46 protein-coding genes and 1 pseudogene are annotated in these 57,671 nt (G+C 55.9%); 21 read left to right on the forward strand and 26 right to left on the reverse strand.

Annotated elements, in window-relative coordinates:
- Window positions 1-590 precede the first annotated feature (590 nt).
- Window positions 591-761: pseudogene (locus JOD69_RS18775) on the forward strand (hypothetical protein); the annotation flags it as partial.
- A gap of 399 nt (window positions 762-1,160) precedes the next feature.
- On the opposite strand, the gene JOD69_RS18780 reads toward JOD69_RS18775, so the two are convergent.
- A complete protein-coding gene (locus tag JOD69_RS18780; protein WP_077732087.1) occupies window positions 1,161-1,463 on the reverse strand; it encodes a hypothetical protein in 303 nt (100 codons plus the stop codon).
- Between the two features lie 351 nt (window positions 1,464-1,814).
- Here JOD69_RS18780 and JOD69_RS18785 point away from each other — a divergent pair, with 351 nt between their 5' ends.
- Window positions 1,815-2,264 (forward strand): phosphate-starvation-inducible PsiE family protein, encoded by a 450-nt coding sequence (locus JOD69_RS18785; protein ID WP_077732088.1) that lies wholly within the window; start codon window positions 1,815-1,817, stop codon window positions 2,262-2,264.
- Between the two features lie 35 nt (window positions 2,265-2,299).
- Here the strand turns inward: JOD69_RS18785 and JOD69_RS18790 are convergent, their stop codons facing one another.
- Together JOD69_RS18790 and JOD69_RS18795 are read right to left on the reverse strand one after the other, a co-directional pair.
- The gene (locus JOD69_RS18790) at window positions 2,300-2,677 is read right to left on the reverse strand and encodes a hypothetical protein (RefSeq protein ID WP_077732089.1); all 378 of its coding nucleotides are present in this window, start codon (window positions 2,675-2,677) and stop codon (window positions 2,300-2,302) included.
- Window positions 2,678-2,854: 177 nt separating this feature from the next.
- Window positions 2,855-3,028 (reverse strand): hypothetical protein, encoded by a 174-nt coding sequence (locus tag JOD69_RS18795; protein ID WP_210024155.1) that lies wholly within the window; start codon window positions 3,026-3,028, stop codon window positions 2,855-2,857.
- A 548-nt stretch (window positions 3,029-3,576) separates the two neighbouring features.
- On the opposite strand from JOD69_RS18795, the gene JOD69_RS18800 reads away from it, so the two are divergent.
- Entirely contained in the window at window positions 3,577-3,825 is a 249-nt protein-coding gene (locus JOD69_RS18800) for a WGR domain-containing protein (protein WP_077732090.1), read from the forward strand.
- Between the two features lie 89 nt (window positions 3,826-3,914).
- The gene (locus JOD69_RS18805) at window positions 3,915-4,085 is read left to right on the forward strand and encodes a rubredoxin (protein WP_077732138.1); all 171 of its coding nucleotides are present in this window, start codon (window positions 3,915-3,917) and stop codon (window positions 4,083-4,085) included.
- Between the two features lie 715 nt (window positions 4,086-4,800).
- Here JOD69_RS18805 and JOD69_RS18810 read toward each other — a convergent pair.
- The gene (locus JOD69_RS18810) at window positions 4,801-5,895 is read right to left on the reverse strand and encodes a triose-phosphate isomerase (protein ID WP_168175508.1); all 1,095 of its coding nucleotides are present in this window, start codon (window positions 5,893-5,895) and stop codon (window positions 4,801-4,803) included.
- Window positions 5,896-6,946: 1,051 nt separating this feature from the next.
- Here JOD69_RS18810 and JOD69_RS18815 point away from each other — a divergent pair.
- On the forward strand, window positions 6,947-7,477 hold the full coding sequence (locus tag JOD69_RS18815; RefSeq protein ID WP_210024156.1) for an HMA2 domain-containing protein: 531 nt from the start codon (window positions 6,947-6,949) through the stop codon (window positions 7,475-7,477).
- Window positions 7,478-7,607: 130 nt separating this feature from the next.
- Here JOD69_RS18815 and cmoA read toward each other — a convergent pair whose 3' ends face one another.
- Both cmoA and JOD69_RS18825 read right to left on the reverse strand, forming a co-directional pair.
- Window positions 7,608-8,333: a carboxy-S-adenosyl-L-methionine synthase CmoA gene (gene cmoA / locus JOD69_RS18820; RefSeq protein ID WP_077732139.1), complete on the reverse strand. Its 726-nt coding sequence runs from the start codon at window positions 8,331-8,333 to the stop codon at window positions 7,608-7,610.
- 5 nt (window positions 8,334-8,338) lie between these two features.
- Window positions 8,339-9,271, reverse strand: a complete 933-nt coding sequence (locus JOD69_RS18825; protein ID WP_077732093.1) for a CPBP family intramembrane glutamic endopeptidase — start codon at window positions 9,269-9,271, stop codon at window positions 8,339-8,341.
- A gap of 493 nt (window positions 9,272-9,764) precedes the next feature.
- Here JOD69_RS18825 and JOD69_RS18830 point away from each other — a divergent pair, with 493 nt between their 5' ends.
- From JOD69_RS18830 to JOD69_RS18855, 7 genes are all read left to right on the forward strand, one after another.
- A complete protein-coding gene (locus JOD69_RS18830; RefSeq protein ID WP_166642435.1) occupies window positions 9,765-10,265 on the forward strand; it encodes an ElyC/SanA/YdcF family protein in 501 nt (166 codons plus the stop codon).
- A 164-nt stretch (window positions 10,266-10,429) separates the two neighbouring features.
- Complete coding sequence (locus JOD69_RS18835; protein ID WP_210024157.1) at window positions 10,430-11,488, forward strand: hypothetical protein; 1,059 nt, start codon at window positions 10,430-10,432, stop codon at window positions 11,486-11,488.
- A 671-nt stretch (window positions 11,489-12,159) separates the two neighbouring features.
- Window positions 12,160-12,753 carry a hypothetical protein gene (locus JOD69_RS18840; protein WP_168175510.1) on the forward strand — a complete coding sequence of 198 codons (594 nt, stop codon included), beginning with the start codon at window positions 12,160-12,162 and terminating at the stop codon, window positions 12,751-12,753.
- Between the two features lie 23 nt (window positions 12,754-12,776).
- A complete protein-coding gene (locus JOD69_RS25140; protein WP_276205414.1) occupies window positions 12,777-12,911 on the forward strand; it encodes a hypothetical protein in 135 nt (44 codons plus the stop codon).
- A 26-nt stretch (window positions 12,912-12,937) separates the two neighbouring features.
- Window positions 12,938-14,035, forward strand: a complete 1,098-nt coding sequence (locus tag JOD69_RS18845; protein ID WP_168183786.1) for a glycosyltransferase — start codon at window positions 12,938-12,940, stop codon at window positions 14,033-14,035.
- Between the two features lie 115 nt (window positions 14,036-14,150).
- Complete coding sequence (locus JOD69_RS18850) at window positions 14,151-15,320, forward strand: GNAT family N-acetyltransferase (RefSeq protein ID WP_077732098.1); 1,170 nt, start codon at window positions 14,151-14,153, stop codon at window positions 15,318-15,320.
- Window positions 15,321-15,490: 170 nt separating this feature from the next.
- Window positions 15,491-16,645, forward strand: a complete 1,155-nt coding sequence (locus JOD69_RS18855) for a glycosyltransferase family 2 protein (RefSeq protein WP_210024158.1) — start codon at window positions 15,491-15,493, stop codon at window positions 16,643-16,645.
- A gap of 338 nt (window positions 16,646-16,983) precedes the next feature.
- On the opposite strand, the gene JOD69_RS18860 is transcribed toward JOD69_RS18855, so the two are convergent.
- The 4 genes from JOD69_RS18860 to JOD69_RS18875 all read right to left on the reverse strand — a co-directional run bounded on the left by JOD69_RS18860 (window position 16,984) and on the right by JOD69_RS18875 (window position 21,599).
- Entirely contained in the window at window positions 16,984-18,414 is a 1,431-nt protein-coding gene (locus tag JOD69_RS18860) for a Wzz/FepE/Etk N-terminal domain-containing protein (RefSeq protein ID WP_077732100.1), read from the reverse strand.
- Between the two features lie 35 nt (window positions 18,415-18,449).
- Complete coding sequence (locus JOD69_RS25290) at window positions 18,450-19,952, reverse strand: O-antigen ligase family protein (RefSeq protein ID WP_139841052.1); 1,503 nt, start codon at window positions 19,950-19,952, stop codon at window positions 18,450-18,452.
- Window positions 19,953-20,037: 85 nt separating this feature from the next.
- Window positions 20,038-20,730 (reverse strand): sugar transferase, encoded by a 693-nt coding sequence (locus tag JOD69_RS18870; protein ID WP_077732102.1) that lies wholly within the window; start codon window positions 20,728-20,730, stop codon window positions 20,038-20,040.
- Window positions 20,727-21,599 carry a hypothetical protein gene (locus tag JOD69_RS18875; RefSeq protein ID WP_077732103.1) on the reverse strand — a complete coding sequence of 291 codons (873 nt, stop codon included), beginning with the start codon at window positions 21,597-21,599 and terminating at the stop codon, window positions 20,727-20,729. Before JOD69_RS18875 ends, JOD69_RS18870 begins: the two co-directional genes overlap by 4 nt.
- Window positions 21,600-22,647: 1,048 nt before the next feature.
- On the opposite strand from JOD69_RS18875, the gene JOD69_RS18880 reads away from it, so the two are divergent.
- On the forward strand, window positions 22,648-24,060 hold the full coding sequence (locus tag JOD69_RS18880; protein WP_210024159.1) for a lipopolysaccharide biosynthesis protein: 1,413 nt from the start codon (window positions 22,648-22,650) through the stop codon (window positions 24,058-24,060).
- Window positions 24,061-24,159: 99 nt separating this feature from the next.
- Window positions 24,160-24,897: a polysaccharide biosynthesis/export family protein gene (locus JOD69_RS18885; RefSeq protein WP_077732106.1), complete on the forward strand. Its 738-nt coding sequence runs from the start codon at window positions 24,160-24,162 to the stop codon at window positions 24,895-24,897.
- A 443-nt stretch (window positions 24,898-25,340) separates the two neighbouring features.
- On the opposite strand, the gene JOD69_RS18890 is transcribed toward JOD69_RS18885, so the two are convergent.
- Window positions 25,341-26,390, reverse strand: coding sequence for a hypothetical protein (locus JOD69_RS18890; RefSeq protein ID WP_077732107.1), 1,050 nt, complete (start codon window positions 26,388-26,390; stop codon window positions 25,341-25,343).
- A gap of 1,292 nt (window positions 26,391-27,682) precedes the next feature.
- Between JOD69_RS18890 and JOD69_RS18895 the strand changes: the two genes are divergently transcribed.
- From JOD69_RS18895 to JOD69_RS18905, 3 genes are read left to right on the forward strand one after another with little or no spacing between them, the layout of a single operon-like run.
- Window positions 27,683-28,978, forward strand: coding sequence for a glycosyltransferase family 4 protein (locus JOD69_RS18895; protein ID WP_077732108.1), 1,296 nt, complete (start codon window positions 27,683-27,685; stop codon window positions 28,976-28,978).
- Window positions 28,975-30,126, forward strand: coding sequence for a GNAT family N-acetyltransferase (locus JOD69_RS18900; RefSeq protein ID WP_077732109.1), 1,152 nt, complete (start codon window positions 28,975-28,977; stop codon window positions 30,124-30,126). Before JOD69_RS18895 ends, JOD69_RS18900 begins: the two co-directional genes overlap by 4 nt.
- 13 nt (window positions 30,127-30,139) lie before the next feature.
- Window positions 30,140-31,264 carry a glycosyltransferase gene (locus tag JOD69_RS18905; RefSeq protein WP_168175513.1) on the forward strand — a complete coding sequence of 375 codons (1,125 nt, stop codon included), beginning with the start codon at window positions 30,140-30,142 and terminating at the stop codon, window positions 31,262-31,264.
- A 50-nt stretch (window positions 31,265-31,314) separates the two neighbouring features.
- Here the strand turns inward: JOD69_RS18905 and JOD69_RS18910 are convergent, their stop codons facing one another.
- Window positions 31,315-32,352, reverse strand: a complete 1,038-nt coding sequence (locus JOD69_RS18910) for a polysaccharide deacetylase family protein (protein WP_077732111.1) — start codon at window positions 32,350-32,352, stop codon at window positions 31,315-31,317.
- Between the two features lie 577 nt (window positions 32,353-32,929).
- On the opposite strand from JOD69_RS18910, the gene JOD69_RS18915 reads away from it, so the two are divergent.
- Window positions 32,930-34,165: an anion transporter gene (locus JOD69_RS18915; RefSeq protein WP_086133894.1), complete on the forward strand. Its 1,236-nt coding sequence runs from the start codon at window positions 32,930-32,932 to the stop codon at window positions 34,163-34,165.
- A gap of 206 nt (window positions 34,166-34,371) precedes the next feature.
- Here the strand turns inward: JOD69_RS18915 and JOD69_RS18920 are convergent, their stop codons facing one another.
- The 4 genes from JOD69_RS18920 to JOD69_RS18935 all read right to left on the reverse strand — a co-directional run bounded on the left by JOD69_RS18920 (window position 34,372) and on the right by JOD69_RS18935 (window position 39,769).
- On the reverse strand, window positions 34,372-35,619 hold the full coding sequence (locus tag JOD69_RS18920; RefSeq protein ID WP_077732113.1) for a PepSY-associated TM helix domain-containing protein: 1,248 nt from the start codon (window positions 35,617-35,619) through the stop codon (window positions 34,372-34,374).
- A 77-nt stretch (window positions 35,620-35,696) separates the two neighbouring features.
- Entirely contained in the window at window positions 35,697-38,162 is a 2,466-nt protein-coding gene (locus JOD69_RS18925; RefSeq protein ID WP_086133895.1) for a TonB-dependent receptor, read from the reverse strand.
- A 111-nt stretch (window positions 38,163-38,273) separates the two neighbouring features.
- Complete coding sequence (locus tag JOD69_RS18930) at window positions 38,274-39,239, reverse strand: FecR family protein (RefSeq protein WP_086133896.1); 966 nt, start codon at window positions 39,237-39,239, stop codon at window positions 38,274-38,276.
- Window positions 39,239-39,769, reverse strand: a complete 531-nt coding sequence (locus JOD69_RS18935) for a sigma-70 family RNA polymerase sigma factor (RefSeq protein WP_077732116.1) — start codon at window positions 39,767-39,769, stop codon at window positions 39,239-39,241. Before JOD69_RS18935 ends, JOD69_RS18930 begins: the two co-directional genes overlap by 1 nt.
- A 453-nt stretch (window positions 39,770-40,222) precedes the next feature.
- Between JOD69_RS18935 and JOD69_RS18940 the strand changes: the two genes are divergently transcribed.
- Window positions 40,223-41,455, forward strand: a complete 1,233-nt coding sequence (locus JOD69_RS18940; RefSeq protein WP_240506905.1) for an amidohydrolase family protein — start codon at window positions 40,223-40,225, stop codon at window positions 41,453-41,455.
- On the opposite strand, the gene JOD69_RS18945 is transcribed toward JOD69_RS18940, so the two are convergent.
- From JOD69_RS18945 to JOD69_RS18960, 4 genes are all read right to left on the reverse strand, one after another.
- A complete protein-coding gene (locus tag JOD69_RS18945; protein WP_086133897.1) occupies window positions 41,436-42,728 on the reverse strand; it encodes a PepSY-associated TM helix domain-containing protein in 1,293 nt (430 codons plus the stop codon). The genes JOD69_RS18940 and JOD69_RS18945 overlap by 20 nt on opposite strands.
- Before the next feature lie 15 nt (window positions 42,729-42,743).
- Window positions 42,744-45,284 (reverse strand): TonB-dependent receptor, encoded by a 2,541-nt coding sequence (locus tag JOD69_RS18950; RefSeq protein ID WP_086133898.1) that lies wholly within the window; start codon window positions 45,282-45,284, stop codon window positions 42,744-42,746.
- A 346-nt stretch (window positions 45,285-45,630) separates the two neighbouring features.
- Window positions 45,631-46,593, reverse strand: a complete 963-nt coding sequence (locus JOD69_RS18955) for a FecR family protein (RefSeq protein WP_086133899.1) — start codon at window positions 46,591-46,593, stop codon at window positions 45,631-45,633.
- A 74-nt stretch (window positions 46,594-46,667) separates the two neighbouring features.
- Window positions 46,668-47,189, reverse strand: coding sequence for a sigma-70 family RNA polymerase sigma factor (locus JOD69_RS18960; protein ID WP_077732121.1), 522 nt, complete (start codon window positions 47,187-47,189; stop codon window positions 46,668-46,670).
- 698 nt (window positions 47,190-47,887) lie between these two features.
- On the opposite strand from JOD69_RS18960, the gene smbP reads away from it, so the two are divergent.
- Entirely contained in the window at window positions 47,888-48,223 is a 336-nt protein-coding gene (smbP, locus tag JOD69_RS18965; protein ID WP_077732122.1) for a small metal-binding protein SmbP, read from the forward strand.
- 659 nt (window positions 48,224-48,882) lie between these two features.
- Window positions 48,883-49,290, forward strand: coding sequence for a cytochrome c (locus JOD69_RS18970; protein ID WP_086133900.1), 408 nt, complete (start codon window positions 48,883-48,885; stop codon window positions 49,288-49,290).
- Between the two features lie 102 nt (window positions 49,291-49,392).
- On the opposite strand, the gene JOD69_RS18975 is transcribed toward JOD69_RS18970, so the two are convergent.
- The 6 genes from JOD69_RS18975 to JOD69_RS19000 form a co-directional block, all read right to left on the reverse strand.
- Complete coding sequence (locus JOD69_RS18975; protein WP_205781024.1) at window positions 49,393-50,616, reverse strand: exo-alpha-sialidase; 1,224 nt, start codon at window positions 50,614-50,616, stop codon at window positions 49,393-49,395.
- Between the two features lie 787 nt (window positions 50,617-51,403).
- Window positions 51,404-53,860 carry a TonB-dependent receptor gene (locus JOD69_RS18980; RefSeq protein WP_086133901.1) on the reverse strand — a complete coding sequence of 819 codons (2,457 nt, stop codon included), beginning with the start codon at window positions 53,858-53,860 and terminating at the stop codon, window positions 51,404-51,406.
- A gap of 524 nt (window positions 53,861-54,384) precedes the next feature.
- A complete protein-coding gene (locus JOD69_RS18985; RefSeq protein WP_086133902.1) occupies window positions 54,385-55,083 on the reverse strand; it encodes a FecR domain-containing protein in 699 nt (232 codons plus the stop codon).
- A 51-nt stretch (window positions 55,084-55,134) separates the two neighbouring features.
- Window positions 55,135-55,425 (reverse strand): DUF4880 domain-containing protein, encoded by a 291-nt coding sequence (locus JOD69_RS18990; RefSeq protein ID WP_086133903.1) that lies wholly within the window; start codon window positions 55,423-55,425, stop codon window positions 55,135-55,137.
- Between the two features lie 69 nt (window positions 55,426-55,494).
- The gene (locus tag JOD69_RS18995; protein ID WP_086133904.1) at window positions 55,495-56,010 is read right to left on the reverse strand and encodes an RNA polymerase sigma factor; all 516 of its coding nucleotides are present in this window, start codon (window positions 56,008-56,010) and stop codon (window positions 55,495-55,497) included.
- A gap of 142 nt (window positions 56,011-56,152) precedes the next feature.
- On the reverse strand, window positions 56,153-57,385 hold the full coding sequence (locus tag JOD69_RS19000) for a PepSY-associated TM helix domain-containing protein (protein WP_077732130.1): 1,233 nt from the start codon (window positions 57,383-57,385) through the stop codon (window positions 56,153-56,155).
- Between the last annotated feature and the right edge of the window lie 286 nt (window positions 57,386-57,671).

A 57,671-nucleotide genomic window follows, 5' to 3' on the forward strand; every position in this document is an offset into this window, starting at 1 on the left:
CTTCGCACTGCGCTTCACTGCCGTATTGCGTCAGAAACTCGGCCAACGACAAACCCTTTTGAAATTGCACCCGGTTCATAGGCATGGGACACCCCTCTTGTGATAGATGCCCATAGTCTAAGGACCCTAGCGGCTCACTATGTGAGCCTGTACTGAACTTCGTCGCTAATCAGGAAGTTTTTTGAGGTCGCGCGGCCAATCCGGCGGCGCGGCAGCGGGTGGTCGATCGGGTTCAACGTGAGTGCCTGGCCGGAGTTCGGGAACCGTGCGACTGGGCAGATTTTGAGGACGGGGCGGCCGGTGTGCATTCGTTACCGTGGCCTTGAGAGTTCGGCGCATCCGCCCGCAGCGCCTCTAAGTCAGCTTTCTTCCTGAGTAGTAGCCGTCTTTCTTTCCCCAAAATGCGTGCATTCGAAGGCGTCCAGCCGGATCCTTCACGCAACTCCCTTCCCGCCTTGAAAGTCTCCTTAATCAGGCAAGCGCCGCATGGAAACATTTCCGAGTGGTGACGAATCGTGGCCTTCATAACTGTTCCTAGATGACCCGTTACCTCAGGCCTATGCCCAGTTCGGCCAAGGCGTGGCTGGGTAGGGGATGTGAATGGCGATGGCAAACCCGATGTTCTGATAGGGGCGTCCGCGCAAGACGTGGGCGTCATAGACCATATCCGCGGCAACGATACGGTCAACGGCGGCCCTCACGCCGACCGTGATGTCTGTGCAGCCGATCAGGGCGATACCGTTCTCAACTGTAATCCGTAATGTAGGCCAAGCATTTTTTGGCTGAGAGACAGTGGTAGCCGGAATCGTGAGCTCGGGTGCCGCTGGCCGCCATCCGTTCGCCTTGCGGGATTATCGCTGCCGCTTGGGTCGATGTTTGCCGCCGCAGTGGAAAGTTACATAGTGCCGAATCACCAGATCGTCGCCGGACGAGTGAAAAGGCTTTTCCCTAATTCCAAGCAAAGACGGGCTGAGCTTGTGGCTTTCCATCCAAATCGAAGGGATTGGGAAGATGCTGGAAGTACCGGATGGTCGATTTCTGAATCATTTCAAAATTCTGGATAGAACGCTTACGACTGCCATCGTCCGACTCGCAACCGTAAAGACGTACGTTGCTAACGGAGGGCGCTGGCGTTCATTGCTCCACCGACGTCCTGTAGTTCAAAGCGTTCGTTTCCGGCCGCGCTTCATTTCATCCAGCAGCCGCTCGTTGACGCTTCGCGCGTGCTCGATATTCCAGATTCGGATTGCTTCGTCGAGATCGACTTTACCTTCGTCGACCATTTTGCAGAGCCCGATTCGTAGGGCATAAAGCTTGATGATCAGCGGATCTTCCGGGGTGTCGGCGAGGTGCTTTTCCCATTCGGCCGTTTTTTGCGGATCTTTGCAGTAATTGACCGGACGCTCTTCGGCATGGAGGCAGAGCGGTAGGGTGAATGTCAAAAACAAGGGCCAGTATTTCATGAGGTTTTCTCCACGGGTATCTGGGGTTGTCCGCTATTTGGCCCATCTCGGTGAGAATCAGTAAGAATGGGGGAAAGCGACAGAGTACCGTAAACGGAAGACATCATAAGGGCGGTCTGTCGTTATCGTAATATTCCGGGAGTCGATAACCGGCATCCGGAAGGCAACGGAGTGTTGCCTGCTTATTTCCGCCTTGAATTGTGAACCCGCGGGACCCATACAGAATTGGCGCGGGAGACACTTGCATGCCACTCCGCAATTCTTGCGTCGAACGGCGGATTGGGGTGGCGAATGCACAGTCGACAATATCGTTTAAAACGTTTACGCGCAGTTTCTGACTCGGTGACCTAAATGCAGATCTCTAATAGGTGGAAAGCGACGAAGGAGGAATGGGCGATTCTTTCCTACTACCAGCGTTTCGAGAGTTTGGTTGCGTTTGTCCTGACGATCGTGATCGGATTGACCATTCTGGTAGCGCTGTATCAGCTTACGACCGATGTCGTACTGGGCCTGGTGCGTGGCGTGCTGGATCCGTTCGATCATGACGTGTTTCAAAAAATCTTCGGCGAAATCATGACACTTTTGATTGCGCTGGAGTTCAATCACACCCTTCAATACGTGGTCAGAAGGGAGCAGAGCATCGTTCAGACCAAAGTAGTCGTGCTGATTGCCCTTTTGGCCGTAGTTCGCAAGTTCATTATTCTCGAAGTTCAAGACGTGAGTGCCGGTCATCTGCTGGGTTTGGCAGCGATTACCCTGGTTTTGGGTCTGACTTACTGGCTGATCCGAGAGGCAGTATAAGACGGAGAGGAAGTCCGGGATTTTATTCAGTCTTTTTATGGCGGGCTAAGCACCAGGATAGGCCAGTTGGTATCGGTGGGATAACAATGCCAAATGAGCGATTCTTCTTGAAACTTGGCGAACAGCTGTTCCTCTGCGTATACCACGCCGTCCACACATGAAACATAAGCAAACGGTCCGAACCATTCCGATGGTTCGCCAGCGGCATTCTCAAACGAAATTCGCACCGGCTCTTTGCAATCGTATCGCGTAAAGTGTCGGCCTTGAGTTTCCCAAAAATGATTGCGATAGGCTGCCACGATGTTTCCTTGCGGCCCTTGGTGAATGACGTTGCCGCCGACGCGAAACCAAGGCGCCGGTCCGATCTGTTCGGGCCGACCTCCCGCGCCGCTGTCGAATGTCAATCGAATCATAAGCTTTCTTCTATCGAGCTTTCATAATATAGGCATCGGACGTGGGCCAAAGTTTTTGCTGACAATCACGCCTTGAACGTTTCTTTATCATGGAGTATCGACATGGCAGTTGTGCGGTTTTCAGCGTGCTTCGGTTTAGACGCGTAGCGCAGGCCGCTGACGCATGCGGCAAAGTGCTCACCGCTCGAGTGCAGATATAACGCCTGACCGCTGCTGACGACAGCGCATCTCCTCGGCGTCCGCTGCTCTCAATCTGCCCTCTTTGATCAGCCTCGCAGCATCGCCTTGGAGTTTCGGGCCTGCTTTATTGCGCTCCTCGATTTCTGCTATTTTATGAAATGCGAGCTTCATTTTTTCAGCCTAATTGATGCCGGACAGGCGTGATCTTCGATGAACTCCACTCACTTGGAGTGATCTCATAAATTGACTGTGAAACCAATTAGGGATTACCCATATGAAACCAGGTGCCATAGTTAATGCTACATTCAATAACTGTCATTGTATTGCCAGAATTACTGGTGTTGGCAAAAAGTATGGAGAACCCTTCTTTCATATTATATTAATCTCGCCATGTGTCATGGATACCGGAACTATACCGGCAGGAACCAGAACCTGGGTATGGCCAGAGATGGTTACGCTCGGAGTAAATGATGCCAATTAGGTTTTATCTTTTCCGGTTATAAACAAAGTGGCGATGGGCAAAGCAGCTGCAGATCAGACAAACGGGTTGGCGGTAGCATTGTCCATCGCCGGCAGTATCCAGACTTTTGATGTTCAAGAGACGTGTCGAATGCGTCACAACGCGCGACAAATCGCGCCACCCGCTGTACTCGGTTGGTCATTCGGGCGCTATGTGTTAGGGTGCGATCCATTCTTCTCAATATTCCGTTGCATACTCCATGACTGACGAGTCATCCGAAACGGCACCCGTTCGACTGCGTTGGGAGAAGGAATCCCGGTATTATGAGATTCATCTACAACTGGACCTGTGGGGCGATTGGGTACTGACCCGAATCTGGGGGCGTCGTGGGTCGCCCATGGGCCAGATGAAACATATGCCGTGCCCGTCATACGACGATGCGGTCGCGAAGTTGTCGAACGTCCGCAATCAGCGTAAGCGGCGAGGATATGAGCCGGTGTTGGTATGACTCGTTTCAACCCGCGCGAATCGATATTGCTTGAGTGGCTCATCCTTCTTTTCCGTATCCTGAAACCTTTATTAGAACCGAGAGCTTTCATGTCCGATTTCAAGAAATACCATTGTTTGGAATGCGAACACATCTATGATGAAGCACAAGGCGATCCTGACAGTGGTATTGCGCCGGGCACTCGTTGGGAAGACATTCCCGACGATTGGGAATGTCCGATATGCGGAGCGCCGAAAAGCTTTTTCAAATTGATGGAGTGATCTTCCGTAAACGATTCGCGAGATTCTGCCGATCGGTTCGAGGGGAAGGCTGGCTTCTTGATCGAAGCTGGTATAAAAGAAAGAGCCGATCCGCTACAAGAAGACCCGCAACGGGATTACTCTTTATAGATCATGGTCGTTCTGTCGCGAGCCTTGATCTACCATTTAGATTCAAACTTTCAATTCGAGCTTGATATTTTCTGGTCAAACGCGAAGGCATAGCATGCTAAGACTACGCCAGGCAACGACAGAAGGCCCGCAATACCAGGTATAGGCTTCACGAATATACTAAGCGCTATACTCCCACGGTCCGATGTAATTTCCCAGTTTATCGGGAGCCAGGGGATTATTGGAAGGCAAATATTGTTCCGGCAGTTAATTGGAATCCTGTTTTGTGCGGCTTTCCGATTTTCCAAGGGTAGCCTGTGTAGGATGGGCTGAGCGAAGTGACAAATCGGCAGGATCGCCGATTTGCACGGCAGCGCCGCCCGCAGGGGGGCCGCGCAGGGATGGCGTGGCATGAGCCCCATCGATCGCGAACGATGCCTGTCCTGAGCTCAGTCGAAGGGCCTGTCCTGAGCCCGGTCGAAGGGGGCTTCCCGATGATCAGTACATCCTACGGACTGCATTTGTCGAAAATCGCGCTTTGTGCCGAAGCAATTACTCGGCACCGATATGAGAACTGCCGGGACTGAGTGAGCCGCGACAGCGGGGCTCAATAACAGGGACATTCCAAGCCAAACCGGATGATTTGCGCGAAATCCCATGCTTTTAGACTCGCTCCGCCCACCAAGGCGCCGTCTACCCCTGCAATACTCATGATCTCGGCGATATTGTCGGGTTTCACGTTTCCGCCATACAGAATTCTGATCGTCGATGCGATTTGCTCGCCGTACAGGTCCATGATCAAATTCCTGATAAAGTCGTGCACTTCGCTGATCTGTTCCAGTTTTGCGGGTTTTGCGCCCTCTCCGACGGCCCAGACGGGTTCGTAGGCAATCACGACTTCGCTCGCGGTCCTCGGCGAGACGACCTCAAACGCCAGCCTTAACTGCCGATCCAGCAGATTGAAGGTCTCATGGGTTTCTCTGGCTTCCTTGTTTTCGCCGACGCAGAGAATCACCTGAAGTCCGTGGGCCAAGGAAGCCTGAACCTTTTTCTGTATGACTTCGTCGCTTTCGCCGGCCCGCTCGATCAGCTCTTCTTCCAGAAACCGCTGTATTCCCGTCAAAACGTCTTGGTTTGCTTCCGAAGCCAAGTGTTCGAGGGCCGCGAGAATTTGCCGGTCGCCGTCGTCCTTGGTCCTGAGCAGCTCCAATTCCTGCAAGAGAAAACTTTTGGACAACCGTTTTGCGATACTGGGTCCGAATCCGAAATATTTGCCGAGATTGGTCCGGCGATCCGAATGTCCGATGATGACGCGGTCGACGCCGATCGACGCGAGCATTTCGGCTGAGATCTCTCCGGTAAATGCGCCTTTGGATTCGAAGAACGTGTCCTGTGCCAGCAGGAAGACGTTCCGCCCAAGACCGTATTCCGTCCGGAGAAAATCCGGCTTGATGTAATCGGCTAGCGTAGAGAGTCCGGTGAAGGGAGGAGCTAAGCCGATATCGACGTCTTTTACGCCTTTGCAAAGATCGAAGATTCTCGCGGCGAGCGCGACGCCGGACCGTGGGATCACGTTCATTTTCCAATTGCCGGCCAGGAACGGCCGGATCGCTCCGGGATCGCCGATCTCCGCCTCGATCTTCTGCCATTGATTTGCCGTTCTTTGGCGATAATAGTTCCGATATACGCTTGCCGTTTTCATGATTTGTTTTTCCTTCTGATCCGGTGTCGCGGTCTCATCCGCCATCCGCGTGATGGGGCGCCGCCGTTCGATTTATCATGGGGACTGTGCGCGCATAATACAACTCGACCTTATTGTAGCGTCCGGTCGCATACCGATGAGTTGCTCAAGCGTTCGGCGTGCCGAATCGACAGCGCACTCGCATGACTTACTCCACATTTTTTTCCTTGCGTCTCGCTTTTTCGGCTTTTTTCTCGAAGTTATCCACTGTCAAGACTTGACATGCGTATTCTGTGTCAGTCGTCACTTACAAGCAGTCCATAAGTACTTGATTTGAAGTTGGCGCCTTAAAAAAATGCGTAATATCAATGAGATATATCAATAAGTCATAATGGTGCGCCGTCCTGTAAAGAACTTGGTCAGCTTAATGTAAGGGCTTGAACAGCCGATATCGGCAAGCTTTGTCCACGGACTTATCCACAGGGTTGTCCACGGAAATTGTGGATGAGCGGAAGGCAACTGAAGCTCGGGCCGACGCACGAGATTGCTGTGGGGCGAAACGCCTTAGAGAATTTTCCGATTCGGTGTCAGGGAGTCCAATATGTAGGTCGGCAATCCCTTGCCGACTTATCGGCTCGGCAAAGGACTTTGTGGGAAGGGGCGTCCTGGCGCTCCCAGGACGACCGTTTGCGATTGGAAGGGTCGCGACTAAAGCGACCGTTTGCGATTGGGAAGGGATTGCCGACCGACGTTCTTCCCGCCCGACACGAATCCGTACACCGGGATGAAAAACGCTCTAATCGATACACATGCGGGTTGGGGTCCCCGGCACTGTTGCCGCGATGGTCCGGACGATGGAATTGACCCTGCCGATAACTTCAAAATCCGTGAGTTTAGATCTGCCGGGATAGGTTCGGCATGGCACTAAAGTGATTGGCAACGAGCGTTTTGAGGCTCTGCGGCGGACCTCTCTCTATCGATCGATCGAGGATTACGTTGAGAGCGGGAGATTGCCATTAAGAATCACTGTCTCAATGGTATTGGGCACGATCCGATTGGAGACAACGGCCTCATGAACTCACCCGCAACTCATCAAGCCCGGATCGTCAGCGCCGTGCCGGGCCGGCTGCGAATAAAATCTCGCGGTACCTATCGCAACCCGGCATTACTGAATCGAATAAAGGGCGATTTGGAAGCAAAGCGCGAGATTTCCGGAGTGCATGTCAATCCGACCACCGGAAGCATTACGGTCCATTACGATTCCGGCCGCTGCGACAGAGCCGGGATACTCAAGTGGCTTCAGGATATCGATGTCCTCGCGGAAGACCTGATGCGTGCGCGCTCCGCAGTTCCGGCAACTGCGGAACCTTTGACCGTGATTGACGCGATCAATGATTTGAATACACGTTTGAGCCGCTGGACAGGGCTTCCGATCGATCTTCGGACGGTATTGCCGCTGGCGTTTGCCGGAGCCGGGCTCTGGTCCATGGTTCGGAACGGGCTCATGATCGAAAAGTTGCCCGGCTGGCTATTGCTCTGGATGGGGTTCGACCTGTTCGTCAAAACCCGGCCGCACGACCGGGCACGGTCGCCGAGACGTTGAGCGTATTCCGGGCCGAACGCATCCGGGGTAGTCGTCCCGGTCGGCTGCTCGAGGGAAGTCGCGTTGCGGCTGGAAAGCAGACCGCTGCGTACTCGGAACGTCGGCGATCGTCGCGCCGGCGAATCGGAAATCATTTCAATGCCAGCATCCCGCAGAAGTTGTACCAGCGGAAAAAGACGTCGCACGATTTGAAGCCATTCCGCAGCAATAGCTCGCGATTTTCCTCGAGATGGTAGGGAATCAGCACGTTTTCCAATGCTTCCCGCTTTTGGGAAATTTCGAGTTCGCTGTAGCCGTTACGCTTCTTGAACTCGTAATAATGCTTGATAAACAGACGGTTGATGGTCGAGTCCTGACTGAGCACTTTTTCGACCAGAATGAGGCAGCCGCCGTCGTTCAATCCGTGAGCGATGCTCGAAATAACGCGGTCACGGTTGAGCGGACGGACGAATTGCAGCGTCAAGTTCAGGATGACCACAGAGGCGTTCAGAATGGGAACACCGTCGTCCAGGCTCAGGCAGATCAGCTCGTAAGTGTGTGAAATACTGTTTTCTTGCAGCTTTTTCCGCGCCTTTTTCAACATATCGGGCGAGGAGTCCACGCCGATAAAGGCAACTTCTGCCGGAACGACCGGATCGAGCCCGATGAACGTCGTGCCGGTCGAACAGCCCAGGTCGTAAAGATTGGTTCCGGGGACGGCAAAATCTCCCGCGATCTCTCCGATCATGCGTTGAATTTCCGCATAGAAGGGGACCGAGCGATCCAGCATGTCGTCGAAAACCTCGGCGGTATCCTTTCCGAAATCGAAATCCGTCACCATTGGACGCTTTTCTTTGAATAAATCGTCTTTAGTCATCGTATTCAAATGGGCTCTTTCGCTAATCTGCCCGGCGACCGCCGATCCTTTTCAGGGCCGGACCGGCGGCGGATGCGGATCACGAGCAGCACGATCAGGGCGCTCATCCAGGCAGCGGTGAGATAACCGATCATCCCGTCGTAAGACCCGGTCAAAAACGACCAGTATCCGTTCGGAACGCCGTTCGTTGCCGCTTTGGTGGTCTTGATGACGCAGACCCACCCGGCATGTATGCCGATGCAGTAGCCCAAGCCCAAGGGAAAAGCCACCCGAATCCAGGCGAGAAAGACTGCCGCGAGGAATAACGCGAGAAAAGAGGAGGGATCCAGGGTTGGAAGAGTGGCCAGGGCATCCCCTACGATTCGAAAACCTGTAGTCCAGTCGACATCGGCCGCTGCGGGTTTCAAGTCGCTGCGCAAGAAATGGAGTAGGGCGAAATAAAAGGAACTGATGGCGACGGCCGATAGGGTTCCGGCCGCTTTTCGAAGTGCGGCGAACAGAACGCCGCGGAAAATCGTTTCTTCTATGATTGCCACGACCAATCCTATGCCGAGTGCCTTAAGTGCGGTCATTCCGAGGCGATGGGCGTTCGACCAGGCATCCATATCGATCTCGCGAACGTCCAGGGCGATCAACGCCAAGGCATGAAGGGCGAGCATGGCGGCTCCCAACGGAACACCGACCGCGACCTGGCGAGACAGCTCGGACTTGGTTCCCACCCCGATGTCCGGACGGCGCAGGCTGAAGAATTTCGCCGCCGGAATGATGCTGAGAAGGAGAAGCAAATGACCGCTGCGGTTTACCAGGGTATGAAACCCGATGGCACCATCCGTGATCCAAAAGATCGGGTAGGCGAAAAACGCGGCGAGCGAGGCGCAAAGAAGTATGACCAACAAAGGTGCCAGCACCGCTGAACTAACGATTCTTAGGGAAAGCATGACAAAGGATTTGAAACATTGATGCGCTAAAGCCGATGGCGCGTTAAATGGTCGAAAGTCTATCTCATATGGCGCATGGTGGGTAAAACGGCACCGTTCGGTGGGAAGCCGAGCGTTTCCGAACCCCCTGCTGGGTACAAATGCACGAGCCTGCGAGGCGGCGCTCCTTATGTCGCATCGGGCTTGAGCGACGATTCACCAAAGCAGTATTAATCGCGCCGTCTCCACCTCCGGTGCGGGCGGCCTCGATCGATATCTCTGTGCCTGCACAAGGGTGCCTTTAGGAATGGACATGCAAGAAACGGATTTTACGCGGCGTAGGCTATGTCTTGGTCTGATTCACCGACGTTCATGTTGGTTGCCTACCGCTCACGGTTGGATGGTTCTTTTTCTCGTTTCCTTGAGTTCCGCCGCTTTCATCGTTGGTAGGATCCATCCTTTTTTATCGATCAGCGACCCGATTTCCGGGGGCGGCCTTGTGGCAGAGGGATGGATGCCGGATTACGCGATGGAGCAAGTGATTGCCGAATTCGAACGCGGTCGATACACCCGGCTCTACGTCACCGGCGGCCCTATCGAGAGAGGACGGTTGCTCCAGAAATACGGAACGTCCGCCGAGGCCGGCGCCGCCATGTTGGTCGAACTGGGGCTGGATGCGGATGTAGTCCAGCCGGTTCCGGCGCCGCGGAGCAGGACGGATCGGACGTACATATCCGCTATCGCTCTACGAAACTGGTTTGCTCGGAACGGGATTGAGGAACGCTCGCTGACCGTTGTGTCGCTCGGGGTTCACGCCCGCCGAAGCCGCCTGTTGTTCCAGACGGCTATCGGGCGGTCTATCCCCGTTGGTGTCATCGCCGTCGAGGATGAAAGTCACGACCCGATGCGCTGGTGGCGGTCCAGCGAGGGATTTCGAACCGTAACGGACGAGGCGATCGCTTATCTTTACACTACCCTGATTTTTTATCCTGGAAGGGAGATCATGGCTCGGTAGTGTGACTTGCCGTCTCTACCCCGATCGCTCGAGGTCTTTCCCGTTATGAAGCCTCGATGTGGCGTTCGCTCGTCGCTCTCCACATTGCAAAAAGACGTTCCGTTGGTCTCTTACGGTTTTAAAGAGGGCGGCTCTTGTTTAGAATCGATCAAAAAAGGAGTGTCATGAATAAACAGGATGTTTTGAGGTACTGCCTAGTCAGTATCGTTTTGGGAGCATGTTGCGGTTGCTCTTGGGTTGGCGCCGCGACGCCGCGAGCAGTTGATGATCCGACCGCTCTGCGCGCCAGAGGATCGAAAACAACTAATCCATCTCCGGCAACTACGCGCTATGTTCGTCCGTTCGGCCCGAACGCGCCCTGGAACCGACCGGTGGACGGGCTGCCGCGCCATCCCCAGTCCGATGCCTTGACCAATCGCCTGTGGCAATATTCGCCGTCGCGGGTCGGCAATTTCAATCTGTCCTTCAGCGGGTATACCTATCCGGTGTACATGGCCGGCACCGCGAAAGGCTCTTACCCAGTCCGAGCGCCATCATGGAACAAACTCAACGGTACCAAGATCCCCTGGAGCCCGGATTGGAAGCCCGCGACCGGCTCCGATAGCCAGGTGATCATCCTCGACCCGGACAGCGGGCGCGAATGGGATTTGTGGCAGGCGAGTTTCGATGGGGCCGCCGTCCATGTTTCGAACGGCAATCTGGTGCCGGGCTCGTATTTGACCAAGGAAGACGGCTTCAAGCCCTCGCGCGGCTGCGGCATTCCCTACCTCGCCATGCTGGTGAGACCGGAGGAGATTGCCCAGGGCAAGATCGAGCATGCGCTGTCGATGCCGAGCCGGAACACCGCGAAGACCTTCGTGGCGCCGGCCACCAAGTCGGACGGCCGAGCTACCGACAATGGACTGCCCATGGGCACCCGGTTTGCGCTGAACATCACCGATGCCGAGATCGACGAGTGGGTGAACGCCCTACCGAGCCAATTGACCGGCCAGACCCGTCGGGCGGCGCGGATCATCGCCGTGGCCCTTAGGGATTACGGCTGGTTCATCTCCGACACGGCCGGCGGCGCGCACTTCCAGTTCGAGGACAACGCCACCGCCAAAGCCAAATGGGAGGCGCTGGGCTTGGGGGAGAAATCGATTGGCTGGAAAAACTACCCTACCGATCTGCTCGATGGCTTGCTGACCAAACAGCGTATCTACGCAATCGTTCCTAGTAACTGATACAAGATGTACCGACCGCAGGCTCGGTTGTGGCTGGTGCTCGGACGAAAGAAAGAGAAGGGGAAGCGACGGCCGAGTGTAACACCTGAGGACACGCTGACTCGTGTAAGTAGCCTTTCTTAGGTAGTTGTTCGAGTTTTATATCAGTGGTTTAACCAGCACAATGCACCTACGTATTCGGGTGCACAGGGATGTTTCAAATGGCCGAAAAAGTGACCGGTCTAGACTCTGATCCAGTCGGTATCTCAGTTTATGCTCAAACTCGTTAAGTTGAGCTTTGCATATTGGTTTTGTTTTTAAGGAGCCTTTAGTGGGCTTCTTAGTTTCGAAATAGGTTGTTTTAGTCGCAACCCTCGCCAGGTAGCTTGATAGGTTAACTCAACGAGTAGGGTTATGCCGGAGTCTGCTGTTGGCAACGACGCTTTGGATTTTTCCCAAGGCAAGGAACGTCGGATAGATGCTGTAACCACCCAACACAGAAACAATAAGAAACACCCGTGGGAGTCAGTAATTTGGTACGACTACATTCGGCTTTGAAGGCAGCCTCGTTGTGGGCTATGAGTTATGCGTCCGGGGTGCACACGCAATATACCCGATTTGCGCTTATCGGGCATGCACGCACGGGTTCAAACCTCTTGTTGGACGTATTCCGGTCCAGCTCTGAGGTCGAGATGTTCCATGAGATATTTAGCTCGGATAACCGGATTATCGGGCAAGGTTTTAATGAAGGTATATCTCGTCTATATAACGAATATGCACGCTGCGTCCGCGCGGTCGGGTGCAAGATTTTTTATAACCACTTGACCAACCAAGAATGGACTGAATTCCAGAAATTGAAGGAATTCAAGATCATCCACTTGATGCGCCGTAATCGCTTGAGGACACTGGTGTCCCTGGCCATCGCATTCAAAACCGATATTTGGCTGCAGAGGAATTTGCGGAAAAAAGTTCCGGTTGACCGAAAGAAAGTCCACCTGGAACCGGGAAATTTAGTTGCGCAAATAATGCAGATCCAAAATTGGGAATCCCAAACACGTGGTCGATTCGCAGACCACGATATGCTCGAAATTTATTATGAAGATTTGGTGGACGACTTCGATAACATAGCCTCGAAGGCAATAAACTTCGTAGGCGCCAAACAATGGAATTCAAATAGGATCGCGTATAGGAAGCAGAATCCGGAGCCGCTCCATCAGCTTATTTCGAACTTCGACGAAGTTAGGGGGGCGTTGAAGAATACGCCATGGGAAAGATACCTTGAATGAGTTTTCCGAACGAGGGAGTGACCATGGATATCGTAAAAATTTCGCAGAAGCTGCTGACTGAAATTGGAGCTCAACTCGATATACATCGCTCGGAGAAAGATATTTTGCCGATTTTAGGTCAAAGGAATTTTAGAGCTAATTCGTCAACAGCTTTTTGAAGGCCATGCTTCGAAATGACCCCATTTTGATTGTTGATTTAGCGAAATACTACGGAGGCGTGGATGTACGCGTTACCGCCTTAGCGCGAATGCTTCACGGCGAACGTCCTTACGCCGTCGCGACTTTGAAGGGCTCGGCATTGCATCATCGCCTGGAAGCCGCTGATTTAGTCTCGTTCCCCGTGCCGTTTTCACGGGGCGATCCGAGAATATTGCTCTATTTGTATCGCCTAATTCGAAAAGGCGGATATAAGGTAGTGGATACTCATAATCCGCAATCCCAGTTTTGGGGGGGATTGGCCGCAACATGGGCAGGTGCAAGAAGTATTTGCACTGTTCACAGTGCGTATGGGCTGGAATACGCCAACACTCTGAAAGGGCGGCTATACGAGCTGGTTTTGCAGTTGAGCTATCGGCTCGGTTTTCACTTTATCGCCGTATCGGAATCGGTACACCAATATCTCGCCGAACTAGGCATTCCATCGACACGAATTTCGCTAATCCACAACGCCATAGAATATACCGAGGAAACATCGGCCGGGCGGGCTGCTCCATTCTTCAAGGAGCTAGGATGGAGTTCCGACGTGTTCGTAGTCACGGTAGTCGGCCGGCTCGAATCCGTAAAAGGTCACAGGTTCTTGTTCGAGGCATTGGCACGCCTGGCGAAGTCCAGGCCTCGGCTACGGTGCCTGGTCGTGGGAGATGGCTATCTGCGCAGCGAATATGAAGAACTGGTAAGGAAGGCGGATCTCGAACAGATTGTCCACTTTGCAGGCTTTCGCAACGATGTCTCCGTCCTCTTAAGCGGCAGCGACGTGTTTTGTTTGCCTTCTCTTTCCGAAGGTCTGCCGTATGCGGTCCTGGAGGCATGCAATCATCGTCTCCCCTTGCTTTTGAGCGGAGTGGGAGGGCTAGCCGAGCTATTCGACCACGGAAAAACCGCGTTTCTTGTTCCGCCAGCGGATGTGGATGCACTGGCGAGAGGAATTTGTTGGCTCATGGATTATCCGGTCGAGGCAAACGGTTTAGGCGAAGCCGCTTTTCACGCCGTGAAGCAGAAGTCCGGTACTAGGCAGATGTACGGGAAGACCTTGGAAATTTATCAATCTGGTTTACCTCTATAGGCACTGAGATATTTCGAGTTAAACCGGTGACTACGAAACGATCGAAATATCACGGGTTTTGCACCATTAACCAATGGAACGGCTAACCGTAAGAACAAGGGCAAGGGATTGCATAATGCGCAGTATTTCGGAAAAGGTAACTATCAAAACGTTCCGAGGGATATCCGGTCTCGAAGAAATCGCAACCGAGTGGGAGTTCATAACGAAGGTTATGGATGGCAAGCGATTTTTTCACCTCGCGGACTGGTACCGTTGTTATCTAAATGCTCTGGAAGACCAGCCCGATACGGTGTTATTCACGGTGGTATATGTAAGCGACAATCCGGAAGCCATTTTCCCACTGAAGATATCATCGCAACGAATATTCGGGCTGAAGATGAGGGTGCTGCAACTCCCGAGCCATCCGCACATGTGCCTCAATGATTTTGTGGTTGCTAAACCCGAACGCGTAAAAACTTACGTGCCTCTCGTTTTAAAACATCTGAAAGAAGTGCCAGGCCTTTCCTGGGACTATATTTATCTCCCGCGTGTCCTTGAAGAATCAGCCGCAGTCACTGCACTAGCTGAACAGTCTAATATCTGGAATGTTCGAAGATCCTGTGGGCAATGCGACTATATAGTTATGCGTCCTTATAATCTAATGTTTCAAGGGTTTTCGAAAACTTTCAGAAATAATATGAGACGAGCAAAAAAGCGTGCCGAAGATTTAGGAAACATAACCTACACGTCTGCATCAAAGCATCCGGAACTCGGCATGGCTTACGAGGCTTTTTTAGATGTTGAAGCCTCTGGTTGGAAAGGTAGAAAAGGATCTGGTACAGCCATAAAACTAGACAAAAAGCTCGAGTCCTTTTATAGGCTGCTAATGGAACACTACTCCCGATCAGGCGGATGCGAAATTCATATTATGTGGCATGATAAAAAGCCTATATCTGTGGAGTTCAGTCTCATTACGGATAGTACCCTTTATACCGTAAAGATCGGTTATGATGAAAACTATTCATTCTGTAGTCCAGGTCATCTGCTTCGCGAATATCTTATGAATTATTATGAGAACAAGGGTGGAATTAGTTTTAATAATTTGATTACGGATGCATCATGGCATAGTGGATGGAAGCCCCAATTTTACAACGTATTTCACTACTATCTATGTAGGCCGACCGTGCGAGGATGGATTGCTTACGTATATCAAAAAGCACTTCTTGAGATTCGCCCGGTATGGTTGGTGTTGAAGCCGAAGTTGAGGAATTTGAATATCATACCCGGGCGATTCGCTCGTGCTTGACTAATAGGCAAAGGAGTCGCAATTCGTTGAGTAAATACGTAGCAAGTGAAACTTCATGTGTCGTATTAGCAAGGTTGTTTAGAGTGGCCGATAGTTCGATGATTTAGGCCATTCATGAACCTTTCGACACTGTCATCAATGCCGTTAGACAAAGACATCAAGGGATTATGATGTTATCAATTTTTTGGTTATGTCTAGGCTTAATTTGTTACGTCTATATCGGATACCCCATCTTAATTACAGCGCTTGCCTCGGTAAGACAACGTCGAATCGACGCAGCGCCGATTCACCCGACAGTCAGCTTGATTGTTTGCGCTTACAATGAAGAGGATATTATAGGCAGGAAAATTGAGAATAGTCTGTCATTGAATTACCCGGCGCATCTGCTCGAGGTGATAGTGGTTAATGATGGGTCGACGGATAGAACGTCATCAATAATCAGTAAATATACCGATAAACCGGATATCACTATTGTTCACTCCCCTGTGCGGGAAGGGAAGGCTGCCGCGATGAATCGGGCCGCCGCTCTAGCCAAGGGTGAAATCCTGATTTTTTCGGACGCACGTGCCATTTATCGTGCCGATAGTCTAAAGCTTCTGGTTCGGAATTTTAATGATCCAGAGGTCGGATGCGTTAATGGCAACAGGCGTTTGCACAAAAACAGATCGCCGATCTTCGGCTCCGAGAAATCGTATTGGGGCTACGAGGCTTACATTAAAACGAAGGAAACTCAATGCGGGTCGACCGTCAGTGTCAGCGGGGCGATGCTCGCCATTCGCGCATCGATATTCGAGCCTATACCGACCAATATGATTCTCGATGATGCCTGCCTCGCCATGCAGACATTGCGGAAAGGATTTCGAGTCATCTACGATCCGGCGGCGCTGTGTTTCCAAAGTTCGGCGATGTCCACGCGCGACGAGGTTTTGCGAAGGCAGCGCATTACAGCCGGACGCTTTCAGATGCTCCTGGATGCTCGGGCATTATGGCCATGGAACGACAAGCTCGCAATTTTCGAATTGGTATCTCATAAGGTCATGCGTCTCTTCCTGCCGTTCTTCAGTGCCGGTGTCTTTCTTTCCAGCGCGGGATTGATGTTTTTACCGGATACTCCCGAAATAGTGATTGCATTATTTTGGGCCCAAATCGCATTTGGTTTCCTGGCCGTTATTGGATGGATCTCGGAAAAGTTCGGTTGGAAGGTAGGGCTGTTGGGGATTTGGTATTACATCGCGAGCGGAAATTTTGCGTCCTTCCGCGGTCTGGTGAGGTATTCGAAAGGTAGGCAGACCGTTCTTTGGGAGAAAGCGCGCCGTACGGAGTGAGGGCAGATTCGTTCTGCGAGCGCTTTCCTTTTCGATGGTGAGTTCGGTCTGCTGATGAAGCGGTTACGACTCCGGCAAGCGGATCGCAGCTTCCAAGGACGTTCGATCAGTGTTGTGGCTGTGGGGCGTGGGGCGCACGGATGCCCTGAGGCCCATCGAGACGGCACGACGATAGTCCGCAGGAAGTCAGGCGCCGACGGATCGTCCATCGAAAGGAGGTGCACAGCCGTCGAGCGGGGTAGGGCGGCCTCGAGACCGCCCATCCGCTGACGACAGCGGGTTTACCCAGCCGAGTGTGTCCACTGTTCCCAAATGCCGGCCACTCCGTTCGAAGGTCTTTATGGGGACGGGATTCGAGCCAGGACCGGCACGCCGAGCTTTTCTTCGACACCTTCCGGTGTGTAAAGCCCGCGTCGCTTCAACTCAGCAAAGTAGGCCACGATGAAGGCAGCCAAAAGCCCAAAAAGCGCACCAACCATTACCTTTAAGAGTCTTGCCGCGTTTAATGGCTTCGGAGATATCGTGGGCTCCTGGAAGACGCGGACATTGGTAACTTTCTTGAGGTCCAGTTCTTCGGAAATCTTGGTTTCCTCGAGTTTGCTCAGATAATCACGATAGAGGCCTTCCTTTACCGCTAGCCGCGTTTCAAGATTAAGCAATTCTCCCTTATGCATATTGATGACCGATAGTTGATCGTTGACCTGCCTCAGGGTCTGCTCGGCATCCTTAATGGTTGTCTGGACGCTCAGCAATTCGGGCTCGAGGTGGGTCGTTTCCAGTTCCAGCGCCCAGTAAGCCTGGTTCGGCTGACGCCGAATCTGCGCCGCTTTTTCCTCTTCGTTCTGGCGCATGAATGCCTTCACGTTATCGATGTCTTGTCGAACTTCACTCACGGTCCTGCTGTTTTCATTGTATCTCCGCAAAAGCTCCTGCTCCTTCAGCTGAAGCTCGAGGAGCCTTTGCTGCGCAAAGTCCACCCCCGTGGACAACGGATCATTCCGCGGAACCCTGTTTTTCAACTTTTGCAGAGCGGCCAATTTATGAGACAGTTCATTAGCCCTCGATTTGGAAAGCCGGAGCGTTTCCTCTACGGCTGACTGTCTTTGCAACAGTAACCGTATCTGTTCGTCGACGTTAATTATCCCGTACTGTTGCTTGAAGTCGCGTAGACTCTGCGTGGCTTCTTGCAGGCCTACGGTGTACTCGGCGAGTTTTTGCTCGAAAAACGGAGCGCGGGACTCTCCGTAAATTCGGACGTGCTTATCGATAAAACTGTTAACGAGCAAGTCGACGACCCGCTTCGCGACAACCGAATCCGGATGGGCAAAATAGACGTGGATGACGCCCGAATTTTTCACGCTTTTGACGGCGAGAGCTTTGTCGAAATTCAATAGCGCCGCATCCATTACGGATTGATCCTGAGGATTTGCGTCTTTAAGTTCAGGGTATAGCGTTTTGATGCCTATCGAAGTGATTACTTTTTGCCGTAAGTCTGTGCTATTCAGAAGCTCCGACTCCGTGTTGAGCAATTCCTCCATTTTGAATTCACGCCTAGAGCTACTATAGGGGCCGCTGAATTCAGGTATGTATTTGTACTCACGACCCAGGTTGAACAACAACGCGGCATGTGCCTCATAAACCGGTTTTTCAAGAATTGCGGTAATTGCTCCAGCCGATAAGGCTACTAAGAAAGCCACCAAAGCCTTGCGTTTATGCCTGATCACCATGGCGACCAAATTAGAATCTCGTATTTGACGATTAGAGAGCATCACTGTTATATCCCTATAGTGAGTTATTGAAAAAGTTAAGTAGAGAGCGAACGCTTACCAGAGTGAGCCATTTCCCACTCGGCTGCTTGCGGTAAAGAAAGGGCAATTCCCATCAGAATCCAAAAATATTTTGGATAAGAGTCGTGCAGAAACAAGCTGCTCACAAGAAAACCGAAAACTCCTATGCTAAAGGCAGTTACCAAAGTTGCATAGTCGTGGCGTCCTGCTTGTTCGAACGTGTATCTTGCCTGCTTCAGGCTCTTGACCATAAACCATAGCAGAGCTCCGAAACTCACCAAACCGATAAGTCCTCGTTCAGCGGCTATCTGAAGATAAAGACTATGTGCGTTTCGATTTTCGCCGCGATTCATAAGGTGTAAGTCCTGGCTATAGCGCTGGAAATTGAAAACATAATTACCGGCTCCAACTCCGAACAACGGGTTATCCGCGAACATACGCAACGCGATTTGCATCTCCGCCTTGCGTCCGTCGACCGAAATGTCTGCGGCGCTGGTTTCGGATGGATCTTTCTCTCCGGAAAACGTGGCGACCATATCGTTTATACGAGTGACATAAGCACTCGGAGCAAGGGCGAGCAGGCAGATTAGTACGGCGAGGCCTGATGTTAACACCTTGGGAGAAACGCGAATGTGCATAAGTGCAAGGCACAGCATTCCGAATATGCCCACAAGTGCGCCGCGAGAGTAGGTGAGACTGATGGCCAGGAGTACCAAAGCGAGCGTAATTGCCGCTAGCGGGCGAAGCAACCGAATGGGTTCGTTTAACAGCCGCTCGATACATAATGGCACTATGGGTAGAAGGATGAGGGCATAGAAATTGGGGTCGGTCAAAGGGCCCGATATCCGATAATCGCCCAATTCCTTTGCGAGCTCATCATATTCGGCATTTGCAAATCCAGCGAACTTGAACCAATAAGCACCAGTAACAAATTGGGCAAAATTCATGGATACTAAGAATAGTGCACCGAATCCTAGTGCCCAAATCAAGAGCCTAAACGAGGCGGCAGTTCGTGATATTAGTATTATGAGAATACAAATCATTCCTTCCCTGATGTTATTGAAGACGAATTCCTGTGCGTCCCGAAAGTAGTCCGAATAGGATAACGACGCCAAGACGAGCAGCATGTATATCAGGACGAGCAGGGCCGGTTTGGCGGCTCCAACGGGTCTATCGCCACCGATGAAGCGAAGCGTGAATGCGGTGAGCAGCGCGGCGCCGTACAACTTAGTCGGCGATGGTGCACCGTGCTCGATGGCGACATCCGAGGCATTCGTATAAATGATGAATGTCAATGCCGCCAAACCCCAGTCGGTACGTGCAAAAGTGAGAACGGCGGCTGGAATTCCGACAAACACGACAATGAACATCAGTGCCAATTGAAGAGCTTCCAGTTGGGAAATCAATACAACCGGCACCAGCGCACTCGTGCCTAGGGCCAAAAGATCCCATTTTTGTGCGGCGATCCGCCGCCCGATCCCTTCAGGTTGGGATAGCCAAGTCCATGGTTTTGCAGACACTCTTTTCTCCTTATGTTCGATCGAAAATTGCACTGTTCTCCCTTAAGGGAACAATTTGCATCGCGAGCCCGTCCGGCTCAGTTTGCTAACAACCGAGTGAGCGCCGGGTCAGTATTACCTGGAAAGTTCGCAGAAGGATTTCCAGGTCGAGTCGGAGACAGGCTCGCTGAATGTAAGCGATATCGAGTTGTGAGCGTTCGTCGAACTCAGTCTTATTTCTACCCAGAATCTGCCACAAGCCCGTGATTCCCGGTATCGCATCCAGGCGTTCGGTTTGCCAGAGCCGGTAGGTTTCGGGGTGGAAAGATGTCGGCCGTGGTCCGACTAACGTCATTTGGCCGAACAAGAGATTAAAAATTTGCGGGAGTTCATCCAGGCTTGTTTTCCGCAATATCTTTCCTACGCGGGTTATCCGCGGGTCATTCTGGATTTTGAAGTCCGGCCACTGTAGTTCGTTCAAGTGCATGAGTTCACATTTGAGCGCTTCAGCATTTGGAACCATGGTTCTGAATTTATAGATACAAAACCGATAGCCGTTCTTACCGGTCCGTTCTTGTAAGAAGAATATGGGATCTCGTGGAGATTCCAGTTTAATGAACAATGAAATAATTAATATTAGCGGTATCCACAATGGACTCGTAAGTATTACAAATAGCATGTCGAATAGCCGCTTGGCTATCAAGTAACCCTGGTTGTTGGAGATTCTTAGTCTTGGCTTGAATCGACCTAACCAGTCGAGATCATTTCCATATCGCTCTCTTAGCGTTGGGGTAATCATGCAGCTTGCTCCTCGGTTTCTTCGACAGGCAGGGGCTGCTTGCCATCCACGATATTTGACTCGGCGGTTTTGATTAAGGCTTCAAGTGTGAACCCATCGCTTGGAAAAGACGCTGCACCAACCGATACGGGAAGGTCCAGATCCTTCTTGGCGCTCGTTTGTATCCGTTGAGCCACGGTATTGCATGCTTCGAGACTTGTTGACGGACACATGATTAACAACCGGGAGTCATGCTCGGTACACATTACGATCATGTCGCTGCGTCGAAACCCGGCGACGATCCGGTTTATCAACTTTACCGTCAGATAGCGCTTCAAGTAGCGTTCGGCAAGCTCATGAAATATCATTTTTCGATAGTGGGATAGCGAGTATTTGTTAAGGTTTTCCTTCACGTCTAATACGATAACGCTAAGCGGATTTCCGGATCGCCTGCTTTGATAAAGATATGTATTGATTTCATTCATGGAGTCCGGGAGCTTGGCGATCGGTTTATGCAGATCTTTCAAGAGCATGCTTTCCAGTTCCTCTGAAACGTAAGCCATCCACCTGGCGACGGCATGGGAGAAATACACCGATATACTCAGAAGAATGGTTTCTAAAAAACCGAAGATGTAATTATTGTATTGGGTATTATGGCGTGCCGATAAAGCGAGGTTTGTACTTATAACTAATAGGAGAGGCAGGTATATGGAATGTTTGGTCCAGAATTTCCAGCCCGCCACGATAGTGAGCACCGACAAGGCGGCTAAAATTTTTGTGGGAGTGGAGATGCTGGCGATCGAACCCGTTCCCGGATCTAAGGTATTTAGGCCGAAAAGTATAAAGACAGTCGTAAGCAGACCAAGCAAGTCCTTTGAAATAGATTTCATTTGCAAACACTCCTTTTCTGCAAACTTTATTCTCTCTATCTGTCCGTTAAGATTCTCCGAATAGTGAGAGGGCGCTGCATCAAGTCCTTGTGCTGCGCGCAATCGCTGTATGTATTTTTACCTCCGATAAATTGAACGATAAGCCGTCAGGATAGCTCCAAGGCGGCGGGTTTGACTTCCGCGCTTCGGCCGGCTGTGCGCAGGCGCTAAATTCACCTTGGGTGCAGCGGAATGAATGTCGACGTCGACAGCTCGAGCGATCGGGACCGCTTCAAAGCCGTCATAATGCAGATCGAAAGTTTTGCTGCACTCCGACAAATTTAGATGAGCTAGAGGACGGTATTCAACATCGTGATGCAGGAACGGCCAGGCAACGAGACCGGCCGGAGAGTAACGCGGCCGCGACAATCCGCCTGCATGGCAGTGCCTCGGGTTCGCGTGAATGGGGGTGCTGTCCATCGCCAGACTCCAAAAGTCGATTATCCTCCCTGGGACGGACCGGGACTGCGCGAAGTCCGGCCGAATGCGTTCACTATATCAAACAGTCGCGTAATCAGAATAGACAAAAATCAACAAAAAATCGGCTTTTCGAAGCTCGATATCACTAAGAATAACTTTGTTTGAATCTTTCCGCTGCCCCGGCAGTCCAACTGGCCGATAGAGGTTCAACTAAGTCATAGCAACTGAGCCGGTTTCGAAACATGCGAGGACGGGCCAGTGTAACAAAGGCGTTAAGCCGCCACTCGCTTCGGTCGAGATAACAGCCAGGAGGAACTCGGCGTGATGCACGCAACGGGCGAAGTGTATCAACAATGCAATAGGGAATCGCATCTCTTGGCGTATCGGCAAGATTTATATTAGAGTACGAAGCGCCAGTCGGTTTGTGTATCGCACGATGAACAAGGAGGGCAAACCGGTAGGGTTCTGCCTTAATAGTGCTGTAAGCAGAGTTGGGACTTATGACATGACGTCATAAGAATGGCCTGCGAACGAATTCGCGACAAGGGATTGAACAATGATTCATGCTGGCAGAAAGACCGTACATGCCGTGGCGTGGAACTACGCGTCTTTTGCACTGAGCAAAGGCGTCGTACTGATCACCATGGCAGTACTTACCCGGCTCTTGCCACCCGAAACCTTCGGGATAGTCAGTCTAGCGACAATCATCATTTCATACTTTTCGCTGCTGCAAGACTTGGGTTTAGGAAGCGCTCTGATACAGCAGCGAAACGATGTACAGGAAGCGGCGAACACCGTTTACGCCGCGAATCTGGTCATCGGAATTCTTTTTTTTCTTTTTACCTTCGCCATAGCTCCGGCGGTTGCCGTCTTTTTTCGCGCACCGGCGGTCGAGCCGATGTTGCGGATACTTGCTTTGACGTTCCTCATCGATCCTTTCGGTTCGGTCCACATTGCGCTTCTTCAGCGGGATTTGGCGTTTCGCAAAAAGCTGATACCGGATCTCGGGCGATTGCTTATCAAAGCAGTTGTCACGATCGTTCTTGCCGTCAAAGGATTCGGGGCATGGTCGCTGATCATCGGACAGCTATCGAGTTCGCTTTCGGGCGTCATCCTAGCGCGCATCGCACTGCGGCAAAAACTCAGGATGCGCATCAAAAAGCCACAGCTTGGCCGCCTTTTGAAGTTCAGCATACCCTTCATGGCATTTAACCTGATTAACGCACTTGTATCGAATATCGAGTTTATCGTTATTGGACGAACCCTCGGAGATGCGGCGCTCGGGATATATTCGATAACTTATCGTATCGTCGATCTACTGATTATGAATGTGTGGGTGGTATTGGCGGGAGCGATGTTTCCCGCGTTAGCGACGATACAGCACCAGCCCCACTTGCTGCGACGAGCATTTCTTTCGGTAACCCAATACGTTCAGGTTTTTATTGTTCCGATCTCTCTCGGTCTCATTATCACAGCGGAACCTATAGTCAAGGTTTTGCTCGGGGCTCAGTGGTTGGGCGCGATTCCGATTCTCCGGTTGCTGCCTGTTGCATTTCTTATTTTCTCGATCGGAACGACAGCGGGTGATATCTATAAGGCAATTGGACGCCCGGCACTGTTGTTAAAAATGGGCATACTACACATCATAATACTGATTCCTTTACTTCTCGTGGGTGTTCAATACCAGCTCGTAGGGGTGGCATTGAGCCTAATCGCAACGGCATTCCTAGTAAAAATCGTTCATTTGTTCGTAATCGTACGGGTGATAGGGGTTACGGTGTCGGAATTGATGCGCGCACTCAGGCCGGCGTTTGTCGGCGGGACCGCGCTCACCATTGTTACCACCCCGCTGGTCTACAGCATCGGCGATCAGCCTCCCGTGGTGCAACTGTTGGTTGCCGGAGTAACGGGAGCCGCCGCTTATTTCGGAACACTATGGCTTTTAGAAAAGGAGGTCGTTATTAAGGGAGCAAATACGATACTCGATGCCGTCAGGCGTTAAGGCAGCGAAAGAATGCTAGATGTCGAGCTTTCGTAAACCAGGTACCGAATTACGTCACGTATTTTTGTAAACCACGACTTATCTAATGGACAGGATGCTATGAACGGAGTCAACCCGATTGCGCGAGGTCGCAAAGCTATTTCCGGTCGTCTGGCAGGGCTGATGACGCTGATCATCATCATGGGCTGCTATGGGTGTACGGTTAACCGGCCCGTCCTTGATCCCAGCGTAGCATTGGCCGAGGTGGAGAGCAGGTATGAGGTTCCGCCTAATTACATCATTCAGCCCGGAGATCAGCTGGACGTGAAATTCTTTTATACCCCTGAGTTCAACGAGTCGGTAATCGTGCGGCCGGATGGCAAGATTTCTCTCCAACTGATCGACGACGTGCAGGCGGCAGGGATAAACCCGGCGAAGCTCGACGAAGTCTTGACGAACGCCTATTCCGGAGAGTTGAAAGATCCTGCCGTCACGGTGCTTGTCCGGACGCTTACCGAGCCGAGGGTCTACTTGGCGGGCGACATCGCAAAGCCCGGATTCATCACGGTAAGAAACAAGATCGGGGTCCTCCAAGCCATAGACGAAGCCGGGGGATTCCTGGAGACTGCAAATATCAACGATGTCACCGTCATCCGAAAAGGACCCAACAACCAACCGTTGACGCATGAAGTCGATGTGGAAAATATCCTCGACGGCGAGTTAAGCGATTCGGATTTTCTGCTTCAGCCTACGGATGTCGTTTTTGTGCCGAAGCGCGGGGTGGCGAAGGTTGCGGGTTTCATGGATCAAATCCGGAAAATACTGATGCTCAACGGGCTCTTCATACCGCTGTTTTGAGGTTTGAGGAAAGGACCAGCAGTATCTGGAACGATTTAGGACCGTCGGCGGACTGTTCCGCCTATGAGATCGCGAGCGACTCGCGCCTCATGACGCATGAGCAGCCTGAGGGAAAGGTTGGCGAAACCGATTTTTCCGGTGTTCGGTTGATCTATGAATGCATCCCGGGGCGAGAAAAATCCCGCCCGAGGATGGATCGACGTGGCCGAGTGTCGAAACCCGGCTGAGGGAGAGTTCGGAGTAGAGCTGGGCCCACCGACGATTATCGCCTCTCGCAATCGAATCGCGGGGAGGCGGATACGGCGACGTGGGTTCAGAACTGCTCGGCTTGGGCTAGCCCAGTCGGTATTTACCCTGCGTGCGGTCTCACTTTGAGAGGGAACGGACGAACTGTCTTATCTCGAGAAAACGCGCACGCAGGGTTTCCGTACCGATAAGCTCGATCAGTATTGGTCGCTAGGAGCTATCGCATAGATACGCTGTTTGGTCAGCAAGCCATCGAGCAGATCGGTGGGATAGTTCTTATAGTTGATGTATTGCTCTCCCAAGCCCAGCGCCTCCCATTTGGCTTTGGCGGTGGCGTTGTCCTCGAACTGGAAGTGCGCGCCGCCGGCCGTGTCGGAGATGAACCAGCCGTAATCCCTAAGCGCTACGGCGATGATCCGCGCCGCCTGGCGGGTCTGGTCCGACAATTCGCTCGGCAAGGAGTTCACCCACTCGTCGATCTCGGCATCGGTGATGTTCAGCGCAAACCGGGTGCCCATGGGCATACCGTTCTGGGTAACCCGACCGTCCGACTTGGTGGCCGGCGCTACGAAGGTCTTCGCGGTGTTCCGGCTCGGCATCGACAGCGCGTGCTCGATCTTGCCCTGGGCAATCTCCTCCGGTCTCACCAGCATGGCGAGATAGGAAATGCCGCAGCCGCGCGAGGGTTTGAAGCCGTCTTCCTTGGTCAAATACGAGCCCGGCACCAGATTGCCGTTCGAGATGCGAATCCGGGAGCCGTTAAAGTTCACCTGCCACAAATCCCACTCCTGCCCGCTGTCCGGGTCGAGGATGATCACCTGGCCATCGGAGCCGGTCGCGGGCTTCCAGTCCGGGCTCCAGGGGATCTTGGTACCGTTGAGGTTACCCATCCCCGCCTGGACCTGGTAAGAGCCCTTCGCGGTGCTGGCCATGTACACCGGATAGGTATAGCCGCTGAAGGACAGATTGAAATTGCCGACCCGCGACGGCGAATATTGCCACAGGCGATTGGTCAAGGCATCGGACTGGGGATGACGCGGCAGCCCGTCCACCGGTCGGTTCCAGGGCGCGTTCGGGCCGAACGGACGAACATAATCGTCGGCGGCACCGGCCGATTGAGCCATGACCAGGGTCGCTGCTATCGACAGGCCATGGACGGCTTTGCGTACGATTCTATGGCTGCGACCGTCGGCAACTCGTTTTTCGGCGCATTTGGCTGAAGGAAGGTAAGAGTTTACAAATTTCATGGTTTCTCCCGTGGGATTTTTTCGCTACAAATTCGAGGCATAGCGGCTCTTCGCGGCCATGCCAGGTTATGTAAGCTTCAGTGCGACGGCTGATCTAAACCGCCGTAATCACCGAGCTTTAGCGTCCCTGGGACCAACTCCATCATTCCTGACAGGTTCAGCGTTGGTCGAACTACCGGCTGTTCAAGCAGTTCCATTCGTTTTCCAAAAGTACGAGCACCCCCCCTTTTAAGCTATGGCTGAATCCCATGTGTCTTAAGTACCGCTTCGAATAACTCAGTGATGAAAAAGGCATCAGCCACGTTTGATGAAGGCAAACGTCGGTGACATTCATTACTGGGTTATTCAAGGCTGATTGAGTAGGCCCGAATGTTTTTCGGGGGAACTGCTCTGGGAGCAGCGTGTTGCCCTACTCACGGGGTCGGATATCCGAGACCGCCAATTACCTAAGGGGCACAAAGGCAAGCATGTTTAACGCTTCAGTTTCCAAGCAAAAAAGCGCAAGTGGATTGAAGTAAAACCAATTTTTGTTGTCGGGTAGTCGCTCGTCACTTGCGTAGCCGATGAAAGCATGTGCCGTGCCAATATCGATCAAACCTAGAGCTGACGCGGGATTGGCTTTTTGGGGGTGTCGCCGACTACGTAGAATTACTTATCAATCGACGCTGATATGCGACAGAGGATCGCTCCTATCCAAAAAGATGTGTGGTTCGATGGAAGAGGACGCGCCGGGCGTATGCAGCGAAAATGGGGTCACTGGAGGGGGCGGAAATGACACCCGAAACGCATGTAAGGGATCGGAAAGTCGAGGGGTCGCCGGAGAGCGACGGTTAAGCACATACCCCTTGCACCATAGAAAGGCGACACAAGTCGTGATTGTTCGTCTTTTCTCATCCGACGACTGTTTGATATAGTGAAAAACGTTTCGGCCGGACCGTTCTCGTTCCCGGCCCATTCAAGGAGGATAGTCGACTTGCGGAGAGTCTGGCGATGGACAGCGCACCGTTTCCGCTTCATCTAAACCCGAGGTCCCATTGGGGGCCAGCATTCGCTGCTCCGTCCGACGGGTGCTATTCCTCGGAGCAAATCGCCATTCCCTCGATCGCGTGCGGAATTCAAGTTGAGGGAAACCGTAATCTCGCTGACTAGCCAAGGTTTTTGATCTTCCGTGTGGGGTTTATCGAGGGCGGAAATCGCCGGGCCTCACGGTTGTTGGATCATCGAGCGACTCATGGCGTCAGTGCTGATACAGGGAAGTTGTCGGTACCTTATATATAAGACAGGGATTTAAGATGAGGATATTTGTCGTCGAGCCTACGGGCCAGGGAGGGTTGGTGCACTATGCCTACGAGTTATGCACCGGACTCGCGAATGCCGGAGCGGACGTCACTTTAGTGACCGCAGATGAGTATGAACTCAGCGGCTGTCCGCATAATTTTCGTGTCGACAAGCGATTGCATCTGTGGAAGATCGTCGATTCGCGCGCAGTGCGAAAGCAGCCGCGAGGAGTCCTGGCGAAAACCTGGCGCCGGTTCTGGTGGACCGGCCGAAGAGTGTTGAGGTTTTCTCGACTACTCGGCCAGTGGATTCGCCTGACGAATTATCTGATCGCCGAGAAACCCGACGTCATTCTGTTTGGACGGTTCTATTTTCCCGGAGTCTCGCTTTTTCTTCGAAGGCTTAAGCGTCATGGCCTGGTTTTGGCGGACGTGTGCCATGAGTACGAGTTTCGCGATCCGAGCTTGTCTCGAATCAATGCCCTGATCGATCGGACGACGGGGTTTTTCGAGAAAACCGTATATAAAGCGTTCTCCGCCGTGTTCATCCACGGGGAAATAAATCGGGATCGGTTCTTGGCCGAGCTCGAAGTGCCTTCCGAGCGCGTCCACATCATCCAGCACGGGGTGTCCAGTCTATTTTTCAGTCAGGCCCAAAAGGTCGGCTTAGCCGAGCGTTATGGCATCGAGGCTTCCGACCGGGTGGTACTGTTTTTCGGCAATCTTCGGGTGAGCAAGGGCGTTCCCGATCTCCTTCGCGCCTTTGCTTTGATCGAGAGCGATAAATATCGAGCCAAATTGGTTGTCGCGGGCTACCCGACGCAATCGGTCGACGTAAACGAATTGCGCAGACTGGCCCGGGAGTTAGGAATAGAGCGGCGCACGATTTTCGATATTCGTTACATACCCAACCATGAGGTGAGCGAATTGATTCAGCTCGCTACGGTTGTGGCCTTTCCGTATCTCAGCGCCACTCAAAGCGGGCCGCTGATGATAGCCCACGCTTTCGGTCGGCCGGTCGTGGCGACCTCGGTCGGCAATTTTCCGGAGGTGGTAAAAGACGGAATCACCGGTCTCCTTGTGCCGCCCGCGTCTCCGCCGGCCTTGGCCGATGCACTTGGAAAGATTTTAGCGGCCCCGGATCTCGCCGAAAAAATGGGCAAGGATGCCAAAGCGCTCGCCGAGAGACGGTACAGTTGGAATTCCGTAGCCAGAGACATGTTGACGGTACTCCAAGACATCGCCTTGGGACCCGCCGTCCGCGGAAAGACAGCTTCATCGGCAAACGACGCACGGACGGTAATACGATGATCAAGATCGAGATCGTTCAATCGGAAGAGGGATTTCTCGCGCTCGCATCGGAATGGAATGCCTTGCTCGACGCATCCGGGCTGGGAAATATATTCCTCACCTGGGAGTGGATATCCACATGGTGGACCTGCTTCGGCCGAGGACGCTATAAGCCGTGGGTCATTACAGCTCGCGACGGAAACGATGGCCGGCTGGTCGGGCTGTTGCCGCTCGCTTTGCAAACGGTAAATCTCGCCGGTCTCCGCCTGCGGCAACTATCGTTCATGGCCGGCGACCGGGTCATCGACCATCTCGACGTGATCGCTAAACCAAGCCATAGCCATGCGGCAATGCCATTCTTCGTCGATTGCCTGGTCGGAAAGTCGGTCGAGCACGATATCGTCCGGCTCGATGCCATGAAAGCCGATTCGGCCTTTGTCAAGGCACTCCTCGATACCATCGAGCAACGGCCTGATGATGCTAGCCACATGGCGATCGACTCGGTCTGCCCTTATCTTTCGCTTCCCGATACGTGGGACGGTTATTGGGCCTCGATCGGAAAACAAAGCCGATATAACTTCACCCGCAAGGCCAAACGGCTTCAGGCCCGAGCGAGCGGGCCGGTCAGCTATCGAAGGGTCGAAACGAAAGCAGAGCTTTCAGATGCTATCCGTGAGCTCGTGCGTTTGCATCAGGCCAGGCAGCAGCAAAAGGGTAACCCCGGAGCGTTCGCGCAGAAGCGGGCGATCGAGTTTCATACCGCGGTTGCCGAGCGTTTTCTGGACAAAGGATGGCTTCGGCTGTACTTGCTTACCGTCGGGAGCCAAGTGATCGCGGCCATCTATTGCTACAAATTCGGCGGCAAATTCAGCTTTTACCAATCGGGCTACGACCCAGCTTGGGCCGAGTGCAGCCCGGGCGCCTTAATCATGCTGCATGCGGTTCGAGAGGCAATCAGCGAGGGTACCGAGGAATTCGACTTTCTTCGCGGCGAGGAGCCTTACAAGTCGTTATGGACCAGCACGGCGAGGACGGACCTGCGTTTACGGATCGCCACGAGCATGCCTGGCTGGCTGATTCTCAGAGCATATCAGCTGGCCTACCAGGGCCGCCGCGCCATCAAGGCGAATCTCGGTTGGGGTAACCGCCATGCCAAAGCCGCATCCTGACCGCATACTGTTCATGATCGATTCTCTTGGTATGGGAGGTGCCGAGCGGATGCTGTTCAATTATCTCCAGCATCTCGACAGGAATCGATACGAGCCCCGTGTTTGCGTGTTTCGGGTCCGTGACGGAAATCCCATTGCCGCCGAAATCGAGAGGTTGGGGGTGCCGGTGGATCTGCTGCCGGCTTCGGGTATCCGCGATTTCATGAATGTGGTGTCTCTCGTGCGCTATCTCCGGCGTCACGGAATCGATCTGGTACATACCCAGCTCGAAACGGTCACGGTACACGGCGGTATTGCCGCCAAAATCGTCGGTCTTCCGACTGTGCACACTCTGCATACATTTGCCTATCCCGAAGCGACGTCAAAAGAAATCCGTAGAAGCGAAGTCGCGTGGTTTGCCCTGAGAAACTTTCACGACAAAATCATCGCGGTTTCTGCGGCGGTCGGCGATTATGCCGTGGCCAAAGGGCGTGTGCCGCCGGAAAGGATTTCGGTGCTCTACAACGGAATCGATACGAGTTCCTTTCGCCGTCGCAATGAAGCAGACCGAGCGGCAGTGCGCAAGACCTTCGGGATACCGGCGGATGCGGCATTGGTCGTCACGGTTGCGGTATTGCGTCGGGAAAAGGGAATCCAATTCCTGATCGAAGCGTGGCCGGACATCCTCGAAGCCGTGCCGAACGCCTATTATCTGATCGTCGGTGCCGGCCCTTTCGAAAGTCAGTTGAAGTCGCTCGCCACGACTTACAAATTAACGAATCGAGTGTTATTTGCCGGTGCTCGCAACGATATTCCGGAGATATTGGGAGGCAGCGACCTTTTCGTGCTTCCCACACTCGACGATGTGCTTCCGACCGTGTTGGCCGAAGCGATGGCGAGCGGTTTGCCGATCGTGGCGAGCCGTGTCGGCGGAGTCCCCGAGATGGTGGAACCCGGCAAGAACGGTTTGCTTGTCGCTCCTGCCGACCAAACGCAACTGGCGGAAGCCTGTGTTCGTCTGCTGCGTACGCCAGACGAGGCGCTGCGGCTGGCGCAGGGCGGACAAGACGTCGCCGAGGCGCGTTTTAATGTTCGAAATCAGGTGCGAAAGCTCGAAAACATCTATCAGGAACTTCTGGAGCGGACAAATTCCTCCTGATAACTTGGTATTCGAGCGCCGCCGTCGGCGAACCTGGTGCCATTCGTCGTTCAGCTGACCTCCGCATTGGAACGATAAAGTACATGGTGCACCTTGCATTGGAACGACATTCGAGTTAGACCGGGGTGGACGCCATAGCGTCTAAGTTCCAGCATTGGCGTATGTGCCGTATTCGGTCCCTGAATGGTTGTTGCTGCTGCGAGGATTCCGAAGTCTTTAAGAATATGAATTATTTTGTAATCGTAATCGGTGGACCCACCGTTCGGGTATGCGAATAACCGGCAAGCTTGGCCCGTCCAGTCGGATATCGAACCAATACTTTCATCGATTTCATCACGTGCTGCCTTAAGCGGAACTCTCGTAAGGATCGAATGAGAAGCCGTGTGAGCCCCAAAATGGATTAGCCCGGAGTTAGTCATGGCAGTTATCGCGTCCCGATCCATGATCCGAAAATCCGATGAGGAATCGAGAAGACTGCTATCAACCTCGAGCTTCTCGATAATTCGCTCGAGCTGTTCCAGAAGATCGCAGTGTTCCAGTTTCTTGAGGTAACACTGTAGTTTTCTCGATGCAATGGCCTTGGCGTTTACTGTGGATAGGTTAAATTTAAGGCCTTGCCATTCAAGAGTCGGCATAAACGTATTTGCGATCGCCTGAATCAAGCGGCAAAACCAAATCGTCTTCGAAGTTCCGACAAAGCCGGTGTTTACGAATACCGTTGCCGGAAAATGGAATTCCCGCAGGATCGGAAAAGCGACGTCAAAGACATTTTGATAACCGTCGTCGAACGTAATGACCACGGTCGGACGGTCGATGGATCCGGATCGCAGCCGCTGAATCGCGTCCGGCAAAGCGGCGACTCGGCAATACTTGGCGAGGTATTCCATCTGCTCTCGAAACTGAGCTTCGGTAATAAAGCAGTAATCCGGCACCGATAACGGCCGCCGCACTACGCCATGATACATTAGTATCGAGAGTTTGTTTTTGTATAACGATCTTGGCAAAAGCCAAGATAATCGAAAAGCAGACTCGGTTAATGTAAGAGAATCCCGCTCGATCGGTTTGATAACTGATTCTGGGTTTGACATATAGCAATCCTGCCATGGCTTTAAAGTCCATTTTAAAGTCACTCTCGTTAGCCGATGATATTCCGGTTAACGATGGATCCCGAGTGTATCAGGTGAATCTCAGCATGATCAATGAAGATGAGGCAATCATAACGGACAGAGGAATATTATGTACAGTAAAAACCACTCGAAAAACGGTTTTGATGATTCAGGAGCGAGCAAGATATGGCCGATGCTTCAACGGAGTATGGAACACGCATCTATGACTCCTGCCGGGACCGATATCTCATGAGCGGACAGTCATGTTACTCGACTAACTAAGTATCATACGGGCTATTTTTGAATTCCGGAAATTATGTAAGCAATACATTACGAGTGATCGGCCGGTGTGACAAAAAGACGATTCCTTGAGATTAAGCCGAGCCGGTTGTGTTTCTACCGAATATCGAGATAAACACCGTTACGCCTGTCGTTTTTCGATGAATACCGCGGTCCGGCCGCAGGCAGCCGGATTTGCCGCGACACGGGCAGGTATCGAGCTCCGGAAGGTGCCGCCAGGTTATACTTCGCGCCATTTTGCGGAATCGGACCTTCAATCGTGATCGCTACGATCGTTATCGTTTTCTCCCTCGTTTATATCGGCATGATTTTGGGCGGCTTGCCTTTTCTCCAGCTCGATCGGACAGGCATTGCGGTGCTCGGCGCGATCGCTCTGATTGCCACCGAGTCGCTCACGCTCGAGGAAGCGGGCAGGGCGCTTCATGTTCCCACCCTGATTCTTCTTTTCTCGTTCATGGTCATTTCGGCTCAGTTGCGGCTGGGCGGATTTTATACGCTGGTGACGGAAAAACTCGGCACGCTCCGGGTGAGTCCAGCTGTGTTCTTGGCGGCCCTGATCGCTGCGGCGGCGGGGCTTTCCAGCGTGTTCAGCAATGACGTCGTCTGTCTCGCGACGGCCCCGGTATTGATCGATGTCTGTGTGAATCGTCGCCTCGATCCGGTGCCTTTTCTGCTCGCCTTATCCTGCTCGTCCAATATCGGCTCGGCCGTCACGCTCATCGGAAATCCGCAAAACATGCTGATCGGCGAGACCCTGAAAATGTCGTTCGTCGATTATCTTCGAGACGCCGCGGTTCCGGTGGGCCTGGGGCTTGCGATAACCTGGCTGCTGATCGCGCTGTGCTGGCGCGGACGTTGGGAGTTCGAGCCGAGCCGGATCGGAGTCGACCAAGACCCGCGTCTCGAACGGCATGCGCGTTTCGATCCTTGGCAGACGACAAAAGGGCTAAGCGTTGCAGCTGCGCTGTTCGCGGCGTTTCTGTTTTCCGGTTGGCCGCGCGAAATATTGGCTTTAGGCGGCGCCGGCGTACTGTTGCTGTCGCGGAAACTTCATTCGAGACATATGCTCGGTCTCGTGGATTGGCAGATCATCCTGATGTTCATCGGGCTATTCATAGTCAACCATGCCCTGGAGATGACGGAGCTGCCCAGGCAGGCCGTGTCGGCCTTGGCGAACGCCGGACTCGACTTGCACGATCTCGGGCCGCTTTATGGCGCATCCTTCCTGCTCAGCAACGTCGTGTCCAATGTACCTGCCGTGATGTTGCTCCTGCCCATGGCCATCCATCCGGACGCGGGGCTGCTCCTTGCCTTGTCGAGCACCTTCGCGGGCAATCTGCTGATCATCGGAAGCATCGCGAACATCATCGTCGTGGACGCAGCGGCACGCCGGAACATCGTGATCACCTGGCGACGTCATGCCATGGTGGGGGTGCCGGTAACCCTGCTTACCATTGCTATCGGTGCCGCGTGGTACTGGTCGAGAATGAGATGATGCCGATGGTCCTTGCTTGGGATAAGGGAGATCGTCCCGTCTTGCATCACGCGCAACGACACGCCGCCGACCTCATTGCGCGCATTCGAAAACTGCAAACTTCCAGAGTTCCGGGAGTTGTGATGTCCGAATGGAAAGCATTGTCGATTACTTCACCCGCTAATCCGGTCGGCTCTCTGAATTCGACGGCAGGTTGAGATCGTTCCTCACCCGAATCCACGGTTCTGTGCCGGTTTCTTGAACTGCCTGGCCCGCCGCTTCTGTAGCCAGCGGATGATCCCGGTGACGTACAGCACCGGACAGGCGAGGCCGGAGAGGAACACCAGGATGCGGCCGGGTAAGCCGAAGACTTTTCCGGAATGCAGCGGCCATTGCCATTGCACGAACACGTCGCCGCCGCTGCCATGGGCGGGATCTCGCACCTGCAGGAGCTCGCCGCTGCGCCGGTCGAGCACCAGACAGCGGGAATCGAGCACGTGGGGGCGCAATTCGGGGATGTCTCGGTAGCAAGCGGTGAAGAGCCCCTCGTCGCTTGGGGAAAACGAATAGAACTGCGGCACGCCGCCCGGATATTCCGACCGCGCCAGGGCGGCTTCCAAATTGATTGAAGGCATATTCGTGCCCGGATTGCCCGATGCGGTGGGCTCCGGCGTCAGGGGCGAAAAGCGTTCCACCAGCCAGCGGAACTGCGCGGGAAGGTTGAAGTAAAGGCCCGACACGAGGAGGGCCAGAAGCACGATCACGGGGTAAAACCCCGAGACCTGATGCAGGTCATGGTTGAAACGTACCGTGCTGGCGCGGCGCTTGATGGTGAATACCCGCCGCCATTTGCCATCCAGCGGCCACCAGAGAATCAGGCCGCTGAGGACGGAAACGACCGACAGCGCGGCCATCGCTCCCACCAGAATGACGCCGAAGTCCTTTAGCAGCAGAGCGTAGTGGAGCTTGAAGACAAAGCCGATGAGGCAATGCCGGAGCGGATTCCGGGTGTGGTAGAAGACGCGCCGGCCTACCGCTTCAGCCGTGTAGGGATTCACGGCGATGTTGAGCGCGGCCGCTTCCTCCGGCGGCGGTGTCGGTGTCTGTTCGGGATAGTAGAAGCTGAACACGTAATTCATGCCCGCACCGTCCGGCGCGTCGAGCCAGCCCGACTCCCAGCCCGGCGCCGCGGCTCGCTCGGCTGCGGCGAGAATCTCGTCCAAGGGCCTGCGCTCTGGTCCGGGCGGGATCGATGCGCGGTACAGGTCAGGGTTCAGGGACTCGTCGATTTCATGCCAGAACACCAGCACCGAGCCGGTGACTCCGATCACCGCCAGGAACAAACCGAGCCCCAGCCCCAGCCAAAGGTGGACTTTCAGCCAAAGCCTGCGCCGGGCCTGGAGACGTCTCAGCCGGCGGCTTCTCCCGCTTTCGCGAACCCTTCGATGGGTGGAGGGGGTGACGGTTCGATTCATGTTCGGTTCCTGTCTCCCGTCTCGTCCGGTTTCCCGGAACGATGAACGAGACGGGATATTCCGGTGGCGGTGTTCGTTCAATACTCCAGACGTAACGACCCCAGGACGGTCAACGGCTCGCCGACGGTGATTCCTGCGCGTGGTGCGCCATCCAGCATGTTGGTCGCTTTGAAGTAAGTCTTGTCCAGAATATTGGTGACATTCACTTGCGCCGTTAGCCGCGTCGGCCCGACATTGAAGCGATAAGCCGCCATGGCGTCCCAGCGCACGTAACCGGGTAGCTGAAAGCTGTTTTCGTTATCTCCCTCCCGCTGACCGGCGACATAGGCACCAGTGCCCAGGCTCAGCCCTTTGACGAATTCGAACGGCAGGTCGTATTTGACCCAGAGGCTGCCCGAGTTCTCCGGAACGTTGGGAAGCCGATTGCCTTCGTTGTCGGGGAATTGGTTGTCCCGCTTGATTCGGGCATCGGTGAACGCATAGGTTCCGATAACGCTTAGATCCTCGGTAATCCTGCCGGCCACATCCAGCTCGATACCCTGGCTGCGCGCCTGTCCCTGTGTCTTATAGAAGGTACTGTTAGCCGAATTCGCCACATCGACCGCCTGGATGTTCTCCTTGGTGAGGTGGTAATACGCCAGGCTGGCGATGAGACGGCCGTCCCAGAATTCGGTCTTGGTTCCGATCTCGTACTGCGTGCCGGTTTCCGGCGTCAGGATCTCGCCGCTGAAGGAACGGCCCAGGTTGCTGCCGATGGACTCCACGAAGTTTCCGTATAGCGATAACCATTCGAAAGGACGGTAGAGGATGCCGACACGCGGGCTGAAAAACTGGGTTTCCAAGGCATCGAACTGGTTCTGGGTGAAGAGCAAGTGGTTCCAGCGGTTGGTGTTCTTCTGATGAATCCAGTCGTAGCGTCCGCCGCCCAGGATATGCAGTTGGTCGAACAGGGTGATCTGATCCTGGAAGTACAGCCCGTACCACTCTTCCAGGGAGGCCGTGTCGTAGTTGAAGCTCCGGCGCGACGGAAAACGATGGGTGTTGAAATTGAACGCGGGATTTCCCCGCGGGTTGAACGGGTCGAAGCCGTCCATGCCGGGAGGCCAGGGCAAGCAGTTGCCGGACTGTCCGGGGCCGGCGCAACCTTCGCCGAGTTCCTGGCGCCGATAATAATCGCCGCCGAGCAGGAGATTGTGCTTGACGCCGAAGGTTTCGAACTTTCCGTTCAAATCCAGGCTCGTGGCATAGGTGCGCCGGGGATTTTCGACCTGCCACAAGCCGCGATGATATTCGTCGTTGCCGAAATCGACGACCGGTCGATAACTTTCCCGGTAATCCCGGTCATCGTAGATAAAAGTGTGTTTGAGTGCCCAGTCATCGTTGAAGGCATGGGACCAGTTGAAATCCAGCAATATTCCGTCGTGTTGCGTGAAATCGCCTCGGTCGCCCATGAACTGACTGCGCTTGACCTTGGCCGGGCGATCACCGAGGGCGACGATGCCGCTGTCGATGACCGAATTTTCGTGGGTGTATTCCAGGGCCAGATTGAAAGTGGTTCGTTCACCGAGTTTCCAGCTGATCGAAGGAGCGAAAAATACCCGTTCCTGATCCACGAAGTCGCGAAATGAATCCGAATTGAGATAGGCCAGATTGACGCGATAGTTCAAGCCATCGGTCAAAGGCCCGGTCGCGTCGACGGTCGTCCGATAGAAATCATAGGAACCGAACTGCTGCTGCAGCGCATAGTACGGTTGATCGAGCGGCTGCTTGGTCACCAGGTTCACCATCCCGCCCGGCTGAATACGGCCGTAGAGAACGGAGGATGGCCCCTTCAGAACCTCGATCTGCTGCAAATGCGCCGTTTCGAACGTGGTTCGCCCCAAGCGGACGCCATTGCGGTAAATCTGGGCATCGGCGGTGAAGCCACGGATCGTGAAGTTTTCGCGCAGATCGCCAAAACCGAAATTCTTCTGCACGCCGCTGACGTTTTTGATGGCATCTTCCACGCGCACCACCTGCTGATCCTCCATCACCTGTCTAGTCACCGTCTGGATCGACACGGGAGTCTCCATGATCGGTGTGTCGGTTTTAGTCGCGGTGGAGGTGCGGATCGCGGCATAGCCGGGGTTTTCGTCCTCCGCCGAATCGGTAACGGATACCAGGTCCAGGGCGACGCTGGCGTCCTTCGGCGCCTGCGGGTCCTCCTTCACCGCCACCAGCGTCTTGTCCACCCATTCGTGACGCAGGCCGTTCCGGGCCAGCACCCGCTTCAAGGCCTCGTCGGCCGTCATGCGCCCGCGCACCGCCTGGGTCTTGAGTCCTTGCACCGCGGCGTCGGCGTACATGAGCTTGATGCCGGATGTGTCGGCCACGCTGTCCAGGGCGGCGGACAGCAGCTGTGCGGGCAAATCGAAATCGAAGCGGTCGGCGCCCGCAAGGGCGTCGCGTCCGGCCAAGGCGAAAATCAGCGCCAGAGCGGACGGTTTCGGAAGTGCTTTCCCCCGATGCCCCGGCTTGCGAACGGGGCGGTCGCTATGGACCATGGTCGTCTCCTTTGTTGTGGTTATGGGTCTTGCGACGGCTGATCGTCTTCAAAACTCCTTAACGAAGGAGAGCGGGCAAACCGGACATTTTTTTGTAGAAGGGGGAAGAACTCATCTCCGCGTGGACCGCTCCAGCACAATCGTGTCGCCGCTCGAGCGCTCCGCCCGGACCGGCAAAATTTTCTCGACGGCATTGAGGAAGGGGGCCAGATCGTCGGCATCGAAAGCGCCGCTCAGGGTCTCCCGGCCGAGGGCGGGGTCGGCGATAACGAAGCGCACCGGGTGATAGCGTTCCAGTTCGGCGGCAACTTCGGCCAGCGGGGCGTGCCTGAATACCAGGCGGCCGTGCGTCCAGGCTTCGATCTGCTCCGCGTCCGCCCGTTGCCGGTATCCGAGCCCGGTGCTCTCGCGGTAGCAGTTCCGTTCACCCGCCTTCAACCGCTGTGTCTTGGCATGGCGCGCATCTTCCAGTTCGACCTCGCCTTCCAGCACGGCTATCGTGACCTGTTCCGGCCATTTGCGAACGTCGAACCGGGTGCCGACATCGCGGATCGACAGATCTCCGGACTCCACCACGAAAGGATGGTGCGCATCGTGGGTCACGCTGAACAAGGCTTCGCCGGATTCCAGCTCGACTTTCCGGCTCCATCTCGACCAGTGCACGGCGATCCGGGTGGAAGTGTTGAGATCGATGCGGGAACCGTCGGCCAGCGTCACGCTGCGCCTTTCGCCCATGGCCGTGGCGTAGCGGGTGGTTTCGACCCGGAATTCATACCACCATCCCGCGGTCAGCACAGCCGTCAGCAAGACGGACAGGAGGAGGGTCGGCAGGGCCGAGGGATGGGGGCGTGCCCGGCGGGCTTCGTCGAGGCCGGGCACGGGAATCTTCCGCAAACTGTCCATGCTGGCCCACACCTGCTCGGCCTCCGCGTAGGCCGCCCGGTGCTTTTCGCTTTGCGCCAGCCAGGCGGAGAACCGGGTACGATCCTCGTTGCTGCAATTTTCCGATTGCAGGCTTACGAACCACTCCATGGCCTGTTTCAGAATGCGATCGTGAGGTCCGTCGAACGGGGGCATCAGCGGAAATTCCCGTTTAACCCGAACTGCGGATCCTGCATGCGCCGGTGACAATGCAGCATCGCCTTGACCAACTGGCGCTGTACAGTCTTTTCGGAAATCCCGAGACGCGCCGCGATTTCGCCGTAGCTCAAGTCGTCGATCTTCCGCAGCAGAAACACGTGCCGGCACTTTCCGGGCAACGATGCGATGGCGTCCAGCAGGATTTCGCACTGCTGACGGAGCGATGCCAGTTCGTCGGGAGAAAGCTTGGGGCAGGTGAGATCGTCGGCCAGGGAATCGGCGCTGACGAAGGTTTGCCGGTTTTGCCGCAAATAATCGATGGCAAGGCGCTCCGCCGTGCGGAACAGGTAGGCCGGCAGGTTGTCCCCATGCGCCAGCGCGTCCTTGCGCACCAGGCGGAGATAAGTCTCCTGGCTCAGATCCTGCGCGGTTTCCGGACACTGCACGCGGCGCACCAGAAAGGCCACGATCGGATCGCGGTAATCGCGAAAAAGCCGGAAAATCTGGTCGTGGGTGAGGGAGGACATGAATGGCGTCGGATGGATCGGAGGAAACGGTTGGTCTCGGTCCAGGTTAATACCTGGACTGAAAAAGCAAGCTCGATGCCATCCGTACACGGCAGCGCAAGCCCTGTGGGAAAGTCTTTATGCAACAGTGCCATACGAAAATCCCGTGGTTCCGGATCGGGAGCGTGCCGCTATCCGGCGCAGTCCGTATGTGTCATTTGCCGCAGTGGGAATCGGCGGAAAGATCGTGTGTCGCGGGGGCAATCCCCCCGACCGCCTCGGATAAAACGGCCGGACCATGCGTCTATTGCCTTGGCGGAGCGCCTGGCCGATGCGCGATTCCCGGAACTTTCCGCAGTGGTACATATCTTGCCCGTAACATTTCCGGCCATAGGGGTGGCATTCGCCCGGATTCCGGTCGATCACTTTCGGTCCCGACAGATCCGCAAAAACCGCAAGACACGAGGACATTACGTGGATTCCAAACCCATCATCCGGTTCGGATTACGGCAAAATCCGATTCTGACCGTGCTTCTGCTTATCGGCATCATCGGGACGTTCCCGCAGCAGACGCGGGCTGCGGGCAACGGTTCCAAGCCGCTGATCCTGCAAGCTGCACGGGTATTCGACGGCGTCAATATGAATACCGATTACGCGGTTCTGATCGTCGACGGCAAGGTGGCGGGCGCGGGGCCGTCACGGCAGGTGCGCAATAACGGCGCGCGCATCGTCGATCTTGGCGATGCCACCCTGCTTCCCGGTTTCATCGAGTTGCACGGCCATTTGGCCTTCCAGAACGTGCCGCGCGAAACGGTGCTGCGCCACGGTGTCACCACCGTCCGCGACGTGGGCGGGCCCTTGCTGGCGCCCTCCGGCGGCGACGGGAGGCTACGCCTGTTGACGGCCGGTCCCATCATCACCGTGCCCGGCGGCTATCCCATCCCGGTGTTCGGCCAGCCCGGTCATGGCCATGGGCACGGCGAGGTGGCGGCGCCGGTCGAATCCGTCGAGCAGGCTCGGCAACTCGTGCAACACCTGGTTGCCGGCAGTGCGGCCGTCATCAAGATCGCACTGGAACCCGGCGGCGAAGAGGGCGCGTCCTGGAGCACGGGACATCCGGCGTCGCCGCCGCCGCCCTGGCCGATGCCGTCCCTGGAAATCGTCCGCGCCGTAGTGGAGGAGGCGCATAAGCTGGGCAAACAGGTATCGGCCCACGTGGCGGAACCCAAGGGCGTAGCGCGAGCACTGGCGGCCGGCGTCGACGAGTGGGCCCATGTCCCCTGCGAGCCCATACCCGACGAATTGCTCGACCAGGCCGTTCAACAAGGCGTCAGGATCATCACGACTATCGATACGCTGTCTCATTGCCGCGGGATACACGCGAATGCCGCCAAATTGGCGAGCCTGGGCGCCCAGCTTTACTACGGCGCCGAAATCGCCCATACGGAAATTCCCTGGGGCATCGATGCCCAGGAGCTTCATCTGATGGCGCACCTGACCGGGATGACGCCCCTGGAGGTGTTCCGTACCGCCACGTCCAAAGCGGGAGAAGTCTTGGGTCTCGCTCCGCTCGGCACCCTGAGCGTCGGTGCTCCCGCCGACCTCATCGCGGTCAAGGGTAATGCGCTGGAAAACTTCAAACGCCTGGAATCCCCGGATTGGGTGATGTCGGGAGGAAAAATCGTCGTCAATTACTTCGGCCGGTAATTCGATTCCTCGCCTCCCCCCAACCCGCGGGCCGGGGCGGCTTTTTGGACCGCTTTGCCCGCCGCTTCTGCAGCCAGCGGATCACGCCGGTGACGTACAGCACCGGGCAGGCGAGGCCGGTGAGAAAGATCAGGATGCGGCCGGGCCAGCCGAAGGCTTTGCCTGAATGGAGCGGCCACATCCAGTCCAGAAACGTGTCGCCGGCGGCGGTTCGGGTGTCGGGATCGTGGACCGTCAATATCTCACCGGAATATTGATCCACCGTCACCCGCCGCTCCGACCAAAAACGGCTGAGACCGGGTACGTCCCTTATGCTGATGGTGTAGACACCCGTTTCGCCTTCTGGAAGGCGCAGCCAATTGACCCTTCCCTCGGGATAGCTCCGGCGGACGCTGGCCAGGGCGCGATCCAAACCGATGGGAGAGCGTCCCGCCGCCGGGGATGATTGCGGATTGTCCGTAAAAGACCGGCTGTTCGGCGAAAGCAGTTTGACCGGCACCTTGAAATGATCGGGCAGGTTCATGTACACGCCGGACAGGAGCACCGCCAGCATGATCAAGGCGGTGTAAAAGCCGAAGGTTTGGTGAACATCGTGATTGAGGCGCTCGGGACTGGCAGCCCGCTTGATGGTCAATGCCCGCCGCCATTTGCCGGTCAGCGGCCACCATACGATCAAGCCGGTGAGCACCGAAATGATCGAAATCACGCCCATGATTCCGACGACGACCGCGCCGGTATTACCCGCCAGCAGGGCAAAATGCAACTGGAACATGAAAGGCACGAAGCCGTCCGGAAGCCACCGGCCCCGTTCGATCACGGCCCGTGTTCCGGTCACCTCGGCCGTGTAGGGGTTGACGAAGACATGCCGGAGTTCGGGCGTGGATTCGTTGTCGGTGACAACGCGGTAGAAGAATTGATACGCCCGCCGGTCATGCCGGGGGTAAATGATCGAGCCGATTTGCGCTCGGTCCGGCATCACCGAGCGAGCCGCTTCGACGATGTCGTCCACCGGGCGGAAATGTTCTTGTCCCTCTACCAGATTCGCCAACGCAATGACGCCGGGATTCAGCCAGTCGTCGGTTTCCTCGTAGAAGACGAGAACGCTGCCGGTAATGCCGAAGATCGCGAGACAGAATCCGAGTATCAGCCCCAGCCAGCCGTGGACTTCGAGCCACAATTTTCGGCGCGCCTTGAGCCGCGACAAGCGCGCGGCCCGCCATGCGTCGACGCCATTCGGGGATTGCCGTACGACGCTCATCCATCGATTCATCATTCCTCCCTCATTCGATCAAAATTCCAGCCGAATCGAACCCATCGCGGTCAGCGGGGCGCCCGGATAGATGCCGACACGCGGTGGTGCGCTCTGGAAAGGATCGGTGGATTCGTAATAGGTCTTGTCCAGAAGGTTGCGGATATTGAATTGCGCGATCAGGTTGGCATCGCCGAGTCGGTAGCGATACGCGGCAAAGGCGTCCAGGCGGACGTAACCCGGCAAGACAAAGGTATTGGCATCGTCGCCTTCGCGCTGACCGGCGATGAACACGCCGGCGCCGAAACTCAGGCCGTTCAGCGGCTCGTAGCGGCGGATATCGTACTTGAGCCAGAGACTGCCCGCGTGCTCGGGCACGTTGTTCATCCGGTTGCCCTGACGACCTTCGTTGTCGTTCGTGATACGCGCGTCGGTAAAGGCATAGCTGCCGATGAGGCTGAGTTCGTCGGTGATCTGTCCGGACACATCCAGCTCGATGCCCTGGCTGCGCGCTTCGCCGATCGGGGCGACGGCATTCGGGTTCGGGCTGCTGAAGTCCCGCGTCAGGATGTTTTCTTTGGTCAGATGATAATAGGCCAGCGTAGCCGTCAAGCGCTGGTCGAAAAGCTCGGTTTTGACACCGGCCTCGAATTGTTCGCCGATTTCCGGATCGACCGTGGCGCCGCTGGCGGTAATGCCGTTGTTTGCGCCGAATGAAGTGGTCCAGTTGCCGTAAACGCTCAGCCAGTACCAGGGCTGATAAAGAATGCCGACCCGGGGGCTGAAGGCTTCGTCCTTACGCGACGGCAGATTGGCTTCGGCGGCGCTGAACGAGTCGCCGAGCCCGCGACCGGTCTCTGCCCAGTCATAGCGCCCGCCTCCCAGGACGTGGAGCGTGTCCCAGAGCGTGATGTGATCCTGGAAATACACGCCGTACCACTCATCCCTGAAATAGGAATGATTGCTTCCCGCCGGAAAAGGCGTTGCCAGAGCATTCGCATAAAACGAACGGTCGATGCCGTAGACCGGATTGTAAATGTCGATTTCCAGGCCCGGTACGGGGTTCATGAAATCCCCTCGGGTCAGATAGGTGCCCGTCGATCGCAGGAAGTCGAAACCGACCAAGGTTTGGTGTTTAGTTCCCCAAAGCTCCAAATTCCCGGTCAGATCGAGGTTGGTGGTATAGGTTTCGGATTCAGCGGCTTGAGAAAAGATATTGCGGAGATAGGTACGGTTGCCGGTGCCGGGATCCAGGAACTGTTGAACGGTAAAGGCATTCGCCGGTTTCACGGACAAATTGCTGTCTTCGTTAAACGAAGCCAAGAAGCGGTTACGTAAAGTCCAGGTTTCGTTAAAGGCATGGCTTAAAGTAAAGCCGAGATTGACCCTCGACAAGGTATCGATCGGGTCGTCGGGATCGATAAAGGAGCGGCTGATGGGAATAGGTGCCGGGCGGTCGCCGATGGCGAACAATCCCCGATCGGCCTGGTATTCCTGATACAAAGCTTCGACTTCCAGGGTCATTTCCGTGGCATCAGTCGGTCGCCAAGTCACGGAAGGCTGCACCAGGATCCGGTCGTTGAAATTGAAATCGCGGAACGATTCGTTGTTCTGATAAGCGCCGGCAAAGCGGTAGCTCCAGGACCGGTCCTCGGTAATCGCTCCGGTCGCGTCCCACTCCGTCCGATAGAAATCGTAAGAGCCGAAACGCTGTTCTAATGAATAATAGGGCGTATTCTCGGGACGTTTGGTCACGACGTTGATCATCCCGCCCGGTTCGATGCGGCCGAATAAAATGGCCGCGGGGCCTTTCAATACCTCGACGCTTTGCAAATTGGCCGTATCAAACTCAGGCGCTTCCCCGACGGAAATGCCGCCCGCGACAAGGCCGTTACGAAATACGCGCTGGTTCTTGAAGCCTCGGATAAGGAAGCCGTGGCCACGGCCCAAACTGGTTTGGGGGCGCACACCGCTGACGTTTTCCAATGCATCCTTTATGCGCGTGGTTTGTTGATCCTGCATGACCGCGCGGGGTACTACCTGTATCGACACCGGCGTGTCCATGATCGGCGTGTCGGTCTTGGTGGCGGAGAAACTGCGGGTTACGGTGTAGCTGCCCCGATCTGTTTCTTCCAGCGCCTCGTCTTTCACCATAACGGGGGACAGATGCACTTCCTGGTTGTCAGCCATGGCCGGACGGATCGGCTCCCGAGCCCGTTCCAGCGTGACGGCCCTAGCCCCGGTATGACGATAGACGAGGCCGGTTCCGGCAAGGAGCTTTCTCAGGGCTTCAGACGGCGGATAGCGTCCGGCGACGCCGGGGGAACGCGCGCCCTTCGCGAGCTCCGCCGGGAAGCCGACCTGCCAGTCTGTGACGGCTATGAATTCGTTCAGCGCGTCTTCCAACGGCTGGGCGGGAATCGAAAACGGCATCGCCTGCTCGCTCCGGGCGGCAGCTTCGGCAGCCGAGGCTCGCGGGGAGAAGGACAATGGCGGAAAAGTCAGCGTGATGCCAATGGCGACTCGAGTGAGCGTCCGTGAGAGGATGACGGTGGACTGATGATTTGTTGTTCTTGTCATGAATGCTCCCAATGCCGGTGTCGTATGCCTGATTCAGGCTCTGGTTACCGAGACGTTTTAGGGGGTGGGAGCACACACCTCGCGACGAAAGAATTTTCATCGCGCATTCAGCGTCTTTGTCGGCAAAGGATTGCCGACCTACATTTTGGGCCGGGATAAGCCGCCGTAGGTCGCGAATCCCTTCGCGACATTGCGCCGCTCGACCCGCGGCTTGCGTCTTGATTTCCAAGACGGTATCTATAGTTTCGGCGACCTTGAAATGGGCGATTGCAACCTACGGTCATTTCACGGGCTACGGCAAGCGAAACGCGTTTCCGGCATACCCAGGGGCACGCCGATTAACGCTCTAACGCACTACCGTCAGATAGGGCGAGACGGTCGTGACGCGGGCGCCGGCGATGTCCGCGAGGGCACGGACCACGGCGGCGGTGTCGTCGAGCTTGTAGTTGCCGGTGACGCGGGTCTCCGCAAGCCTCCCGCTGGCGATGACGATGACGCCGGGATGATAGCGGTCGATTTCATTCAATACGTACGCCAAGGATTGATCCTTAAAAATCAGCCGCTTGTTGAGCCAGGCGAAGGCGCGTCCTGGGTCGATGGTCTCCGGCGGCGTGACCGTTTCCTTTGAGATCGATACGCGCTGCCCCGCCGTTACCTTAACGCTTGCGCCTTTCTCGTTGCCGCAGGCGACGATGCCGCTGTCGACGACGACCGAGGTTGTCTCCCCGGCCAGAACCGCGAACCGGGTGCCCACCACCCGCACGGTCGCGTTGCCGGTGCTGACGATGAAAGGCCGTGCGCTGTCGGGCCGGACCTCGAAATAGGCCTCGCCGGCCAGAAGGCGAACGCCGCGCCTATCGTTGTTGAAATCGAGCGCCAGGGCGGAATCGGTATTCAGGACGACGGTGGAACCGTCCGCCAGCGCGATGCGGCGCTGTTCGCCGGCTACCGTAGTGTAATCGGCGCGCCAGCGGTCGATGAGCCCGGATGCAGCCGCAATCCAGCCGGCCAGCAGCAGGACGGAGGCGGCCGAGGCCCAACGGCGGGCCGTTCGCCGCCGGCTTCGGGCGACGACCGGCGGGACCGCGGCGGGAAATCTTGCCAGCGCCTCGGATAAAGCCGGGGAATTCCACAGCTTCTCCACGCGGGCGTAGGCCTCGGTATTTTCGGGCTTGGCTGCATGCCAGGCCAGGAAGGCTTCCCGCTCGGCCGCGCCGGTTTCGCTGTCCCGCAGCCGCGCGAACCATGTCAGCGCCTCGGCTAGCGGCGTGCCGGGCGCCTTGGGATCGTCGTCGCCGTTGGAAGTCATGAAGAGGATAGGGTCCGCGTGAAATGGAGGCGTTATAGGATAAGACGTTCGGGGCGTGCCGGAACACACTGGCGTCAGAAGATATCGTCTCCCAAAACGGATACGAGATGAGCCAGCGCCGCATGGACATTTTTTTCCACGGCGCTGCGGGACAGGCCGATATGGCTGGCTATGCGTTCGTAAGGCCAGTGATGGAGCTTGTGCAGTATCAGAATTTGCCGCCGACGCTCGGATAGGCCAGCCAAGGCTTCGAACAGCCTTTCGACATCCTGCTGCGTTGCGGCATGCTGCTCCGGTGTCGGAGCCGAAGCCGGAATTTCGGCAACGATCTCCGGATCGGCTTCCGGACAATCCGTCCGGCTGCGGACCTTCGCCTTGCGCAAATGATCGAGAGCCAGATTGCGCGCGGTTTGGTAAAGAAAGGCTTTCAGGTAGGTGACGTGTTGGCTCTCCGCCGCGCCCATCACGCGCACATAAGCTTCCTGTGCCAGATCCTCGGCAGTCTGCCGGCAGCCCACCATACGGAACAGAGTGTGAACGAGCGTTTCCCGGTGATCCAGGAACAAATCGCTGACGCAGGCGGAAGAATGGTCCATTGACGGCGGACGGGGTTACGGCTGGTTTTTGTTATTTCGGACTTGAGCGAGGCCACTTTCTCGTGGTGGCAAAGAGCTCAAGCAATACAAATGCCATGGGAAGCGGGCCGGAAACCTTGCGGTTGGGCGATACATGAACCGGATTGCTGTGTGAATTGCCGCACCTGGTGTGGCATAGCTCGGGTAGCCGGCTTGGCGGGCAAGATAAGACGCGAATTTTGAAATGATCTCTACTGCCACGAGACGTCGAGAAACGCCTTACCCTGATCTACGATCTTTGCCTGCCGCTCCTGCAACCAGCGGATTAAGCCGAACACGAGCACCGCCGACAGGGTCAGACAGTATTAGAGTCGAACGTCTGCTGTAATCGGCGTCGGGTTTATTAATCAGGCCCGTAAATACCCTCCTGGTATTTCGGGCCGCCGCCCAGGCCCGGTACACGCCCGGCCTGGGCTCACGCGGCTTGTCGCCGCGCCGGGGCATCCCTGCCCCGGATTAACCCGGCCTATATTTATAGGCCGGGTTAATAAAAGGGCTTTGTCCGGGACGACATACCCGGTTTCTCGTGTCCCGGTTTCGATACTAATGTCACTCTTTCGTGCGGCATTATGATTCTGTTAGGCTTAGCGTGCCCTGTGTTGTTTACGGCATGGGGTAGGACATGTCGATTCCGATGAATAGCACCTAAGGAGGCAAAAATGAAGACGAAGATCATTCCATTGATGGGCGCGTTGGTTTTGACTGCGAGCGGGATGGCTTACGCCTGGGACGCGCATACGGACCAGGCCATCGAGCACGCGGCGCAGGCCCTGGCCCACGGCCAGGATAATCATGCGCCACAGGCGACCCAGCATGCCGAAGAAGCGCTCACCCATGCCAAGGCCGCCGAGAAGTATCACGATGAAGCGACTAAGCACGTGAAAGAGGCGATCAACCACCTCAATCAGGCGGTCGAGCACGGCAAGATGGGACACGCCGATATCGCCGCCCAGCATTCCGACGAAGCGTTGAAGCATCTAAAAATGGCAAGATAAGAACTTTCGCTTCAATGCAAGCGGGCAGGTGCGCATTCTCTGTCCGCTTTTTTTGTCCCTACACCTTCAAAAGCGGCATTTGGCGAGAACGGCGAGCGCCGCTCGACCTTTACCTCAGAACAGCCCTCTCCTGAGGGGGTTACGCTCGAAGACTCATAGCAAACTGGAAAGCGTTCCAGCCGTTCCCCTTGCGCATCATGGATCGGTTCTCTCGAATTGCGTGTGTTCCCGCACAACTGGGTGACAGCCCTCAATTCCTTCCCGAAGAACAGGGCGACCAAGCCACACGATGCTTGGCCAGCAAGGCTTCCGGCGTTTGGCACCAATTTTGTAATCACTTTTGGTGCATAACCTCAACTTGTACTGTGGCGGATGATTGAACGAGTGCCAGGTATTCCCCGGCATCGCTCTCCCATCCGCCGTTTTTTTGCATGGGTTGGGTATGCCCGAGTTCGAATCGGGAGCCGACGACTCGCGAATCGAGCCGATTCCATCGCGACTGATGCAAATTGAGCTCTCCTCGAACTGGCGGCCGTTGCGAGCGGAACGATGAGAGAAAGACGCTTTGCCGTTGCTCTTGCGCCGTTGCAGCGCTTCCGGCAGGGAAGGAATCAAAATGCATCCGTCCTGGCTGTTCAATCAATACTAAAGGAGGCCTTATGCAAAGAATCGATACGCTATTCGCTCTGAGGAGACTGGCCGCAGCCGGTGCGCTTGTGCTTGCCGCTTCGGTCTGCTCGATCGCTCATGCGGAAGCGCCTTATAAAGTCGAAGGAAAAGCGGTGGACAAAGCGACTTTCAATGGGTGGAAACTCTACAAGCGCCAACGCTGCGAGACTTGCCATGGACCGACCGCGGAAGGAGGGGCCGCTTTTCCCAATCTGGTGACCGGCTTGAAGAACATGAGCACGGAAGATTTCAAAGCGACCGTGCTCAACGGACGCAACAACATGCCGGCTTTTAGCGGCAACAAGGCGGTGGTCGACGGGATCGACGGCCTGTACGCTTACCTGAAGGGCCGCTCGGACGGGGCGATCCCCGTCGGCGAACTACAGGAAATGCCGTAGGCTGAAAACCGCCACGAGGCCGGGGAGCCCGATGGCAGACCGGCCTCGATCCGTCCGGCCGCGTTCGCCGTCGAGACAAAACCGCTGCCGTTCATGGATTCGTTACTCCCCGAGATCTTCGGCATTCGCCGTCAGGGCGGCCACCGGTGTTCCGACGAGTCTCACCCGCTGCTGCGCCACATCGGTCCAGGCTACGTAAATCTCATCGCCCGCCTGCGCCAGGCTGATATGGCGGCTCGGCCAACGCGGGAATCCTCCGCGGTACAGGCTTGTACGACCTAACAGGGTGCCGTCTGGCCGCAGCCGGGCCATCCACAGTTCTTCGTCTGGACCCGCCCGTCCCCGCCAAGCCGCGATAGCCGAACCATCCTCCAACAGCAGCGTGTCGACGTAGCCGTTCGCATCGGCGCCAAGCTCGACGGGTTCGCCGAAATGCGCGCCCTGGTTGGCTGAAAACGCCGCTTTTACCCGCCCCACGCCGTCCGCTGCGGTGAACCAGGCGACCACCGTCCGTCCATCTTGCGAAGCCACGGCGGGGCCGTTGCTCGGACAACCCTCGATGGCCCACCGGTCGGCATGCACGATTCCATTCGAACGGATGCCGCCCGAGCTCCAGCGAATTAGGGCGATATCCCGGAGCTCGCCTGCGAGATGATCGCGGTAAGTCGTCGATAGCGTGTTCCCATCGGTTACCGTCCGGGTCTCGCAACAGGAGCAGACGTCGGGATCGAGCGTCGTTTCGGCGCTCGCGCGTCCGTCGGCGCCGATCAGCGTGGCCATAAGGCGATAACGATCCGGATGCCGCCGGTCGGTCCACACCAGCGCGAATCCACCATTTTCCAGGGGAGCGGCGGACATTTGGGCATCGTAGATGCGAGCGGCGGCGGGGTAGGGGCGTTGCGGTTTGCTCCACTGGCGCCCGCCGTCCTTGGATATCGAGACATGAATGTCGGCCGCGTAGCGATCCTTCGCCCGGTCCTGATAGGTCATCCATACCGCGGCCAATGCGCCACCCTTCAGTCCGACCACGAGCGGCGGCGCGGCGAACTTGTAGCGGCCCGCGACGACCGTATGCGGCGCGGCCCAGATTCCGCGCTCGCGAACGGCGAAACGGAAGCGGCTCGATTGCTCGTCGCCTTCCACCCAGCTCAACAAAAGCCGCTCTCGGTCGAGTTGAGTCAGATGGTGTTGGCGGCTGCCCTGCGCCGCTGGAGTATCGATTTCGCGCACGAGCGTTTCCGACCCCATCGAGGGGGCTACGGCAAAAGAAGCCAGCCACAACACCCCCGCAAAAAAACGTGAAAAGAACGAATGCTTCGTTTTCATGGTGACTTCCTTGAGTCTTGCGCTAATTCGTCCGGCCATGGCTTACATGGCACACTCGGAACTTGGGCATGCTGCAACGGTTCGGCCGGAGTTGGAGGAGGTGGAATATCTTTTCGAAGCCATATCCTGCTCGATTCCACGTGTGGGGAATAAAGACAAGTCGCTGAAAACCGGACAAATCCACAGAGTGGTCGCGGCCACCCTTTCCCCTGAGCACTCCCAAGCGCTCGGAAAGGCTGACCGCTAGTCGGCACAAAAATAGAAACAAACTTCGCGCCAGATATTATCTCATCGTTATTTCAATGGCTTAGGGAAGGACTGGGTTTTAGAAGGGCGGGCCATTAACGCATTTGCCGCACTGCGCCGAGTGAAATGCCGCACGGTCCATGCGACAAAATGTCACCTTGAATCAATGGGTTAGGTTTAATAGGATAACCCCATCTCGTAGCAGCTATTGGTTCTCCTCCGAGGCCAACCGTACGAGTGCGTGAGATCTCCTCATTCGATCGGGATGCCGTTCAGTCGACATCCCGTTTTTTATTCCCTGCCATAACCCGAGTCACGACACTCCGATTGCAGCACTCGTAGCAGGGCGCAAATTCCTTATCCCGTAAGCAACGGACATACGGGCTATTTCATGATCATAGCCGCGAAAGATCGGCTTGCCTGTCGCGGCTATGATCTCCGGGGTCGGGATCGTCCGGCCGTTCCTAACGGGCAGAGGAAGCGGCTGCCGAACGGCCCGTCGACATCTGTCTGAGTCTCGGCGGAAAAAGAAAGATCTGCTTCAAAACTCCACCCGCACCGAGCCCAGCACCGTAAACGGCGAGGCAGGAACGACCGCGAGCCTGGGCGCGACATTCACGAACGGATCGGTCGACTCGTAATAGGCTTTGTCGAGCAGGTTGCGCAGGTTCAGTTGCGCGGTCACGCGGGACGGGCCCATGGTCCAGCGGTAAGCGGCGGCGGCGTCGAGCCGCACATAGCCTGGCATCTTGAACGTGTTCTCGTTGTCTCCGTCGCGCTGACCGGCCGCGAACACCCCGACCCCCAGTGAAAATCCGTTGGACGCATCGAATCCGTTGATGTCGTATTTGAGCCACAGGCTTCCGGAGTTGTAGGGCACATTCGGCATGCGATTGCCCTGGTTGTCCGAGTTATCCTTGGTGATCTCGGCGTCCGTGTAGGCGTAGTTGCCGATCAGGCTGACGTAATCCGTGATCCTTCCGGAAATGTCCAGTTCCATGCCTTTGCTCCGCGCCTCGCCGATGGTGTCGCTATCGGTCGGGTCGGCCGTACTGAGGTCGGGGGTGAGAATGTTTTTCTTGTTGATGTTGTAGAAGGCAAGAGTCGCGGTCATCCGGCCGTCGAAGAATTCGGTCTTGACGCCGGCTTCGTACTGCTCGCCGGTTTCCGGCGTTACATTCCCGAAGCCCGGTATATTGTTGTTCGATCCGAACGATTCCGCCCAGTTGCCGTAGATGCTCAACCAGGACCAAGGCTGGTAGAGAATGCCCACCCGCGGGCTGAACTCGTCATCCTTTCGGTTCCGTCGGGCGTCGTCCGCCGCGGAATAGGAAGTGTCCGAATAGCCGCGTCCGATCGTCGCCCAATCGTAGCGACCACCGCCCATAATGTGGAGTTTTTCCCAGAGCACGATGTGGTCCTGAAAGTAGACGCCGAACCATTGTTCCTCGGCGCGAGAGTAGAGCGGGAACGCCAGGCGGTCCTTGTCGAACAGGGCGGCGTCTATGTTGTAGCTGGGGTTGAAAATATCGATGGCGAGCGCCGGATCGCCCGCAAAATAGTCGCCGCGAGCATGATACTTTTCCGAGTTCTGGTAATAATCGAAGCCTACCAGGACTTCATGTTCGGTGTCCCACAGGTCCAGTTTTCCGGTGAGATCCAGGTTGGTGGCGTAGACGTCCTGGTCCGACCGCTGGTGAAACAGGTTGCGGTCCAGCGTGCGGTTGTCGCTGCGCAGGGCCGAAGCGTCGAACTGGGGTGAAGGCGTGATGTCCAGATTGTCGGCATGGTAATACCGCGCCAGAAAGCGGTTGCGCAAGGTCCAGTCCTCGTTGAAGCGGTGGGTGAGATTGAAACCGACGTAGACGTTGGAGATGTTGTCGACGGGATCGTCCGGGTCGTCCAGCGCTCGGCGAATCGGAATGGGTGCCGGGCGTTTCCCGATGACGGGGATGCCGTAGTCGATTTCCCGATCCTCGTTGAAACCTTCCACCTCGATCGAGATTTCGGTGGCGTCGCTGATCCGCCAGGTCAGGCTCGGGTTGACCTGAATCCGATTCATGGTGTGGAACTCCCGAAACGAGTCGCTGTCCTGATAAGCGCCGGTAAAACGGTAGAGCAGCGCTCCATCCTGGGTCACCGGCCCGGTTGCGTCCCAGAGGGTGCGGTAAAAATCGAAGTTGCCGAACTGCTGCTCCAGAGAATAATAAGCCTGGTCCAACGGCTTCTTGGTGGTCAGGTTGATCAGGCCGCCCGGCTGAATGCGGCCATAGAGCACCCCGGCGGGGCCTTTGAGCACTTCCAGGGACTGCAGGTTGGCGGTATCGAAGCTGGTGAAGCCCACCCTCAGTCCGTTCCGGTATTGGTTAAAGTCCTGAAAACCGCGGATGATGAAGCCGTTGAATACGCCCAAGGAAGGTTGCGGGCGCACGCTGCTCACGTTTTCGAGCGCTTCCTTTAAATCGGGGGTTTTCTGATCGTCCATCACCGCTCGCGGGACCGCCTGCACCGACACGGGTGTGTCCATGATCGGCGTATCGGTCTTGGTGGCGGTGGAGGTGCGGGTTACGGTATAGCTTTGGCCGTCCTCCTCGGTCACCACCTCACCTTTCACCATGATCGGGGACAGTTGCACTTCTTGCCTATCGACCGCGGGCGCGGGCTTTTCGGCTCGGGCGAGGGTGACCGTGCCGCCAGGCGTCACGCTGTAGGTCAGCGGCGTGCCGGCCAACAGCCGGTCTAGCGCTATTTCGGGCGGGTACTCGCCTTTGAGTCCTCCTGTTTTCAAGCCTTCCATCATTTCGCTGCCGTACAGAAGCGGCCGTCCGCTCTGTTTGCCGAATGCGAGCAAAGCGCTGTTCAAAGGCTGCGGAGGAATGTCGAAACGGGTATTTTCCGCGGCACCGGCAGTGAAGGCGGACAGTAAGGGCAGGCCGAACACCAGCACGCGGCATTGGTTGCGGGGCCGATCGTTCCTGAGTCGGGACGGCTGGGACATGCGGTTTTTCTCCTGATCTTCTTGCTTTTTTTCGGCGGGCAAAATAGTCGGCCCACGAGAGCTATGACGGAGTCGGAGAAAAAAACCACATGGCGTAACCGACGGTGGATTTTACGCTGGGTCCCAAACTCCGGTTCGGGACCTATGTCGAGAAATTCCGGCTTCCCGATTTGGAACCCAGAGCATTTGCATATCTACTGTACGGGCACTCGCGCGTAGGTTGCGAATCCCTTCGCGACACGACGCCGCTTGGCCGAGCGTCTTCGTCGGCAAGGGGTTGCCGACCTACAACTTCTAAAGCTCATGCGCGGCGCGGAACCGTCGCAAACCGAAAATCTCAAGGCGCCCGATGGACGCGACAGGTAGGACGGTCGCGCGGGAATACCTCTCGGGGTGAAATTATAGAATTCAGTCTAACGTCCTTGCCGCAGCCCGTATCTAGAGCAGCGAAATACGGGGTGTCACGGCTTCGCTCGTCCCGGATTTCGCTTCACTTCATCCGGGCTACGGGCCTCGCAACTTGCTCAGCGCAGAATCACCCAGTAATCCGTCAGGCGGGTGATGCGCAGCGGCGTGGTTTCGGCGATGGCGTCGATCACCCTGTCGGTGTCGGCGAGACGGAAGAGCCCGCTCAGGCGCCGGTCGGCGAACGATTCGTCGAGCAGAGTCACCCGTCCTTTCCTGTATCGGTTGATTGTGGCGACCACCTCGGCCAGAGGGGTTTGATCGAAGATCAGATAGCCTTCGCGCCAGGCGGCGGCATGATCGACTCCGCTTTTCCGCAGGACGACCCGGCCGTCCGCTTCGAGGCTGGCGGCTTGACCGGCTTTCAGCGAGACGCGCTGGCGGAACGTGCTGGCCTCGACCACGCCCTCCAGCATCGCGATTTCGGTCTTTTCTTCCGACTGCCTGACGGTAAAGGCCGTACCCACCGCCTTGGCTTCGCCGTGGCGGCTGGCAGCGACGAACGGACGCGCCGGGTCCTTGGCCACTTCAAAAAACGCTTCGCCGCGAAGCAGTTCGATCCGCCGCGTCGAATGCTCGAAGCGAACCGCGACGGCGCTGTCGGAATTCAAACTGGCGCGGGAACCGTCGGGCAGCAGAACATCATGAATTTCGCCCTTGGCGGTTCGATAATCGGCCCGCAGCGCGAGCATGGGGTCGAGAAAAACCAGGCCAGCGATCAGAATGAAAAGGCATGCGATGGCCCAGCCGAGGCGCACGGAGTGGCGCGGAAAGCCGGTGCCGCGCGAACGGCTTAGGGCAGGATCGGTCTAAGATCGCAATCGTCGCGGTCTCACTATCGCTTCCGCGAGGTTTGCGCGAGCAGTTTCCAAGGGCAGGGGAGACGATCCGGGCAGCGGCCGGCCGCGCAGCGGTTCCAGCCCCTCCCAAAGCGCGAGCGCGTTGCGCCAAGCTGCCTCGTGCTCCGGGCTCTGCGAGCGCCAACGCTCGAGTCGCTGTGTCTCGGCCGTTGTCGGCGTGCGCGTCTTCAGAACGATCAGCCCGTCGAGCGCCTCGCTTACCAAACGGTCGGGATCGTGGGAGGGTGGGGATTCGGGCATAAAACGGCCGTTGTCTTAGGAGACTCGTGAAGATAGACGAGCCGCCGCGAAAAAACCACACGCCACGAGCTAATCTTCGTGTACGCGGCGATTCAAATGCAGCAGCGTGCGTCTCAGATGCTCCTCCACCGTGCGCAGGGAAACGCCGAGCCGCTCCGCGATTTCCCGCTGTTTCAAGCCTTCGAACCGGCTCAGATAAAAAATGCGTTGGCTCAGTGGCGGAAGCTCCTCCAGCGCCGCCGTCGCCCGGTCGAGCTGCTCCGAGGCGAGCGTCGCGGCCTCGCCGGTCCGTTCCTCCGTCGGAAGAACGCTGGGATCGTCCTCGTCCAAATCGGCCAAAAAGCTTGGCCGGTTTTTGCCGCAGCGGTGATGGTCCGTAATCAGATTCAGCGCGGTCCTGAACAAATAAGCGCGGGGATTGGCGATGCGGCTCAAGTCGCCGCTCCGCCAGAGCCGCACGAAGGATTCCTGGCAAAGGTCGTCCGCAGTTTGAGCGCAACCCAGTCGGCCGAGCAGGAAGCTCAGGAGTTCCTGGCGGCAGTCCCGGAAAAGCTGAACTAGCAGTTGATGATCGGAAGACAGCATGGGTATCGAGAAAAAGGGACTCCTCGATACAGCAAACCTCATGCCGAATCATGTAAACGATTGATCGGAAAAGGCTGGATCGGTAGGCTCGGCTGTTTCGCTGCAAGCGACTGCGGCAAATCACACAGTGCTCTTCCAGCGGTCAGATTTCATTTGTTCGCGGCTGATCGCGAAGCCGTCGGTCCGCTACGCCGGTCGTGCGCCGCGCCGCCTTCCGTTTTTGCAGCCAACGGATCACCCCCGTCACGTACAGCACCGGACAGGCGAGGCCGGTGACAAATACCAGAATGCGGCCTGTCATGCCGAAGGCGTGGCCGGAATGGAGCGGCCATTGCCAGTGGGTGAAGACTTCTCCTGCCGTTCCCGTAGCGGGATCGTCCACGTCCAGGATTTTTCCGGTATAGCGGTCCATCACGACGCAGCGGCGGCTGAGAAGACTGCCGGGCTCCGCCACGTCGTGCTTGCACACGGTGTAGGTGCTGGTCGGCTCCGGCGCGCCGTAGATCCAGTCCGGGCGGCCGCTGGGATAGCGGGTATCGGCGATGGCGACGGCCTGTGCCATGCCGATGGGCTCACCATCCGCAATCGGGGTGGAGCGAAACCAATAGCGGTAGGTGACCGGCGAGAACAGTTCCAGAACCGGCACCACATGCCGCGGCAGGTTCATGTAGATGCCGGAGAACAGCACGGGAATCATGATGAGCGTGGTGTAGAAGCCGAAAGCCTTGTGCAGATCGAAATTGAGGCGTTCGGCGCTGGCTCGGCGCTTGATCGTGAGCGCCTGCAGCCATTTGCCGGTCAGCGGCCACCAGACGATGAGGCCGGTTAGCACCGAAATGATGAGCAAGGCTCCGAGAATGCCCACGAGCACATAGCCGATCCTTTCGCCGAGAAAAAAGGCGTAATGCAGCTCGAACACGAATCCGATGAACGTCCTCGGAAAAGTGCTGTCCGAGCGCTTCATCAGGCGCCGACCGATCACCTCGGCGGTGTAAGGATCGACCGCGACTTCCCAATTTTCCGATTCACCCTCCGGCAGGGCCGGCACCTGGAATCGCAGGCGGAACACCGCCGTGTCATTGCGCGGGTAGTTGGCGAAGGTCAATTTGGCGTCGGCCGGCATGGCCCGGATGCCGGCCGCGAAGATGTCCTCCAGTGGACGGTAATTTGCCTTTCCTCCAGGGCGAGCTTCGATCGTCAGCAGTTTCGGATTCAGCAGTTCGTCGATTTCCTGATGGAACACCAGGATGCTGCCGGTAATCCCGAATATCACCAGCGTCGCGCCAGCGACGAGTCCCAGCCAGAGATGCACTTCCAGCCACAGTTTCCTTCGGGTTTTCAGATTGGCGAGACGCCTTAAATTCTGGAGGGACATGGTCGATTTCCGATTTGAAGTCGCAAATTGTAGGGACGTAGATGTATCGCCGGGTTATGTCTTTCGTGAGGCCTCATGGATCTAATTCCAAATCGCTTTCAATAAGGCATTCATTTTTGTAGGGTGGGTTAGGCCGCGAGGCCGTAACCCACCGAACGGCCTCGAATCGGTGGGTTACGCGGAGCCTGTCCTGAGCTTGTCGAAGGGCCTGTCCCAAGCGGAGACTAGGGGCTAACTCACCCTACGATGAATGTTCACTCGAATGCCGACTAAATAAGACGAATGA

This window comes from Methylocaldum sp. RMAD-M (assembly GCF_017832375.1).
Classification (GTDB): domain Bacteria; phylum Pseudomonadota; class Gammaproteobacteria; order Methylococcales; family Methylococcaceae; genus Methylocaldum.

What these genes read in the sequence shown, in the direction of transcription:
- JOD69_RS18945 (WP_086133897.1), bottom strand. Translation starts at nt 42,728, where the DNA reads ATGATGAATCGATGGATGAGCGTCGTACGGCAATCCCCGAATGGCGTC.
- JOD69_RS18785 (WP_077732088.1), top strand. Translation starts at nt 1,815, where the DNA reads ATGCAGATCTCTAATAGGTGGAAAGCGACGAAGGAGGAATGGGCGATT.
- JOD69_RS18955 (WP_086133899.1), bottom strand. Translation starts at nt 46,593, where the DNA reads ATGACTTCCAACGGCGACGACGATCCCAAGGCGCCCGGCACGCCGCTA.
- JOD69_RS18860 (WP_077732100.1), bottom strand. Translation starts at nt 18,414, where the DNA reads ATGCTCTCTAATCGTCAAATACGAGATTCTAATTTGGTCGCCATGGTG.
- JOD69_RS18870 (WP_077732102.1), bottom strand. Translation starts at nt 20,730, where the DNA reads ATGATTACCCCAACGCTAAGAGAGCGATATGGAAATGATCTCGACTGG.
- JOD69_RS18890 (WP_077732107.1), bottom strand. Translation starts at nt 26,390, where the DNA reads ATGAAATTTGTAAACTCTTACCTTCCTTCAGCCAAATGCGCCGAAAAA.
- JOD69_RS18990 (WP_086133903.1), bottom strand. Translation starts at nt 55,425, where the DNA reads ATGCCCGAATCCCCACCCTCCCACGATCCCGACCGTTTGGTAAGCGAG.
- JOD69_RS18975 (WP_205781024.1), bottom strand. Translation starts at nt 50,616, where the DNA reads ATGAAAACGAAGCATTCGTTCTTTTCACGTTTTTTTGCGGGGGTGTTG.
- JOD69_RS18875 (WP_077732103.1), bottom strand. Translation starts at nt 21,599, where the DNA reads ATGAAATCTATTTCAAAGGACTTGCTTGGTCTGCTTACGACTGTCTTT.
- JOD69_RS18840 (WP_168175510.1), top strand. Translation starts at nt 12,160, where the DNA reads ATGTTCCATGAGATATTTAGCTCGGATAACCGGATTATCGGGCAAGGT.
- JOD69_RS18830 (WP_166642435.1), top strand. Translation starts at nt 9,765, where the DNA reads ATGCCGGATTACGCGATGGAGCAAGTGATTGCCGAATTCGAACGCGGT.
- JOD69_RS18950 (WP_086133898.1), bottom strand. Translation starts at nt 45,284, where the DNA reads ATGACAAGAACAACAAATCATCAGTCCACCGTCATCCTCTCACGGACG.
- JOD69_RS18805 (WP_077732138.1), top strand. Translation starts at nt 3,915, where the DNA reads ATGTCCGATTTCAAGAAATACCATTGTTTGGAATGCGAACACATCTAT.
- JOD69_RS18800 (WP_077732090.1), top strand. Translation starts at nt 3,577, where the DNA reads ATGACTGACGAGTCATCCGAAACGGCACCCGTTCGACTGCGTTGGGAG.
- JOD69_RS19000 (WP_077732130.1), bottom strand. Translation starts at nt 57,385, where the DNA reads ATGTCCCTCCAGAATTTAAGGCGTCTCGCCAATCTGAAAACCCGAAGG.
- JOD69_RS18900 (WP_077732109.1), top strand. Translation starts at nt 28,975, where the DNA reads ATGATCAAGATCGAGATCGTTCAATCGGAAGAGGGATTTCTCGCGCTC.
- JOD69_RS18795 (WP_210024155.1), bottom strand. Translation starts at nt 3,028, where the DNA reads ATGAAGCTCGCATTTCATAAAATAGCAGAAATCGAGGAGCGCAATAAA.
- JOD69_RS18895 (WP_077732108.1), top strand. Translation starts at nt 27,683, where the DNA reads ATGAGGATATTTGTCGTCGAGCCTACGGGCCAGGGAGGGTTGGTGCAC.
- cmoA (WP_077732139.1), bottom strand. Translation starts at nt 8,333, where the DNA reads ATGACTAAAGACGATTTATTCAAAGAAAAGCGTCCAATGGTGACGGAT.
- JOD69_RS18980 (WP_086133901.1), bottom strand. Translation starts at nt 53,860, where the DNA reads ATGTCCCAGCCGTCCCGACTCAGGAACGATCGGCCCCGCAACCAATGC.
- JOD69_RS18815 (WP_210024156.1), top strand. Translation starts at nt 6,947, where the DNA reads ATGAACTCACCCGCAACTCATCAAGCCCGGATCGTCAGCGCCGTGCCG.
- JOD69_RS25140 (WP_276205414.1), top strand. Translation starts at nt 12,777, where the DNA reads ATGGATATCGTAAAAATTTCGCAGAAGCTGCTGACTGAAATTGGAGCT.
- JOD69_RS18995 (WP_086133904.1), bottom strand. Translation starts at nt 56,010, where the DNA reads ATGCTGTCTTCCGATCATCAACTGCTAGTTCAGCTTTTCCGGGACTGC.
- JOD69_RS18790 (WP_077732089.1), bottom strand. Translation starts at nt 2,677, where the DNA reads ATGATTCGATTGACATTCGACAGCGGCGCGGGAGGTCGGCCCGAACAG.
- JOD69_RS18850 (WP_077732098.1), top strand. Translation starts at nt 14,151, where the DNA reads ATGCGCAGTATTTCGGAAAAGGTAACTATCAAAACGTTCCGAGGGATA.
- smbP (WP_077732122.1), top strand. Translation starts at nt 47,888, where the DNA reads ATGAAGACGAAGATCATTCCATTGATGGGCGCGTTGGTTTTGACTGCG.
- JOD69_RS18935 (WP_077732116.1), bottom strand. Translation starts at nt 39,769, where the DNA reads ATGTCCTCCCTCACCCACGACCAGATTTTCCGGCTTTTTCGCGATTAC.
- JOD69_RS18970 (WP_086133900.1), top strand. Translation starts at nt 48,883, where the DNA reads ATGCAAAGAATCGATACGCTATTCGCTCTGAGGAGACTGGCCGCAGCC.
- JOD69_RS18885 (WP_077732106.1), top strand. Translation starts at nt 24,160, where the DNA reads ATGAACGGAGTCAACCCGATTGCGCGAGGTCGCAAAGCTATTTCCGGT.
- JOD69_RS18925 (WP_086133895.1), bottom strand. Translation starts at nt 38,162, where the DNA reads ATGGTCCATAGCGACCGCCCCGTTCGCAAGCCGGGGCATCGGGGGAAA.
- JOD69_RS18960 (WP_077732121.1), bottom strand. Translation starts at nt 47,189, where the DNA reads ATGGACCATTCTTCCGCCTGCGTCAGCGATTTGTTCCTGGATCACCGG.
- JOD69_RS18905 (WP_168175513.1), top strand. Translation starts at nt 30,140, where the DNA reads ATGATCGATTCTCTTGGTATGGGAGGTGCCGAGCGGATGCTGTTCAAT.
- JOD69_RS18910 (WP_077732111.1), bottom strand. Translation starts at nt 32,352, where the DNA reads ATGTCAAACCCAGAATCAGTTATCAAACCGATCGAGCGGGATTCTCTT.
- JOD69_RS18855 (WP_210024158.1), top strand. Translation starts at nt 15,491, where the DNA reads ATGTTATCAATTTTTTGGTTATGTCTAGGCTTAATTTGTTACGTCTAT.
- JOD69_RS18780 (WP_077732087.1), bottom strand. Translation starts at nt 1,463, where the DNA reads ATGAAATACTGGCCCTTGTTTTTGACATTCACCCTACCGCTCTGCCTC.
- JOD69_RS18920 (WP_077732113.1), bottom strand. Translation starts at nt 35,619, where the DNA reads ATGAATCGAACCGTCACCCCCTCCACCCATCGAAGGGTTCGCGAAAGC.
- JOD69_RS18930 (WP_086133896.1), bottom strand. Translation starts at nt 39,239, where the DNA reads ATGCCCCCGTTCGACGGACCTCACGATCGCATTCTGAAACAGGCCATG.
- JOD69_RS18825 (WP_077732093.1), bottom strand. Translation starts at nt 9,271, where the DNA reads ATGCTTTCCCTAAGAATCGTTAGTTCAGCGGTGCTGGCACCTTTGTTG.
- JOD69_RS18835 (WP_210024157.1), top strand. Translation starts at nt 10,430, where the DNA reads ATGAATAAACAGGATGTTTTGAGGTACTGCCTAGTCAGTATCGTTTTG.
- JOD69_RS18810 (WP_168175508.1), bottom strand. Translation starts at nt 5,895, where the DNA reads ATGAAAACGGCAAGCGTATATCGGAACTATTATCGCCAAAGAACGGCA.